General features: G+C 67.9%; 53 protein-coding genes and 1 pseudogene (1 of these 54 running past the window's edge). 33 read left to right on the top strand and 21 right to left on the bottom strand.

The annotated features are described in order from the left end of the window. The 3 genes in view from Amac_RS42905 to Amac_RS42895 are tightly spaced (at most 49 nt apart) and all read left to right on the top strand, a layout consistent with a single transcriptional unit that may run on beyond the window. Positions 1-753 carry the 3' portion of an MBL fold metallo-hydrolase gene (locus tag Amac_RS42905; protein ID WP_155360189.1) on the top strand. It extends 339 nt beyond the left edge of the window, so the window shows 753 of its 1,092 coding nt (coding positions 340-1,092); its start codon lies off the left edge, out of view; its stop codon occupies positions 751-753. 49 nt (positions 754-802) lie between these two features. Further along, on the top strand, positions 803-1,159 hold the full coding sequence (locus Amac_RS42900) for an Lsr2 dimerization domain-containing protein (RefSeq protein ID WP_155360188.1): 357 nt from the start codon (positions 803-805) through the stop codon (positions 1,157-1,159). A gap of 2 nt (positions 1,160-1,161) precedes the next feature. Further along, positions 1,162-2,025: a PHP domain-containing protein gene (locus Amac_RS42895; protein ID WP_155360187.1), complete on the top strand. Its 864-nt coding sequence runs from the start codon at positions 1,162-1,164 to the stop codon at positions 2,023-2,025. A gap of 58 nt (positions 2,026-2,083) precedes the next feature. On the opposite strand, the gene Amac_RS42890 is transcribed toward Amac_RS42895, so the two are convergent. The 3 genes from Amac_RS42890 to map form a co-directional block, all read right to left on the bottom strand. Then, positions 2,084-2,695 (bottom strand): alpha/beta hydrolase, encoded by a 612-nt coding sequence (locus Amac_RS42890; RefSeq protein WP_155360186.1) that lies wholly within the window; start codon positions 2,693-2,695, stop codon positions 2,084-2,086. Then, entirely contained in the window at positions 2,688-2,960 is a 273-nt protein-coding gene (locus Amac_RS42885) for a hypothetical protein (protein WP_174900295.1), read from the bottom strand. The genes Amac_RS42890 and Amac_RS42885 overlap by 8 nt, the downstream gene beginning before the upstream one ends. A 210-nt stretch (positions 2,961-3,170) precedes the next feature. After that, positions 3,171-3,941, bottom strand: coding sequence for a type I methionyl aminopeptidase (map, locus tag Amac_RS42880; RefSeq protein ID WP_155360185.1), 771 nt, complete (start codon positions 3,939-3,941; stop codon positions 3,171-3,173). A 66-nt stretch (positions 3,942-4,007) separates the two neighbouring features. On the opposite strand from map, the gene Amac_RS42875 reads away from it, so the two are divergent. After that, the gene (locus Amac_RS42875) at positions 4,008-4,262 is read left to right on the top strand and encodes a helix-turn-helix domain-containing protein (protein ID WP_155360184.1); all 255 of its coding nucleotides are present in this window, start codon (positions 4,008-4,010) and stop codon (positions 4,260-4,262) included. Between the two features lie 8 nt (positions 4,263-4,270). Here the strand turns inward: Amac_RS42875 and Amac_RS42870 are convergent, their stop codons facing one another. From Amac_RS42870 to Amac_RS57755, 7 genes are all read right to left on the bottom strand, one after another. Continuing rightward, positions 4,271-5,275 (bottom strand): DUF2278 family protein, encoded by a 1,005-nt coding sequence (locus Amac_RS42870; protein ID WP_155360200.1) that lies wholly within the window; start codon positions 5,273-5,275, stop codon positions 4,271-4,273. 389 nt (positions 5,276-5,664) lie between these two features. Beyond that, positions 5,665-8,001 carry a Tex family protein gene (locus tag Amac_RS42865; protein WP_155360183.1) on the bottom strand — a complete coding sequence of 779 codons (2,337 nt, stop codon included), beginning with the start codon at positions 7,999-8,001 and terminating at the stop codon, positions 5,665-5,667. A gap of 129 nt (positions 8,002-8,130) precedes the next feature. Beyond that, positions 8,131-10,389 carry a glycosyl hydrolase family 18 protein gene (locus tag Amac_RS42860; RefSeq protein ID WP_155360182.1) on the bottom strand — a complete coding sequence of 753 codons (2,259 nt, stop codon included), beginning with the start codon at positions 10,387-10,389 and terminating at the stop codon, positions 8,131-8,133. Between the two features lie 224 nt (positions 10,390-10,613). Beyond that, positions 10,614-11,189: a TetR/AcrR family transcriptional regulator gene (locus tag Amac_RS42855; protein WP_155360181.1), complete on the bottom strand. Its 576-nt coding sequence runs from the start codon at positions 11,187-11,189 to the stop codon at positions 10,614-10,616. Next, entirely contained in the window at positions 11,186-11,965 is a 780-nt protein-coding gene (locus Amac_RS42850) for an SDR family NAD(P)-dependent oxidoreductase (protein ID WP_155360180.1), read from the bottom strand. The genes Amac_RS42855 and Amac_RS42850 overlap by 4 nt, the downstream gene beginning before the upstream one ends. Positions 11,966-12,004: 39 nt before the next feature. Further along, the gene (locus Amac_RS42845; protein WP_155360179.1) at positions 12,005-13,639 is read right to left on the bottom strand and encodes a RecQ family ATP-dependent DNA helicase; all 1,635 of its coding nucleotides are present in this window, start codon (positions 13,637-13,639) and stop codon (positions 12,005-12,007) included. 57 nt (positions 13,640-13,696) lie between these two features. After that, positions 13,697-15,292: an IclR family transcriptional regulator domain-containing protein gene (locus Amac_RS57755; RefSeq protein ID WP_307729831.1), complete on the bottom strand. Its 1,596-nt coding sequence runs from the start codon at positions 15,290-15,292 to the stop codon at positions 13,697-13,699. Positions 15,293-15,367: 75 nt separating this feature from the next. On the opposite strand from Amac_RS57755, the gene Amac_RS42835 reads away from it, so the two are divergent. The 7 genes from Amac_RS42835 to Amac_RS42805 all read left to right on the top strand — a co-directional run bounded on the left by Amac_RS42835 (position 15,368) and on the right by Amac_RS42805 (position 22,078). Next, positions 15,368-16,177 (top strand): CoA transferase subunit A, encoded by an 810-nt coding sequence (locus Amac_RS42835; RefSeq protein WP_155360178.1) that lies wholly within the window; start codon positions 15,368-15,370, stop codon positions 16,175-16,177. A 20-nt stretch (positions 16,178-16,197) separates the two neighbouring features. Continuing rightward, positions 16,198-16,935, top strand: coding sequence for a CoA-transferase subunit beta (locus Amac_RS42830; RefSeq protein WP_155360198.1), 738 nt, complete (start codon positions 16,198-16,200; stop codon positions 16,933-16,935). Beyond that, positions 16,928-17,689: a protocatechuate 3,4-dioxygenase subunit beta gene (gene pcaH / locus Amac_RS42825; RefSeq protein ID WP_155360177.1), complete on the top strand. Its 762-nt coding sequence runs from the start codon at positions 16,928-16,930 to the stop codon at positions 17,687-17,689. Before Amac_RS42830 ends, pcaH begins: the two co-directional genes overlap by 8 nt. Continuing rightward, positions 17,686-18,249: a protocatechuate 3,4-dioxygenase subunit alpha gene (pcaG, locus tag Amac_RS42820; protein ID WP_155360176.1), complete on the top strand. Its 564-nt coding sequence runs from the start codon at positions 17,686-17,688 to the stop codon at positions 18,247-18,249. Before pcaH ends, pcaG begins: the two co-directional genes overlap by 4 nt. After that, the gene (pcaB, locus tag Amac_RS42815; RefSeq protein ID WP_155360175.1) at positions 18,236-19,579 is read left to right on the top strand and encodes a 3-carboxy-cis,cis-muconate cycloisomerase; all 1,344 of its coding nucleotides are present in this window, start codon (positions 18,236-18,238) and stop codon (positions 19,577-19,579) included. The genes pcaG and pcaB overlap by 14 nt, the downstream gene beginning before the upstream one ends. Before the next feature lie 253 nt (positions 19,580-19,832). Further along, positions 19,833-20,930: a bifunctional 3-oxoadipate enol-lactonase/4-carboxymuconolactone decarboxylase PcaDC gene (gene pcaDC, locus Amac_RS42810; RefSeq protein ID WP_246269062.1), complete on the top strand. Its 1,098-nt coding sequence runs from the start codon at positions 19,833-19,835 to the stop codon at positions 20,928-20,930. Then, on the top strand, positions 20,930-22,078 hold the full coding sequence (locus Amac_RS42805) for a 4-hydroxybenzoate 3-monooxygenase (protein ID WP_155360174.1): 1,149 nt from the start codon (positions 20,930-20,932) through the stop codon (positions 22,076-22,078). Before pcaDC ends, Amac_RS42805 begins: the two co-directional genes overlap by 1 nt. A 194-nt stretch (positions 22,079-22,272) precedes the next feature. Here the strand turns inward: Amac_RS42805 and Amac_RS42800 are convergent, their stop codons facing one another. Then, entirely contained in the window at positions 22,273-22,863 is a 591-nt protein-coding gene (locus tag Amac_RS42800) for an XRE family transcriptional regulator (RefSeq protein ID WP_155360173.1), read from the bottom strand. A gap of 146 nt (positions 22,864-23,009) precedes the next feature. On the opposite strand from Amac_RS42800, the gene Amac_RS42795 reads away from it, so the two are divergent. Together Amac_RS42795 and Amac_RS42790 are read left to right on the top strand one after the other, a co-directional pair. Continuing rightward, positions 23,010-23,612 (top strand): class I SAM-dependent methyltransferase, encoded by a 603-nt coding sequence (locus Amac_RS42795; RefSeq protein ID WP_155360172.1) that lies wholly within the window; start codon positions 23,010-23,012, stop codon positions 23,610-23,612. 217 nt (positions 23,613-23,829) lie between these two features. Beyond that, positions 23,830-25,152: a HAMP domain-containing sensor histidine kinase gene (locus Amac_RS42790; protein WP_155360171.1), complete on the top strand. Its 1,323-nt coding sequence runs from the start codon at positions 23,830-23,832 to the stop codon at positions 25,150-25,152. Between the two features lie 3 nt (positions 25,153-25,155). On the opposite strand, the gene Amac_RS42785 is transcribed toward Amac_RS42790, so the two are convergent. After that, entirely contained in the window at positions 25,156-25,917 is a 762-nt protein-coding gene (locus Amac_RS42785; protein WP_155360170.1) for a class I SAM-dependent methyltransferase, read from the bottom strand. A 73-nt stretch (positions 25,918-25,990) separates the two neighbouring features. On the opposite strand from Amac_RS42785, the gene Amac_RS42780 reads away from it, so the two are divergent. The 6 genes from Amac_RS42780 to Amac_RS42755 all read left to right on the top strand — a co-directional run bounded on the left by Amac_RS42780 (position 25,991) and on the right by Amac_RS42755 (position 32,005). Then, complete coding sequence (locus Amac_RS42780; protein WP_155360169.1) at positions 25,991-26,545, top strand: CGNR zinc finger domain-containing protein; 555 nt, start codon at positions 25,991-25,993, stop codon at positions 26,543-26,545. A gap of 69 nt (positions 26,546-26,614) precedes the next feature. Next, positions 26,615-27,559, top strand: coding sequence for a Ppx/GppA family phosphatase (locus tag Amac_RS42775; protein ID WP_155360168.1), 945 nt, complete (start codon positions 26,615-26,617; stop codon positions 27,557-27,559). 73 nt (positions 27,560-27,632) lie between these two features. Further along, positions 27,633-27,803 (top strand): hypothetical protein, encoded by a 171-nt coding sequence (locus Amac_RS42770; RefSeq protein ID WP_155360167.1) that lies wholly within the window; start codon positions 27,633-27,635, stop codon positions 27,801-27,803. 3 nt (positions 27,804-27,806) lie between these two features. Next, the gene (locus Amac_RS42765; RefSeq protein WP_155360166.1) at positions 27,807-29,786 is read left to right on the top strand and encodes an MFS transporter; all 1,980 of its coding nucleotides are present in this window, start codon (positions 27,807-27,809) and stop codon (positions 29,784-29,786) included. A gap of 109 nt (positions 29,787-29,895) precedes the next feature. Continuing rightward, positions 29,896-30,711: a maleylpyruvate isomerase family mycothiol-dependent enzyme gene (locus Amac_RS42760; protein WP_155360165.1), complete on the top strand. Its 816-nt coding sequence runs from the start codon at positions 29,896-29,898 to the stop codon at positions 30,709-30,711. Between the two features lie 286 nt (positions 30,712-30,997). After that, positions 30,998-32,005 (top strand): hypothetical protein, encoded by a 1,008-nt coding sequence (locus Amac_RS42755; RefSeq protein ID WP_155360164.1) that lies wholly within the window; start codon positions 30,998-31,000, stop codon positions 32,003-32,005. A 119-nt stretch (positions 32,006-32,124) separates the two neighbouring features. On the opposite strand, the gene Amac_RS42750 is transcribed toward Amac_RS42755, so the two are convergent. Next, on the bottom strand, positions 32,125-32,583 hold the full coding sequence (locus tag Amac_RS42750; protein ID WP_155360163.1) for a MarR family winged helix-turn-helix transcriptional regulator: 459 nt from the start codon (positions 32,581-32,583) through the stop codon (positions 32,125-32,127). A 63-nt stretch (positions 32,584-32,646) separates the two neighbouring features. Here Amac_RS42750 and Amac_RS42745 point away from each other — a divergent pair, with 63 nt between their 5' ends. Both Amac_RS42745 and Amac_RS42740 read left to right on the top strand, forming a co-directional pair. Continuing rightward, positions 32,647-33,015, top strand: a complete 369-nt coding sequence (locus tag Amac_RS42745) for a VOC family protein (protein ID WP_155360162.1) — start codon at positions 32,647-32,649, stop codon at positions 33,013-33,015. Further along, positions 33,002-33,865 carry an NAD(P)H-binding protein gene (locus Amac_RS42740; RefSeq protein ID WP_170322944.1) on the top strand — a complete coding sequence of 288 codons (864 nt, stop codon included), beginning with the start codon at positions 33,002-33,004 and terminating at the stop codon, positions 33,863-33,865. Before Amac_RS42745 ends, Amac_RS42740 begins: the two co-directional genes overlap by 14 nt. 290 nt (positions 33,866-34,155) lie before the next feature. Here Amac_RS42740 and Amac_RS42735 read toward each other — a convergent pair whose 3' ends face one another. Both Amac_RS42735 and Amac_RS42730 read right to left on the bottom strand, forming a co-directional pair. Continuing rightward, positions 34,156-34,800 (bottom strand): DUF1264 domain-containing protein, encoded by a 645-nt coding sequence (locus tag Amac_RS42735; RefSeq protein WP_155360160.1) that lies wholly within the window; start codon positions 34,798-34,800, stop codon positions 34,156-34,158. Between the two features lie 86 nt (positions 34,801-34,886). Continuing rightward, on the bottom strand, positions 34,887-35,171 hold the full coding sequence (locus Amac_RS42730; protein WP_155360159.1) for a hypothetical protein: 285 nt from the start codon (positions 35,169-35,171) through the stop codon (positions 34,887-34,889). Between the two features lie 793 nt (positions 35,172-35,964). Here Amac_RS42730 and Amac_RS42725 point away from each other — a divergent pair. The 4 genes from Amac_RS42725 (at position 35,965) to Amac_RS42715 (ending at position 40,636) form a co-directional block, all read left to right on the top strand. Next, entirely contained in the window at positions 35,965-37,842 is a 1,878-nt protein-coding gene (locus tag Amac_RS42725; protein WP_155360158.1) for a RiPP maturation radical SAM C-methyltransferase, read from the top strand. Further along, positions 37,839-38,450 (top strand): DUF5825 family protein, encoded by a 612-nt coding sequence (locus Amac_RS58205; RefSeq protein WP_373869933.1) that lies wholly within the window; start codon positions 37,839-37,841, stop codon positions 38,448-38,450. The genes Amac_RS42725 and Amac_RS58205 overlap by 4 nt, the downstream gene beginning before the upstream one ends. 4 nt (positions 38,451-38,454) lie before the next feature. Then, the gene (locus Amac_RS42720; RefSeq protein WP_155360157.1) at positions 38,455-39,384 is read left to right on the top strand and encodes a tetratricopeptide repeat protein; all 930 of its coding nucleotides are present in this window, start codon (positions 38,455-38,457) and stop codon (positions 39,382-39,384) included. Positions 39,385-39,640: 256 nt separating this feature from the next. Beyond that, positions 39,641-40,636 carry a cytochrome P450 gene (locus Amac_RS42715; RefSeq protein WP_170322943.1) on the top strand — a complete coding sequence of 332 codons (996 nt, stop codon included), beginning with the start codon at positions 39,641-39,643 and terminating at the stop codon, positions 40,634-40,636. A gap of 1,138 nt (positions 40,637-41,774) precedes the next feature. Here Amac_RS42715 and Amac_RS42710 read toward each other — a convergent pair. Continuing rightward, on the bottom strand, positions 41,775-42,638 hold the full coding sequence (locus Amac_RS42710; RefSeq protein ID WP_155360155.1) for a LysR family transcriptional regulator: 864 nt from the start codon (positions 42,636-42,638) through the stop codon (positions 41,775-41,777). Positions 42,639-42,754: 116 nt separating this feature from the next. On the opposite strand from Amac_RS42710, the gene Amac_RS42705 reads away from it, so the two are divergent. The 3 genes from Amac_RS42705 to Amac_RS42695 are packed head-to-tail and all read left to right on the top strand — an operon-like array spanning position 42,755 to position 44,333. Continuing rightward, on the top strand, positions 42,755-43,414 hold the full coding sequence (locus Amac_RS42705; protein WP_155360154.1) for a dihydrofolate reductase family protein: 660 nt from the start codon (positions 42,755-42,757) through the stop codon (positions 43,412-43,414). After that, positions 43,411-43,719, top strand: a complete 309-nt coding sequence (locus Amac_RS42700; RefSeq protein ID WP_155360153.1) for an ATP-binding protein — start codon at positions 43,411-43,413, stop codon at positions 43,717-43,719. The genes Amac_RS42705 and Amac_RS42700 overlap by 4 nt, the downstream gene beginning before the upstream one ends. A 47-nt stretch (positions 43,720-43,766) precedes the next feature. Then, entirely contained in the window at positions 43,767-44,333 is a 567-nt protein-coding gene (locus Amac_RS42695) for a hypothetical protein (protein ID WP_155360152.1), read from the top strand. Between the two features lie 98 nt (positions 44,334-44,431). On the opposite strand, the gene Amac_RS42690 is transcribed toward Amac_RS42695, so the two are convergent. The 3 genes from Amac_RS42690 to Amac_RS42680 form a co-directional block, all read right to left on the bottom strand. Next, positions 44,432-45,862 carry an AMP-binding protein gene (locus tag Amac_RS42690; RefSeq protein ID WP_155360151.1) on the bottom strand — a complete coding sequence of 477 codons (1,431 nt, stop codon included), beginning with the start codon at positions 45,860-45,862 and terminating at the stop codon, positions 44,432-44,434. Positions 45,863-45,876: 14 nt separating this feature from the next. Beyond that, the gene (locus tag Amac_RS42685) at positions 45,877-46,467 is read right to left on the bottom strand and encodes a VOC family protein (protein WP_155360150.1); all 591 of its coding nucleotides are present in this window, start codon (positions 46,465-46,467) and stop codon (positions 45,877-45,879) included. 69 nt (positions 46,468-46,536) lie between these two features. Further along, a complete protein-coding gene (locus tag Amac_RS42680; RefSeq protein ID WP_155345834.1) occupies positions 46,537-46,677 on the bottom strand; it encodes a hypothetical protein in 141 nt (46 codons plus the stop codon). Between the two features lie 124 nt (positions 46,678-46,801). Here Amac_RS42680 and Amac_RS42675 point away from each other — a divergent pair, with 124 nt between their 5' ends. Next, positions 46,802-47,212 (top strand): PH domain-containing protein, encoded by a 411-nt coding sequence (locus tag Amac_RS42675; protein ID WP_155360149.1) that lies wholly within the window; start codon positions 46,802-46,804, stop codon positions 47,210-47,212. A gap of 183 nt (positions 47,213-47,395) precedes the next feature. Here Amac_RS42675 and Amac_RS42670 read toward each other — a convergent pair whose 3' ends face one another. Beyond that, on the bottom strand, positions 47,396-48,055 hold the full coding sequence (locus Amac_RS42670) for a TetR/AcrR family transcriptional regulator (RefSeq protein WP_155360148.1): 660 nt from the start codon (positions 48,053-48,055) through the stop codon (positions 47,396-47,398). Between the two features lie 63 nt (positions 48,056-48,118). Between Amac_RS42670 and Amac_RS55600 the strand changes: the two genes are divergently transcribed. From Amac_RS55600 to Amac_RS56815, 3 genes and pseudogenes are all read left to right on the top strand, one after another. Further along, positions 48,119-48,898 (top strand): FAD-dependent oxidoreductase, encoded by a 780-nt coding sequence (locus tag Amac_RS55600; protein ID WP_218041631.1) that lies wholly within the window; start codon positions 48,119-48,121, stop codon positions 48,896-48,898. After that, on the top strand, positions 48,790-49,617 hold the full coding sequence (locus tag Amac_RS57570; protein WP_218041634.1) for an FAD-dependent monooxygenase: 828 nt from the start codon (positions 48,790-48,792) through the stop codon (positions 49,615-49,617). Before Amac_RS55600 ends, Amac_RS57570 begins: the two co-directional genes overlap by 109 nt. A 167-nt stretch (positions 49,618-49,784) precedes the next feature. Further along, positions 49,785-49,990: pseudogene (locus Amac_RS56815) on the top strand (ABC transporter ATP-binding protein); the annotation flags it as partial. A gap of 39 nt (positions 49,991-50,029) precedes the next feature. Here Amac_RS56815 and Amac_RS42655 read toward each other — a convergent pair. Continuing rightward, a complete protein-coding gene (locus Amac_RS42655) occupies positions 50,030-52,294 on the bottom strand; it encodes a glycoside hydrolase family 3 N-terminal domain-containing protein (protein ID WP_155360145.1) in 2,265 nt (754 codons plus the stop codon). A gap of 119 nt (positions 52,295-52,413) precedes the next feature. Between Amac_RS42655 and Amac_RS42650 the strand changes: the two genes are divergently transcribed. After that, on the top strand, positions 52,414-56,429 hold a 4,016-nt coding region (locus Amac_RS42650), incomplete at its 3' end, for a glycoside hydrolase family 38 N-terminal domain-containing protein (protein ID WP_155360144.1).

Here is a 56,429-nt window from a genome sequence, read left to right as displayed (position 1 = left end):
CGCCGGGTCCTGTTCGACCCGATGTGGAGCGATCGCTGCTCCCCGGCCGCGCATCTCGGGCCCCGCCGCCTGCACGAGCCCCCGGCCCGCCTCGACACCCTGCCCCAGGTCGACGCGATCGTGATCTCCCACGACCACTACGACCACCTCGACATGCAGACGATCCGCGCCCTGGTCGGCCTGCAGTCCGCCCCCTTTCTGGTCCCGCTCGGCGTCGGCGCCCACCTGGAGCGCTGGGGCGTGCCGTCGTTCCGGATCGTCGAACTCGACTGGAACGAGTCGGTCACCATCGCGGGCCTGCACCTCACCGTCACCGAGGCCCGGCACTTCTCCGGCCGCGGGCTCCGCCGCAACGGCACCCTCTGGGGCTCCTGGGTGATCTCCGGCGCGACCCGCCGCGTCTTCTACACCGGTGACTCCGGCTATTTCCCCGGCTACGCCGACCTCGGCGAGAAGCACGGCCCGTTCGATCTCGCGCTCATCCAGATCGGCGCGTACAGCCCGAGCTGGCCCGACATTCACATGACTCCGGAAGAGGCCATCGCCGCCCATCTCGACCTGCGGGCGAAACTGCTGATCCCGGTGCACTGGTGCACGTTCGTCCTGGCCTTTCACCCCTGGGGCGAGCCGGTCGACCGGCTCTGGCGCGAGGCCAAGGCCAGGGGGGTACGGCTGGCCGTACCCAAACCCGGAGAGCGCGTCGCGGTGGATCAGCCGCCGCTGGTGGACGGCTGGTGGCAATCGATCTCGTAGAACCCCAGTACGATTGCCGGGCACATGACGTCTGGTAGGGGGAGAGCGCGTGGCGGAGAAGGTCATCCTGATTGATGATCTCGATCAGTCCGAAGGCGAGGATGTGGTCCGGCGGGAGTTCCAGCTCCTGCAGCGCACGTTCGCGATCGATCTGTCGGAGGCGAACAGCGCGCGGCTGGCCGAGGCGGTCAGCTTGATCGAACTGGCGCTGGAGCGGGGCCGCGAGGTCAAGCAGGCGACCAGGGCGCGGAAGGCGGCCGAGCCGCAGCGGCTGCGCGGGCACACCAACAGCGATGTCCGGGCGTGGGCCCGGGAGCAGGGCATCGACGTGCCCGCCCGGGGCACGCCGCCGGATGAGGTGATCGACAAGTTCCTCGCGGCTCACCCGGAGCCCGGGGACGACTGACCGTGCGGATCGATCTGCACGCCCACAGCACCGCCTCGGACGGGACGGAGAGTCCCGCCGAGGTGGTCCGCCGTGCTCGCGCCGCTGGGCTGGACGTTTTGGCCCTCACCGACCACGACGGCGTCGCCGGTCACCCGGAGGCGATCGAGGCCCTTCCCGACGGCCTGACTCTGGTTCCCGGCATGGAGTTGTCGTGCCGCCGGGACGGGATGAGCATCCACATGCTGGCCTACCTGTTCGATCCCGGGCATCCCGAGCTGGCGGCCGAACTGGAGCTGATCCGGGCCGCCCGCGACGACCGGGCCGCCGCCATGGTGGCCAGAATCGCCGAGCTCGGCGTGCCGATCACGCTCGACATGGTCGCGGCCATCGCCGCCGGCGGCGTGATCGGCCGCCCGCACATCGCCCGCGCCATGCTGGCGGTCGGCGCCGTCGCGACCGTCGCGGAGGCGTTCACCCCCGCCTGGATCGGCTCGGGCGGGCGCGCCCACGTCTCCCGCTACGCCCTCGACCCCGTCCGGGCCGTACGGCTCACGCTCGCCGCCGGGGGAGCGGCGGTCCTCGCGCACCCCCGCTCCGCCAAGCGCGGCCGCACCGTGCCCGCCGACTGGATCGCCGAGCTGGCCGCCGCCGGTCTGGCCGGAATCGAGATCGACCATCGCGACCACACCCCCGAGGCCCGCGCCGAACTCCGCGCCCTCGCCGCCGACCTGGACCTGATCGTCACCGGCGCCAGCGACGACCACGGCGACCTGACCGGCCACCGCCTCGGCTGCGAGACGACCAGCCCGGACCAGTACGAGCGACTTCTCGCGAGCGCCGCGGCCCGCACCCCGATCACCGGCTCCCTCAGCGAACCCGCCTGAGCGCCCGTTCGGCGCCTGGTGAGCGCGTCGGCACACCTACTCTCGCCGAGCCCGCCTCTCAGAGCTGAGACAGGGCGAATTCGTTGGTCAGGCGATGCCAGAGCCTAGGCTGGCGGAGCATTCCGTGGCCCTCGCCAGGAATGTCGACCATGCGAACCTCGGTGGCGACCTCGCGGGCGCGCCGGGCGTAGGCGTGCGTCTCGCCGGGCTTCGTGGTCCGGTCGGCCGATCCGTGCACGAGGAGCACGTGGCGTCCGGCCAGCTGGGCGACGGGTTCCCCCTCCGGCACCCAGGGAGCCAGAGCGGCCACGCCGACCACGTTCGGGTCGCCGGCCACGCGCAGGGCCGTACGGCCGCCCATGGAGTGGCCGACCAGGATGACGGGCACGTCGTGCGCCCGCCGCAGCTTGGCCAGCACCTCGGTGATGTCGGTCACCGGCGAGGCGTCGGGGCCGTTCCAGCCGCGCACCCGGTAGCGCGCCCGCCAGACGGCCAGGCCCCGGTCGGCGCCCGCCCGGGTCAGCGCCCAGGCGAACGGGACCATCCGGAGCACCGCGAGCTGCCGCGCGCTGGTCGCCATGCGCCCGACCTCCTGCCCGCCGTGCAACACCAGGGCCACCGCCTTGACCGCGCCATGGGCGGGAATGACGTGGACGACGGGCTCACGCATCGCGGCCCCGCAGGGCCAGCGGCCGGGCTCGCGGCGCCACCTGGGCGGCCAGGCTGAACAGCGCCTCGGTCCGGGACCGGTCGGCGTCCAAGTGGGTCAACAGGTCGACTCCCAGGTAGAAAGTGATCGCCGCATACGCCAGGTCGCGCGGCGGCCGCAGTTTCGCGAGCGCGGAACCCCCGATCACCCGGCCGAGGGTCTCCTCGACCTCCACCAGCTCCTCCAGGTTCCGCACCGACGCTACCGCGTCCCGATAGGTGGTCATGCGCGATCCAGAGCGGCCGGCAGCGGCGGGCCCACTCCGCCGAAATGGTGCGGAGTTCACACCTGCCAAGCGGGCGGGTGCTGGTGCCCGCGTAACCGTTCACCGAATTTCGTTGTTTTCGGTGATCCGTCCATTATCCGCCTGGTTCCTGCTGCTGCCCGGAGTCGTTCGCGCAGATGACGGTAGACGCGTTCGGGGGAGCGCCTCCCGTCACGGAAGGGTGAGGATCCGGGGGCCGTCGTCGGTGATGGCGATCGTGTGCTCGATGTGGACGGCGCGGGTGCCGTCGGAGCTGCGCAGGGCCCAGCCGTCGCCGTCGGTGTAGTAGTGGTCGGAGCCGCCGGACAGGAACATCGGCTCGAGGGCCAGGGTGAGGCCCGGGCGCAGGACCATGCCCCGGCGCGGGCGGCCCTCGTTGTGGACGAACGGGGGCTCGTGCATGTGGCGGCCGATGCCGTGGCCGCCGAAGCCGTCGGGGATGCCGTATCCGGCGGCGCGGCCCACCTGCCCGATGGCGTGTTCGATGTCGCCCAGCCGGTTGCCGGGGACGGCCATCTTCAGCGCCGCCTCCATCGCCTCCCAGGCCACCTCGATCAGACGCTGGTCCCGGCCGGAGGCCGCCTCGCCGACCAGGGTGCTGAACGCGGCGTCGCCCGCCCAGCCGTCCAGGTACGCCCCGAAGTCGATGGTCAGCAGATCGCCCTCGCGGACCCGGTAGCGGTCCGGGATGCCGTGCACGATCACGTCGTTCACCGACGCGCAGATCACGGCCGGGAAAGGGGTCGGCGCGAAGTCCGGCTTGTAGCGCAGGAACGCCGATGTGGCCTTGCTCTCCGCCAGGATCGTGACGGCGATCTCGTTCAGTTCCGTCAGCCGTACGCCCGGGGCGACCGCGGCCTTCATGGCGTCCAGCGCACGCCCGACGACCCGCCCCGCCTCCCGCATGGCGTCCAGCTCGCCACTCGTCTTGATCTCGACCATGATTCCTCCTACCGGTTCCTCCAATAGTTATACCGGTATTGTTATCACGGTTGCTACGATGCGTGCATGGTGCGACCTTCACTCTCCGAACTGGACCACGAACGCGGCCACCGCCTGGGCCGCCTCCTGCGCGAAGCCAGGGGAGAGCGCAGCATGCCGGAGGTCGCAGCCGCTGCGGGACTCTCCCCGGAAACCCTCCGCAAGATCGAGACAGGCCGCGTCCCCACCCCGGCCTTCTTCACCATCGCCGCCCTAGGCCAGGCCCTGGGCATCTCCCTGGACGTCCTCGCCCAGGCATGCGCGGAACAACACGCCGCCTGAACCGCGCTTTAGAAGGTGAGCGTCCAACCTTCGCGTCCGGCTTGTTCCTTGGTGTACGAGACGCCGTGAACCTTGAGACCGGCGGGGTCGAGCAAGGTGATGGCTCCGCCGTTGTTGCCCAGTTGCAGACCGGCCGTCACCGGCAGGCGGAGGGCTTCGCCGGGCGCGAGGGAGCCTGTCAGGGGAAGGGTGCGTTTGGCCTGGTCGGCGAGGTGCCAGCCGACGAGGCTGATCGGTCCGGGTGAGGCGTTGAGGAGGGTGACGGTCTCCGCTTCCGGGGCGGGGCCGACGGGGTTGACCAGGGCGGCGACGATCCGCAACGGCAGGTCTCCCGGGGCAGGCCGGGCCGGGGCGGCGCCGATGGTGTGCCCGGTGGTGTTGTCGGTGTGCCAGGCCTGGGACTGGAAGGCCAGGAAGATCGCGATCCACCGGTCCTCGCCGGGGAGATGGATAAGGATTCCACCGTCCTGCCAGACGCCGTCGTCCCGTCGGAAACGCTCGCTGTTGCCCTGGTTCATGTGCACGTCGTGCACCCCGTTGCCGGGCAGGAAGCCGAAGACCTTGTCCCGGGTGGACGCTTCCGGACCCCACCGTTCGCCGAAGACGTACACCCCGGACTCGCCGTCATTGATGGCGCGCTGGACGTAGTGGTCGAGCTTGTCGGCGAGGTCGTTGTCGTCGCCGGGCAGCTCAGGCGGCAGGGCACGCATGAGCGCGGGATCGAACAGGTTACCCCGGATATAGTCCAGCGCTCCCTGCCCCGGACTGGACGCCAGCGCCGTCCATCCGCTCCCGGCGGCGGGCAGCAGCCCGGTCAGGGGATGGGTGAAGTTCTCGTCAGCGAGATACAGCAGCTCGGAGGGCGCCTGCTGCGACTGCACGTTGACCGCGGCCCGATAGTTGGTGCCCGCGGTGTCCCGCAGATGGATCTGGTAGTGCGGAGTGTCGGTGGTTCCTTCACGACGCCGATCCACCGGACGACCGGCGAGTACACCATAGGAGCGCAACGGCATTGGGATGAAGTCCAATCAGCACAGGGAGCCAGGACCCGGCTCCAAACCGAATCGCGCATGAAATCGAAAGCGTGGGGCATCCGGCCGCGACATCGATCCCCCCGGGCCGGAACTCACTTCCGCCGCTCAGAGAATAAACCTCAACGATGGTCACGCACGCGCGCTTGACCCAGCCGTGCACCTCGGGCAAGTCATCACGCCCTATCGCGCCGGGCGAGGATCACCGTGGAGGCCTCTGGCAAGAACGCGAACCAGCGACGATTCGGATTCGCGGCGCACTGATATCGGCGTCCCGGCGGGTGGGCACCTCTGCCGCCCGCCGGGGCTGTCTCACGTGTGGCCCACGACCGCGGGTGACGGCATCGCGGACAGCACGCAGGTCCTGGATTTCAGCGGTTTCGTCGGCCCGGGTCGTTGAGGCCCGCGCGGCGGAGGGCTTCGGCCATGGAGCCGCCGCCGGAGCCGGAGTCGCGGGCGGAGCCGCCGCGGTTCTGGCGGGATTGACCGCCGCCCTGTTGTTTGCCGCCCGGTTTGCCCTGGCGAGAGTCGCCGCGCGGGGAGGGTACGGATTTCGTCGCGTCGTCTTCCAGGCGCAATGTCAGGGAGATGCGTTTGCGGGGGATGTCCACGTCGAGCACCTTGACCCGGACGATGTCGCCCGGCTTCACCACATCGCGCGGATCCTTCACGAAATTTGATGACATGGCCGAGACGTGGACCAAGCCGTCCTGGTGGACGCCGACGTCCACGAACGCGCCGAAGGCGGCGACGTTGGTGACGACGCCTTCCAGGATCAGGCCGGGCTTGAGGTCGCTGATCTTGTCGATGCCGTCCTTGAAGGTGGCCGTCTTGAAGGCGGGGCGAGGGTCGCGGCCGGGCTTTTCGAGTTCCTTGAGGATGTCGGTCACCGTCGGGAGGCCGAAGGTGTCGTCGACGAAGTCGGCGGGGTTGAGTTTCCTGAGTTTGGCGCTGTCGCCGATCAGGGATTTGAGGTCGCCGCCCGCCAGGATCCGGCGCACCACCGGATACGCCTCCGGGTGCACGCTGGAGGCGTCGAGCGGATCGTCTCCGCCGGGGATGCGCAGGAAGCCCGCGCACTGCTCGAAGGCCTTGGGTCCCAGCCGGGCCACGTCCTTCAACGCCCGCCGCGACCGGAACGGGCCGTTGGCGTCGCGATGCAGCACGATGTTCTCGGCCAGCCCGGACCCGATCCCGGACACCCGCGTCAGCAGGGGAGCGGAGGCCGTGTTCACGTCCACGCCGACCGCGTTCACGCAGTCCTCCACCACCGCGTCCAGCGACCGTGACAACTTCAGCTCCGACAGGTCGTGCTGATACTGCCCCACGCCGATCGACTTGGGATCGATCTTCACCAGCTCGGCCAGCGGATCCTGCAGCCGCCGCGCGATCGACACCGCGCCCCGCAGCGACACGTCCAGCTCGGGCAGCTCCTGCGAAGCGTACGAGGAAGCCGAGTAAACCGAAGCCCCCGCCTCCGACACCACGATCTTCGTCAGGCCCGGCATCAGCTTCAGCAGGTCGCCCGCGAGCTTGTCGGTCTCCCGCGACGCGGTCCCGTTGCCGATCGCGATCAGCTCGACCGAGTGCTTGCGCGCGAGCGCCCCGAGCACCGCGATCGACTGATCCCACTGCCGCCGGGGCTCATGCGGGTAGATCGTCGCGGTCTCGACCACCTTGCCGGTCGCGTCGACCACGGCCACCTTCACCCCCGTACGCAACCCGGGGTCGAGCCCCATCGTCGGCCGGGTCCCCGCCGGAGCGGCCAGCAGCAGGTCGCGCAGGTTGGCCGCGAACACCCGCACGGCCTCCTCCTCGGCCGCCTGCCACAGCCGCGTCCGCAGGTCGATGCCCAGATGCACGAGCACCCGCGTCCGCCAGGCCCACCGCACCGTCTCCACCAGCCAGCGATCCCCCGCCCGGCCCTGGTCCGCGATCCCGAACCGCCGCGCGATCCGCCGCTCGAACGTGCTCGGCCCCTCCTGCGGCTCCTCCGGCTCCAGGGTCAGCGAGAGGATCTCCTCCTTCTCGCCCCGGAACATGGCCAGGATGCGATGCGAGGGCAGCTTGGTGAACGGCTCACCGAACGCGAAGTAGTCGGAGAACTTGGCCCCGGCCTCCTCCTTGCCCTCCTTGACCTGCGCCAGCAGCCGCCCGCGCGACCACATGCTCTCGCGCAGCTCGCCGATCAGGTCCGCGTCCTCGCCGAACCGCTCGATGAGAATGGCCCGCGCCCCTTCGAGGGCGGCCGCCGCGTCGGCCACGGCCTCCCCGACATAGGCGGCGGCGGTGGCCGCCGGATCCAGGGTCGGATCCCCGAGCAGCTGGTCGGCCAGCGGCTCAAGCCCGGCCTCCCGCGCGATCTGCGCCTTGGTCCGCCGCTTCGGCTTGTAGGGCAGGTAGATGTCCTCCAGCCGCGCCTTGGAGTCGGCCGCCATGATCTGCGCTTCCAGCGCGTCGTCCAGCTTGCCCTGCGACCGGATCGACTCCAGGATCGCGCTCCGGCGCTCCTCCAGCTCCCGCAGATAGCGCAGCCGCTCCTCCAGCGACCGCAACTGCGCGTCGTCGAGCATCTCGGTCGCTTCCTTGCGATACCGCGCGATGAACGGCACGGTCGCCCCGCCATCGAGCAGCTCCACGGCCGCGGCCACCTGCCGCTCCCGCACACCGAGCTCCTCGGCGATCCGCTGGTTGATCGAAGTCGTCACCCGGCTATTCTGCCCGACCCCGCACGCCCTCGCCGCCTCCCTGTGGACAACGAGCGGAAGGCCCGCCGGAGAGGGGGGTTCTCCGGCGGGCCAGGTATGGGCGAGATCAGAGGCTCGCCCGGGTCACTGTCAGGCCAGGCCGTTCTTCATGGCCGTGATGAGCTCGCCGTTGGAGGTGTCGCCGGTGAGTTCCCAGAAGAACGCGCCGCCGAGGCCCTGATCCTTGGAGTAGGTCATCTTGCCGCCGATGGTGCCCGGCGTGTCGTAGCTCCACCAGTTACTGCCGCACTTCGCGTACGACGTGCCGGCGATCGTCCCGGTGGGCGGGCAGGTGTTCTTGAGGACCTTGTAGTCCTCGTTGCCTGCCTCGTACGTGCCGGGCGCCGGGCCGGTGGCCGTACCACCCGGGGTGGCCTGGGTGACGCCGGTCCAGCCGCGGCCGTAGAAACCGATGCCGAGCAGCAGCTTGCTGGACGGGATGCCCTTGCTCTTCAGCTTCTGGATGGCCGCGTCGGAGTAGAAGCCCGCCTGCGGGATGCCCGTGTAGGACGTCAGCGGCGAGTGCGGAGCGGTCGGGCCCTGCGGGGCGAAGGCGCCGAAGTAGTCGTAGGTCATGACGTTGTACCAGTCGAGGTACTGGGCGGCGCCGCCGTAGTCGGCCGCGTCGATCTTGCCGCCGTTGGTGCCGTCGGCGGTGATCGCGGCGGTGACCAGGTTGCCGGAGCCGAACCGGTTGCGCAGCGCCTGCATCACGTTGCGGAAGGACGCGAAGCCGCTGGTGTCACAGGACAGGCCGCAGGCGTTCGGGTACTCCCAGTCGATGTCGATGCCGTCGAAGACGTCGGCCCAGCGCGGGTCCTCGACCAGGTTGTAGCAGGAGTTGGCGAAGGCGGTCGGGTTGGCCGCGGCCTGGCCGAAGCCGCCGGACCAGGTCCAGCCGCCGAACGAGAAGAGGATCTTGATGTTCGGGTACTGCGCCTTCAGCTTGCGCAGCTGGTTGAAGCTGCCGCGCAGCGCGCCCGCGTCCCAGGTGTCGGCGACGCCGTCCACGCTCTCGGCCGCGCTGTAGAACCGGTCGTAGTCGGCGTAGGTGTCGCCGAGGACGCACTGACCGTTGGTCACGTTGCCGAAGGCGTAGTTGATGTGGGTCAGCTTGGCCGCCGAGCCGCTGGTGACGATGTTCTTGACGTGGTAAGCGCGCTGGTAGACGCCCCACTGCACGAAGTAGCCGAGCAGCTTCTTGCCGCCACCCCCGCCGCCGGTCGTGGTCGCGGTCACCGAGTTGCTCAGGCCGGACTGGTTGTTGGCCGCGTCCCGGGCCCGCACCTGGTAGGTGTAGCTGGTGTTGGCCGCCCGCCCGGTGTCGGTGTAGGTCGTCCCGGTCACCGTGGTGACGAGCGTGCCGCCACGGTAGATCAGGTATCCGGTGACGCCCACGTTGTCGGTGGAGGCGTTCCAGGCCAGCGAGACGCTGTTGCTGGTCACGCCGGTGCTGCGCAGGTTGCCCGGCACGGAGGGCGCGGTCGTGTCGCCACCGCCGCCGGTCGTGGTCCCGACCACCGAGTTGCTCAGCGCGGACTGGTTGTTGGCCGCGTCGCGGGCCCGGACCGTGTAGGTGTAGGCGGTGCTCGCGGTCAGCCCGGTGTCGGTGTACGCCAGACCCGTGACCGTCGTCACCAGCGAGCCGTTCCGGTACACCAGGTAGCCGGTGACGCCCACGTTGTCGGTGGAGGCGTTCCAGGCGAGGGAGACGCTGTTGTTCGTCACGCCGGTGGTGCGCAGGTTGCCGGGCACGGAGGGCGCGGTCGTGTCGCCGCCGCCCCCGCCGCCGGTCACCGCGATCGCCGACACCGTCGCGTAGTTGGCCCCGCCGTTCATGTTGAACTGCACGTTCAGCTGGCCGTCGCTCACCGTCGTGTTGTACGTCCGGTCGCAGGCGTTCAACGCCCCGCAGGAGGCGAACACGTCGAAGCCGGTGGCCACCACCGTGTTCTCGATCCGGATGTCGAACTTGCGCTGCCCGGCGGCGTTGGCCCAGTCCTCGACCATCTTCAGGGTGACCGTGTACGTGCCGTTGGCGACGTCGAACTTGTAGCCGCCCCAGCCGTTGAACAGCTGATAGTTCTGGTAGAGGGCGTCGTCGGTGGTGCCCCCGATGGCGCTGCCGGTCGAGCCGGAGCCGTAGGAGGTCTCATACCCCCACGTGCCGCTGGTGTACGCCTTGTCGGCGAGCCAGGCGTTGCCGCCGCCGTCGGTGAAGGCCCCGCCGTTGGCGTTGGCCCGCAGCGGTACGGTCACCGCGCCGAACGCGGCGTTCGGGGAGAGGAGAAGAGGAAGAAGCAGTGCCCCCACTGCCAGTAACAGGGTGTAAACGGTCCTGGATCTCATATCTGTGCTGCTCCACGTCCATGGGGGGATCGGGATGTCGACGGGACGCGTGTGCGCGGCCGACCGGGCTCGGACGGGCACTCGGGGGAAACGCTCAGCGGGCATGTTCCTGGGCGGGCGGCGATCGCTGCATGACGCACGGTTCCTAGCTGCGGGTTCCAAGGAAACTATTAGGAAGCTTTCCTTTTAATTGGAGCGAACGTAACCCGCCTGCCGTTTCGTCGTCAATAACCAGCCTGGAGCGAGCGCCAGATGGGCTCGGGCAGCACCCGGGCGGCCTCGGCCAGATCGATGCCCGGCACCCCCGCCAGCCAGCGCCGGGTCACCTCGGCGAGCGGCCCGATCAGCAGCATCTCGATCAGCGGAATCGGCAGGTCGGCCACGGTTCCGGCGGCGATGTGCGGGCGCAGCCAGGCCACCAGGCGGTCGATCTGCGGCGCTTTGCGCTCGGCGATCGCGGCGGCGTGCCCGGCCGTGTTGGGGGCGGCGTGGATGAAGCGGGCGCGCGCCGGATTGGTCCCGGCGAAGGCCAGGTACGCGCGGACGATCGCGCGCACCCCCGTCCGCGGCGTGCGGGTGCGCTCCAGGGCGTCGATCAGCGCGTCCAGCAGCAGGGCCATGCATTCGGTGTACAGTGCCGCCGCCAGCCCGTCGAAGCTGCCGAAATGGTGATATAGGCTGCCCACGCTGACGCCGCTGCGGGTGGTCACCCCGCGCAGGGTGAAATCACCTTCCGTGAACGCGGTCAGGGCCGTGTCCAGCAGTCGCCGGACGGTCTCCTCGCTCCTGCGCTGCCTCATCCGGCCCCGGTGAGCGCGGCGGCCTGCGCCCAGACCCGCCTGGCGAGCTCCTCGTCCAGTTCGATCGGGATCTCCTGGTTCACGTTGAAGAACCGGCCGGTGCCCTTGTCCTCGAGCGCGAGCCGTACGACCGGCTCCGCGCCCTGCTCAGGAGTCAGCCAGAACCGTTTGGCCACCTTGAGCAGCAGACCGACCGGGCCGCCCCGGTCGCCCAGACCGGTACGGATCACCCCCGGGTGCACGGCGTCGATCGTCACCCCGGCATCCTCCCATCGCCTGGCGAACAGCGGGAGCATGAGCACGTTGCAGAGCTTGGTGTCCGCGTAGGTGCGGATCGGGTGGAAGTCCAGGCCTTGCGGGGTGCGGGCGGGGTCTGCCTTGCCTTTGGCGTACAGGCCCGCGCTGACCTGCACCACCCGGCCGAGGAGGTCCTCCAGCAGGTGGTTGAGCAGGAACGGCGCGAGGTGGTTGACCGCGAACGACTCCTCCACGCCGTCGGCGGTGAGCACCCGGCGGCTCGGCCACAGGCCCGCGTTGTGCACCAGCACCTCGATCCTGGGACAGATCCGGCGCAGCTCCTCGGCCACGATCCGGACCCCGGCGAACGTGGTGAGATCGCCGACGACCAGATCCACCTCCCCGGGCAGCACCCGGATCGCCGCCGCGCCGCGTTCCCGGTCCCGGGAGACCAGCACCACGCGTTCCCCGGCGCGCGCCAGCCGCTCGCACACCGCGTATCCGATCCCCCGGTTGCCCCCGGTTACCACCACGGTCATGCGGGCAGCATATTTAGAGCAAATCTCTAGAGCAAGTCTCTAAATCAAGGTCAGTACCCCGTCGACCGCGGCCAGTGCGAGGGTCTTGTACCCGACCGAGTCGAACAGCACGACGATCCGGTCGTGCTCGCGGCTCAGCACCACGCCACGGCCCCAGCGCACGTGCTGGACCTTGGCGTGCACCGGAAAAGGGCCCGCGCCGGGTTCGGGCCGCAGATCGTCCCGGCAGGTGTCGCAGTGACCGCAGCCCCCCTGGTACGGCTCGCCGAAGTAGCCCAGCAGGAACCGGCGCCGGCAGCCGGTCGTCTCCGCGTAACCGCGCATCATGTCGATCCTGGATTCGTCCACGCGATGCCGCGTCTCGTCCAGCTGGACCGCTTTGGCGGCGGCCCGCTCGGGCGGCGGCCCGCCGGGCACGTTGCAGAGATCGCCGGAAGCGGTGACCGTGAGGGCATTCACGCGTTCGAGCAGGTTGACCAGGGCCGTCAGCCGGGAGGCGCCGATGTCGAGCAGGGCGCGCAGTTCGCCGGCGGGGACGGTGCCGCCGTGTTCCCGTACCAGGGTGGCCACCCGGAGCAGCAGGTCGGCGTCGACGCGGCCCCCGGTCAGGAACCGGCGCAGCCCGAGATCCTCCGGGCGGTAGAACAGCACGGCCGACGCGGCGGCGCCGTCCCGCCCCGCCCGGCCGATCTCCTGGTAGTACGCGTCGGGCGACTCGGGCGGACTGGCGTGCAGCACATACCGCACATCGTGGCGATCGATTCCCATGCCGAACGCCGAGGTGGCCACCACGGTGTCGACCGCACCCGCCGAGAACAGCTCGTGCACGCGCGTCCGCTCGGCCGACCGCATCCCCGCGTGGTACGGCTCCGCCCGCCGCCCGAGCGCGGCGATCGCCCCGGCGTATTCCTCGGCCTCACGGCGGCTGGCCACGTACACCAGCCCCAGGCCCTCCCGCGTCGCGGCATGCTCGATCAGCGCCCGGCGTTTGTCGCCGTCCTTCGCGAAGCGCCGGACGGCCAGGTGGATGTTGGGCCGGTCGAACCCCCGGACGATCTCCTTAGGTCGTTTCAGGCCTAACGATCGGATGATCTCCTCGCGCACGTTCGGCGCCGCCGTGGCCGTGAGCGCCACCACGGGAGGGTGACCGAGCAGTTCGATCGCCTTCCCCAGGCGGAGATAGTCGGGGCGGAAGTCGTGCCCCCAGGAGGAGACGCAGTGCGCCTCGTCCACGGCGATCAGGGATGGTTTCACCTTGGCGAGCCGGGCCACCACCTCGGGCTTGGCCAGTTGCTCGGGGGAGAGGAACACGAACTCGGCCCGCCCGGCCGTGACCAGATCAAGACCCGCCGCCACCGGCGAGGTCGAATTGACCGCCACCGCCCCGCCCGCGTCCGCCTTCAGCAGGCTCGCCACCTGATCCCGCTGGAGCGCGATGAGCGGCGAGACCACCACGGTAGGCCCGTCCAGCAGTAGGGCAGGCACCTGGTAAACCGCCGACTTCCCACCTCCGGTGGGCATCACCAGCAGCACATCCCGCCCGCCCAGCACCTGCTCCATGGCCTCCAGCTGCCCGGGCCGCAGTTCCCGCCACCCGAACCGCTCCCTCGCCACCTTCCGTAACCGCCGCCCTCGTGACCCGAACCGCCCGGCCAGCCTCGCCCACACGCCCATACGACCTCCATCTGGTGGCCGGACATTACCCGCGACGTGACCTTAAAACGCGAAATATCACGGCAGGCGGAAAGCTGAACGCATGACCGCCAGGTCGGCCTCGATCCGGGCGGCGGTCGCGCTAAGAGCGGGGAGCAGAGCCGCGCGGGTGCTCTCCGGGGTTCCGCGGGCGACGTGCGTGGCCACATTGATCGCCGCGATCACCCGGCCACCGGCATCACGCACGGGTACGGCGAGCGAACGCAGCCCTTCCTCCAACTCCTCATCCACCAGCGCGTACCCCTTGGCGGCCACCTCGGCCAGCACCGCGTCCAGGTCGGTACGGCTCCGCCGGGTAAGCGGCCGCGGCGGCGTACGCGCGAGCAAACCGGCCTGCTCGCCAGAACTGAGATCGGCGAGCAAAACCCGCCCCATGGACGTCGCATACGCCGGAAGACGACTCCCAACCGTGATATCCACACTCATAATCCGATAAGCCGGAACTCGGGCGATATATCGGATATCGGTGCCGTCCAGGACGGCCATCGACACCGATTCGCGTACCTCCTCCATCAACCCCGCCAGATGGGGCAGGACCACCTCGCCGAACCCCATCGACGACAGCCGCGCGTACCCCAGCTCCAGCACCCGGGGCCGCGCCGCGAACCGCCTCCCCTCCTGCCCGGCGTACCCCAGATCGGCGAGCGTGAGCAGCGCCCGCCGCGCGGTGGCCCGGGGCAGCCCGGTGGCCTCGGCCGCCTCCGACAGGGTCAGGCCGCCGCGCGCCCGCCCCAGGCTCGCCAGCACCCCGAGCCCGCGCGCCAGCGACTGCAGGAACTCCGCCCCCACCTCCTCCTTCACCCGCCTGGACGAGTCGGCCGCCCCGGCGTGCGGCCGCGCCTCGGCCGGGCGGTGATCGAGGATCGGCGTCTCCGCCCGCAACCGCGGCAGCACGTGCCCGGCCAGCGAGCCGATCGAGTGCCTGCTGGTGTGACTCACCACGCTGATCGCGCACACCGGCCGCCCGCGCCCGTCCCGCACCGGAACCGCGACCGCGATCAGGCCCGGCTCGATGAGCTGATCGTCCTCCGCCCAGCCGCCACCCGCCGCCCGCGCCCGGCGACGGAAATCGTCCTCGGCGCCCGGATCGCGCGGCACGGCCGTGGCCAGACCGCCCGCACACCGCCAGCGCGCCCAGTCCCCGGCCGTCCAGCCCGCCGCGAACAGGGCTCCGGGAGCGCAGCGTTCCGCCGGAAGCAGGTCGCCGATCCGGAACGCCAGCGACATGGTCCGCCGCCGGGTGATCTGCGTGACGAAGCGCACCCCGGCCCCGTCCGGCACGGCCACCGAGACCGACTCGTCGAACTCGTCCGCCAGACGTTCGGCCAGCGGCCCCAGCGCCTCCGGGATGCCGCTTCCGGCCAGGTACGCGTTGCCCAGCTCCATCAGGCGCGGCGCGAGCCGTACCGCCCGATCGGATTCCCGGACATACCCGAGCCGGACCAGGGTCGCCAGCACCCGGTCCACCGTCGAGCGGGCCAGGCCGGTACGCCGGGTCAGATCACTGGGCCGGATGGCGTCCACATCCGCCATGTCGGCCATCTCGGACATGGCCCGCAGGACCGCCAGCCCGCGCTCCAGCGGGCCGACCCGGCCCTCGTGCGTCATTGACATGTGTCCTGTCCCAGGGGGAGACTCCTGTCGGTCATCAATTATGAACATTAGTTCATCAGGCGAACAGAAGGGGACATGGCGGAAATCCTGAGCTTGCGGGAGGCGGTCGCCGCCCTCGTCCGCCCCGGGGACACGGTGGCGATGGAGGGGTTCACGCATCTGATCCCGTTCGCCGCCGCGCACGAGGTGATCCGGCAGGGCATCACCGACCTGACCCTGGTCCGGATGACCCCCGACGTGATCTACGACCAGCTGATCGGCATGGGCGCGGCCCGCAAGCTGGTCTTCTCCTGGGGCGGCAACCCGGGCGTCGGCTCGCTGCACCGCTTCCGCGACGCGGTCGAGAACGGCTGGCCGCGGCCGCTCGAACTCGACGAGCACAGCCACGCCGGGATGGCCAACCGCTACGTCGCCGGGGCGTCGAGGCTGCCGTTCGCGGTGCTGCGCGGCTATCGCGGCAGCGACCTGCCGGGCCGTTCGCCCACCATCTCCACCGTGCGCTGCCCGTTCACCGGCGAGGAGCTGGCGGCCGTGGCCGCCGTCAACCCCAACGTCACCGTGATCCACGCGCAGCGGGCCGACCGGGCCGGGAACGTGCAGCTGTGGGGCCTGGTCGGGGTGCAGAAGGAGGCCGCGCTGGCCGCCGAGCGGGTGTTGGTGACGGTCGAGGAGATCGTGGACGCGCTCGATCCCCGGCCCGGCGCGGTCGTGCTGCCGTCCTGGTCGGTGCACGCGATCGCGGTCGCCCCGAACGGCGCGCACCCGTCGTACACGGCGGGATACACCGTCCGCGACAACGACTTCTACCAAGCCTGGGATCCCATCTCCAGGGATCGGGACACCTTCCTGGCCTGGATGCGCGCGCACGTCCTGGAGGCGGCGTGAGCTGGACCTCCGATGAGCTGATGACGGTCAACGCGGCCCGCGCGCTGGCCGGGGCGCGCACCTGCTTCGTCGGCATCGGCCTGCCCAGCGCCGCCGCCAACCTGGCCCGCCGGACCATCGAGCCCGGCCTCGTACTGATCTACGAGTCCGGCACGCTCGGCTCCAAGCCGTCCCGGCTGCCGCTGTCCATCGGCGACGGCGAGCTGGCCGACACCGCCGACGCGGTCGTCTCGGTGCCGGAGATCTTCAACTACTGGCTCCAGGCCGGGCGCATCGACGTCGGGTTCCTCGGCGCCGCCCAGGTCGACCGTTACGCCAACATCAACACCACGGTGATCGACCGCGGCCCCGGCCGCCCCGAGGGCCGCCTGCCCGGCGCCGGGGGAGCCCCGGAGATCGCGGCCAGCTGCGGGAAGGTCCTGATGGTGCTGCGCCACTCACGCCGCAACATGGTCGAGCGGCTGGACTTCGTCACCACGGTGGGCCACGGCTCAGGGCCGGGGGATCGCGCCAGGCTCGGCCTGCCCGGCGCGGGCCCCGTCGCGGTCATCACCGACCTCGGCGTGCTGCGGCCCGACCCGGACACGGCCGAGCTCGTCCTGACCGAACTGCATCCGGGCGTGTCGGTGGAGCAGGTGTGCGAGGCCACCGGCTGGAAACTCCGCGTCGCGCCCGACGTCGGCGTGACCGGGCCGCCGACCTCCATGGAACTCGCCGCACTCCGTGAACTATCCGATCGAGGAGCCTCAGATGCCTGACACCCAGGCCGATATCGACCGCGAGATCGCCGATATCAGCACCGCCGTGGCGAAGGCGGTCGCCGGGGGTGAGCCGGAGCCCGAGCAGCCCTTGCGCGACTACAAGCCCTACCGCAGCACCGTGCTCCGCCACCCGCACCAGCCGCTGATCCTCACCGAGCAGGCCGACACCGAACTCCGCGGCCCGGTCTTCGGCGTCACCGACGTCACCGAACTCGACCGCGACCTCACCCGCCACGGCCTGGGCGAGCCGCTCGGCGAGCGCATCACCCTCACCGGCCGGGTCCTCGACCGGGACGGCAGGCCGGTGCGCCGCCAGCTGGTGGAGGTCTGGCAGGCCAACGCCGCCGGCCGCTACGCCCACCACCGCGACCAGCACCCCGCCCCCCTGGACCCCAACTTCACCGGCACCGGCCGCTGCCTCACCGACGACGAGGGCCGCTACTCCTTCACCACCATCAAGCCCGGCGCCTACCCCTGGCGCAACCACCTCAACGCGTGGCGGCCCGCCCACATCCACTTCTCCATATTCGGTACGGCTTTCGCCCAGCGGCTGGTCACCCAGATGTACTTCCCCAACGACCCGCTCTTCCGCCACGACCCGATTTTCAACTCGGTGCCCAGCGAGGCCGCCCGGCAGCGCATGATCGCCACGTACGATCATGATCTGTCCAGCCCGGAACTGTCCCTCGGATACCGGTGGGACATCGTGCTCGACGGCCCTTCGGCGACGTGGATGGAGGAAGGCCGATGAAGCCGACACCCTCGCAGACGGTGGGTCCCTTCTTCGGGTACGCGTTGCCGCAGGCGGGCGGGGGAGACCTGGCCCCGGCCGGGCACCCGGACGCCGTGGTGATACGCGGTTTCGTGTACGACGGCGCGGGGGATCCCGTGCCCGACGCGCTCCTGGAGTTCTGGCAGGCCGATCCCTCCGGCGGGCTGGACGGCCAGCCCGGCTCGATGCGGCGCGATCACGTGAACGGGTCGTTTCCCGGGCGGGACGGCGTGCGGTTCACCGGCTTTGCCCGGGTGGCGACCGACGCCGACGGGCACTGGGCGATACGGACGTTGCCGCCGGGAGCCACCGGGCCCGGGCGGGTTCCGTATATTTCGGTGTGCGTGTTCGCGCGCGGGTTGCTGCGGCATCTGTACACGCGGATCTATTTTGAAGACAGCGCGGCCGACCCGCTGCTGGCCTCGCTCGAACCCGGCCGCCGCGCCACCCTGGTGGCCGTGGCGGAACCCGGCGGCGCACACCGTATCGACATTCACCTCCAAGGTGATCGGGAGACGGTCTTTCTTGAATTCCGATGATTTTTCGCCTGACGCCGGACTTATCGCTCCGATCTGGGCGGGCTCCCCGGCGGAGGCCGCCACCGGCGACCTCGCCTTCCTGCGCGCCCTGCTGGACGCGGAGGTCGCCCTGGCCCGGGCTCAGGCGGCGGAGGGGCTGATCCCGGAGGGCGCGGTCAAGGACGTCATGGGGGCCGCCGACGCGCTGGCCCGGGAGGGCACGCGGACCCTCGCGCTGCTCGCGAGATCCGGCGGAAATCCAGTGATTCCCCTGGTCAAATCCCTCACCCAGCGCGCGCCCGACGCCCACCTGGGGGCGACAAGCCAGGACATCATGGACACCGCGTTCATGCTGGTGGCCGGGCGCGTGCGGGACACGATCATCGCCGACCTCGATCGGGTGGCCGTCGCGCTGGCCCGCCTCGCGGCCGCGCATCGGGACACGCCGATGGCGGGCCGTACCCTGACCCAGCACGCGGTGCCGACCACCTTCGGGCTGAAGGCGGCGGGCTGGCGGGATCTGGTGCTGGACGCCCGCGACCGCCTGACCGCCGTGGTCCTCCCCGCCCAGCTGGGCGGGGCCGCCGGGACGATGGCGGCGTTCATCCCCCGCGTGGTCGGGCGGCGGCTGCTCGCCGGATTCGCCAGGGAACTCGGCCTGGCCGAGCCGCGGCTGCCCTGGCACACGCTGCGCACCCCCGTCGTGGATCTCGGCTCCGCGCTCGCGTTCACCGCCGGGGCGCTCGGCAAGATGGCCGCGGACGTCCTGGTCCTGTCCCGAACCGAGATCGCCGAAGTGGCCGAAGGCACCGGCGGCGGCTCCTCGGCGCTGCCGCACAAGAGCAACCCCGTCGGCGCGACCCTGATCGCCGCCGCCGCCCGCACCACACCGTCCCTCCTCGCCATCCTGTACGGCTCGCTCGCCGCCGAGGACGAACGCCCCTCCGGGGCCTGGCACGCCGAATGGTCCCCCCTGCGCGACCTGCTCCGCCACGCCGGAGGCTCAGCCGCCCACGCCGCCACCCTCGCGGAAGGCCTCCGGGTGGACCCCGGCCGCATGCGCGTCAACCTCGACCTGACCCGCGGCATGCTCGTCGCCGAACGCCTCAGCGTTGCCCTGACCCCCACACTGGGCCGCCGCGAGGCCCGCGCCCTCATGGAACGCGCCTCCCACCGGGTCATCGCCGAGGGCATCACCCTCCGGCAGGCGATCCTCAGGGAGCTCGCCCCGGGCGACCTGAACATCACCGACCTGGACGAACTCTTCGACCCGGCCACTTATCTCGGTTCGGCCCCGGCCTTGACGGACCGGGCGCTCACCCGACGACCCGCAGGCGATCACGATGCCTGACCAGCCGGGCGGAAACGGATCCGGCTTTCCGGGAATGGGCATGCCTGACCAGCCGGGCGGTAACAGATCCGGCTTTCCGGGAATGGGCATGCCTGACCAGGCGGCGGGCTGGAACGGACCCGGCTTTCTGGGAATGGCCACGCCTGACCAGGCGGCGGACGGGAACGACCTTCCAGGGGCGGCAGTGCCTGAGCGGCCGAGCACATCGAACCCCCGCATTGCGGGTCAACCTCCGGCCCCTCGTCCCCGGGCCGTGCTCAATCATCGGATCGACGGCTCCGCCGACGCTCCGGTCCTGATGCTCGGTCCTTCACTCGGGACCTCGCTGGCCGTGTGGGAACCGCAGGCGGCCGCGCTGGCACGCCAGTTCAAGGTCGTCCGCTTCGACCTTCCCGGGCATGGGGCGTCCTCCGTCGAAGAGCTTTCGTCGATGGACGAACTCGCCGGGCGTGTGCTCGATCTGGCGGACTCGCTGGGTGTAGGGCGTTTCCACTACGCGGGGATCTCGCTGGGCGGCGCGATCGGGGCCTGGCTGGCCGTACACCATCCCGAGCGGGTCGAATCGCTGGCCATGGTGTGTTCGGCCGCCCGGTTCGGCGAGCCGGAAGCCTGGCGGGAGCGGGCCGCCCTGGTCCGCGCCCAAGGAACGGCGCCGCTCGCCGAGATAGCGCTCGGCCGGTGGTTCACGGCAGCGGGAGCGCGGACGCCCGCGGCTGAGCGGATGGCCGCCGATCTGGCCGCCGCCGACCCCGAGGGCTACGCGGCCTGCTGTGACGCACTCTCCGGTTACGACCTGCGCGCGGAGCTGACCAGGATCACCGCGCCCACGCTGATCGTCGCCGGGCGGGAGGACCCCGCCGCCCCGCCCGCCGTCGCCCGTGAACTCGCCGACGGCATCCCCGGCGCCACCCTGGTGGAGATCGCCCACGCCGCCCACTTGGCCGGCGTCGAACGGCCGGAATCCGTGCTGGCCGCCCTGCGAAGCCACCTGCCCGCGCCGGATGGGATGAGCGTGCGGCGGGCCGTACTCGGCGATGAGCATGTGGATCGGGCCATCGCCAACACCACCGATTTCACCGCCGACTTCCAGGACTTCATCACCCGCTACGCCTGGGGCGAGATCTGGACCCGCCCGGGCCTGGACCGGCGCACCCGCAGCTGCGTCACGCTCACCGCGCTGGTCGCGGGCGGCCACCTGGACGAGCTGGCCATGCACGTGCGCGCCGCGCTCCGCAACGGCCTCACCCCGGACGAGATCAAGGAAGTCCTGCTGCAGACCGCCGTCTACTGCGGCGTGCCTGCGGCCAACGCCGCCTTCGCCGTCGCGCAGCGCACCCTTGGGAGGACCTGATGTTCGCCACCGTCGCCATCGTCGGAGCCGGTCCGGCCGGGCTGCTGCTGGCCAGGATGCTGCACAACGCCGGAATCGACTCGATCGTCCTGGAACACCGGGATCGCGCGTACGTGGAACATCGCCAGCGCGCCGGCATGCTGGAACAGGGCACGGTCGACGCACTCCGCGCCTGCGGGGCCGCCGAGCGCCTGGACCGCGAGGGCCTGGTCCACCACGGCATCGAGCTGCGCTTCGACCACCAGAGCCACCACCTCGACTTCCCGGCCCTGACCGGCGGCCGCAGCGTGATGATCTACGCCCAGACCGAGATCGTGAAGGACCTGGTCGCGCTCCAGCTCGCCGAGGGCGGCCCGCTGCTCTTCGAAGCCGAAGCGATCGCCATCGAGGACGACATGCTCACCTTCGTCCGCGACGGCGTCGAGGAGAAACTGGGCTTCGACTTCGTCGTCGGCTGCGACGGCTTCCACGGCATCTCCCGCGCCGCGATCCCCGACGCCCGCGTGTACGAACGCGACTACCCCTACTCCTGGCTGGGCATCCTCGCCGACGTCCCCCCGTCCTGCGAGGAACTCATCTACGCCCACTCCGACCGCGGCTTCGCCCTGCACAGCATGCGTTCCCCCACGGTCAGCCGCCTCTACCTCCAGGTCCCCAACGACACCGACCCCGACGACTGGCCCGACGATCGCATCTGGGACGAGCTCGACGCCCGCTTCGCCGTCGACGCCGACTGGAAGCTGATGCGCGGCCCGATCACCCAGAAGGCCGTCACCCCCATGCGCAGCTTCGTCACCGAACCCATGCGCCACGGCCGCCTCTTCCTCGCCGGAGACGCCGCCCACATCGTGCCCCCCACCGGCGCCAAAGGCCTCAACCTGGCGATCGCCGACGTCGTCACCCTCGCCAAAGCCCTCCAGCACTGGTTCACCACCGGCTCCCCAGACCTCCTCAACACCTACTCCGACACCTGCCTCCGCCGCGTCTGGCGCGCCGAACACTTCTCCTATTTCATGACAACCCTCCTTCACCGCGCCCCCGACCAGACCCCCTTCGACACCCGCCTCCAGCTCTCCCAGCTGCACCGCATCGCCGACTCCCGCCACGCCGCCGCCGAACTGGCGGAGAACTACGCGGGCCTGCCCTAACAGCGGGCGTACTCGGCTGAACCGGTCGCGCTGGCGGCCGCCATGCGGATGGACCCTGCGTCGAGGCTTCGAGCGGGCCGAACACCGACGTGCGCGTCGTACCCAGTCACGGCACGGCCGATCCGTCCAGGGACACCGGCCAGCAGGTGGGAGGCGCGGCCACCGGACGCCGGTTACGTGCCTGCGGGGGTTGCTCAGATATCTGGGCGATATCGGGCTTTGATGTGGACGCGTTCGCCCTGGGGGCCGAGGATGCTGAGGAATTCCACTGGGCGCTCGTCGGCGTTGCCGAACCAGTGCGGGAGGTGAGTGTCGAATTCGGCGACTTCGCCGTCCGTGAGGATGAAGTCTTTGTCGCCGAGTACGACGCGTAGGCCGCCGTTGAGGACGTACAGCCAGTGGTAGCCCTCGTGCGATCGGGGATCGGGTTCGCGACCGTCGGTCAGGCCGGCGGGGAGGATGTGCTTGAACGCCTGCAGTCCGCCGGGTTTGCGCGTCAGCGGGACGACGGTCATGCCGTTGCGGGTGAACGGCTGCGGATACACCCGGGGGTCGAGATCGGCCGGGGCGCCGACAAGTTCGTCGATCGGCACCTGGTAGGCCCTGGCCAGGGGCAGCAGGAGTTCCAGGCCCGGTTTGCGGTGCCCGGACTCCAGCCGGGACAGGGTGCTGATCGGAATGCCGGTGGTCTCCGACAGGGCGGTCAGGGTGGCGCCGCGTCGACGGCGCAACTCGCGCAGCCGGGGACCGACCGCGGCCAGCACGGCGTCGAAGTCATCGCTCATACGTTCACTGTGCCTGCGCTTTGCATTTTCTGCAAAGAACTTTGCCCGAATGCCAATGCGGGCGCACTCTTGGCGTCGGAGGTGGCCACGATGACCCGCACCTCACGCCGATCGCCACCAAGGAACCAACGAGAGGACTGAGCGCCATGAACGCCCAGTTCTGGGACAAGATGTATCGCAGCCGCGACCAGGTGTTCAGCGGCAACCCCAACGGCGTGCTCGTCACTGAGGCCACCGGCCTGCCACCGGGCCAAGCGCTCGACGTCGGATGCGGTGAAGGAGCTGACGCACTCTGGCTGGCCCGACACGGCTGGCACGTCACCGCGGTCGACATCTCGCAAGCCGCGCTGGAACGCGCCGCCGCGGCAGCCACGGACAGCACCGGCCGCGTGGCGTGGGCACGGGCCGACCTCACCACCACGCCGCCCCCAGCGGGCGCCTTCGACCTGGTGTCCATCCAGTACTTCCCGCTCCTGCGCCAGCCAGGCCACACGGCGTTGCGCGGCCTGCTGGATGCTGTCGCCCCCGGCGGCACGCTGCTCTTCGCCACCCACGCCCTCGCGGATCTGGCCCCGCGTCATGAGGAGGACTTCGACCCCGCCGGCTACTACCAGCCCGACGACATCGCTCAACTCCTCGACCCCACCTGGAACGTCCTGATCAATGAGACCCGCCCCCGCACCGCCCCGGCCCCCGCCGGCACACACCACACCCACGACACCGTCCTGCGAGCACTACGCCTGCCGTGAGCCGGCGCCCATCGACCAAGGCGCGGCCATGAACTCGGTAAAACGTTGGCCTGTATTTGGTCTGATCTGGGCGGCTTTGCGTGTGGTTACTCTCCCCATGACTATCCTTGACAACGTCCTGACCTGGGCTTTGGCAAGGAGAAGGGTTGTGTTGGGAAGAGGCTGGGCCTCATTTTTGCCGCATTCGGTTCGCGCGCGTACCACGCTTGGCGTCGGGGTGCTGGCGTTGGTCTTCCTCACCGTGATCGGTGTCAGCCTCGACTTCCTGGTCCTGGACAGGGTTCGGGATCGCGCTTTCCATGAGACCCAGCGAGCCTCCACCGAGTGGATCGGGTCCTTCGAGCCGGGCAGGATACCGTTGTCGACGACGCCGGCCAGCGTCGACCTGCTTCAGCTCGTCGACTCCCGTGGCCAGGTGGTCGCCGCCAGCGAGGCGGCGGCGGGCCTGCCGCCCCTGAGCACGCTGCGGCCCCCGGCCGACGACCGGATCCAGGGCGGTACGGCGTGCTCCCCGCAAGGCGGGTGCATCCTGTTCACCGCCAGCCGGCTCCTCCCGCAGACCAACCGCCTGCTCGGGCAGGGTGAGCCTTCGTTCGTGTACGCTGGCATGCGCGAACCGGCCATCCTGTCCTCCCATGGCCTGGAGGTCGGCACCGCCGCCGGAGTTCTCCTGGTCGCATCCCTCGTCACGTGGGGAAACTGGCAGTTCTCGACCCGGATGATGAGCCGCGTGGAGGCGATCCGGGAGCGAATGTCGGAGATCACGGTGAGTGACCTGAGCCTGCGGGTGCCGCAGCCGCCGGGGTGCGACGAGTTCGCGCGCCTCGCTTTCACCGTCAACCAGACGCTGGCCCGCCTGGAGGAGTCGGTGGAACTGCAACGCCGATTCGCCTCCACCACCTCCCACGAGCTCAGGAACCCGCTTGCCGGCCTGCATGCCCAGCTGGAAGAGGCAGTCCTCTATCCCGGCGACGTCGACCCCCGCGAAACCGTGCACAAGGCGTTGTCGGTCACCGACCGGCTGGTGGCGATCGTCGACGACCTGCTGGTGTTGTCCCGTCTCCGCACCGGCGACCCCGCCGCGCACGAGCCGATCGACCTCAGCGCCCTGATCACGCAGGAGACGGCGACGTTGACGGACGGCGTGCCGGTGCACGTCCACATCGACCGTGAGGTGAAGGTCTCGGGCAGCCGCATCCAGCTGATCCGGGTCCTGAGCAACCTCCTGGCCAACGCCCGGCGGCACGCCGACACCGAAGTCGAGGTCACCGCCGGGCGTACGGACGGTCAGGCGGTGGTGACGGTGACCGATGACGGCGACGGCATCGCGCCCCAGGACCGCGAACGCGTCTTCGAACGCTTCGTCAGGCTCGACGCCGCCCGGCGCCGCGAACCCGGAGGCAGCGGACTCGGCCTGGCCATCTCCCGGGACATCGCGCAGGCGCACCACGGAACCCTGCTGATCGAGGACGCGCCGCGGGGTGCGCGATTCGTGCTCCGGCTGCCGCTGATGGACGCGGCCGACGGGCCCGCGACGTAGTCTCTACGGCAGCAGCGCGCAGAGCAGGCGGTCGTTGCCGCGTTGCCACAGGGTGCCGATCTCGGTGAAGCCGGCGGCTCGCAGGGCGTTCACGTGGGTGGAGAGCAGGCCGGATTCCGAGCCGTGGTGCCCGGCGGAGGCCTTGCGGCGGTCGCGGTCGAGGTTGAGGGCTTCGAGCTCGGGGTCGGCGGCCACGGCGGCCCACCAGGACGCCCAGTCCTCCGGGGGATCCGCGGCGAACAGGCGTTCGGCGGCGCGGGTTCCGAGGGCCACTTCGAGAGCGTCCAGCCGGGCGTCGGCCACCGCGAGGTGGTCGCCGTTGAGGAACATGCCACCCGGGCGGAGCGCCCCGGCCAGCTCCGCGTAGACGTTCTTCAGCTGGTCTCCCGGGATCCAGTGCAGGGCGGTGGTGCTGACGGCCACATCGGCGGGGCGGGGGAGGCCGAGCGCCTCGGTCCAGCCGGGGACGCGCAGGTCCCGATCCACGAAGCGCAGGCCGGGGAGGCCGTCGTATTCGGCTCGGCCCAGAGCCAGCAGGAGCGGGTCGGTGTCGACGGCGATCACGGTCGCGTCCGGGAGGCGGTTCAGGAGGCGGGCGCTCAGGGAACCGGGGCCGCAGCCGAGGTCGATCACGACGGGGTCGGGACGTCCGGTTTCGACGGCGTCGATGAGCGCGGTGAAGCGCTCCTCGCGGTCGGGGAGGTAGCCCTCCTGCTGGCGGTCCCAGCGTTCGATCCAGGCGTGGGCATGCTCGTGGCTCAGCATCGCGACTCCCCTTGTCACTGTCGTCTATCATTTCGACAGTCACACGCTAGGCAAAGAGGATGTAACTGGTCAAGTGAATTTCAACAGTCACTCGGACATGGTCGTGGCCATCGCGGTGGCCTTGGTGAACGTGCTCACCCCCGGGGAGCGGCGCGGCAGGCCGTACCAGGTTCCGGAGGGGGAGCAGCGGCGCGAGGCCGTGGCCGAGGCGGTGCGGGCGCGACGGGAGGTCACCGACGAGGAGGCGGCCGAGCTCGCGGGCTACGCGCCGGATCTGCGTGTGGTCTTCGAGGCCGTGGCCGCGGGTGATCTGGATCACGCCGCGGGGACGCTCAACCGGCTGCTCGTCGACACCCGGGCCAGGCCGCACCTGTCCCGCCACGACGGCGAACCCTGGCACGTGCACTTCCACGGCACCGATGGAATGTTCGGCGGCGACTACGCCGCGTCCTGCGCGACCGGCCTGGCCATCGTGCTGGGCAGCGAGCTGCACGACCGCCTCGGCGTCTGCACGGCGAACCGATGCGACCGCGTCTACGTGGACGTGTCCCGCAACGGCACCCGCCGGTTCTGCTCCACCGCGTGCCAGAACCGCGTGAAAACCGCCGCTTTCCGGGCTCGAACGTGAGATCGCGCCCGTATCAAGGAGAGATAACGGCGGGATGAACGGTTATATGCAGGCGGTAACGTCGCCTTCATGCGACTAGGTGTCCTCGACGTCGGATCCAACACGGTGCACCTGCTGGTGATGGACGCGCACCAGGGGGCCCGGCCGCTGCCCGCGTACTCCCACAAAGTCGAGCTGCGGCTCGCCGAGCATCTCGACGGTGATCGGCTGTCGGCGCAGGGCGCCGAGCAGCTGCACGGCTTCGTCCGGGAGGCGATGCGCATCGCCGAGGACAAGGGCGTGGAGGATCTCGTCGCCTTCGCCACCTCCGCCGTCCGGGACGCGGTGAACGGCGAGGAGGTGCTCAACCAGATCAAGGATGAGACCCGGGTCGACATCCAGGTCCTGTCCGGCGCCGACGAGGCCCGGCTCACGTTCCTGGCCGTGCGCCGCTGGTTCGGCTGGTCCTCGGGGCGGCTGCTGGTCATCGACATCGGCGGCGGCTCGCTCGAGATCGCCTCCGGCATCGACGAGCAGCCCGACACCGCCGTCTCGCTGCCGCTCGGCGCGGGCCGCCTGACCCGCGACTGGTTCACCGCCGACCCGCCCCCCGCCGACGAGGTACGCGCGCTGCGCCGCCACATCCGCACCGAGATCGGCCGCACCGTCGGCGGCGTCATCCGGTACGGCAGGCCCGACCACACCGTCGCCACCTCCAAGACCTTCCGCCAGCTGGCCAGGATCGCCGGCGCCGCCCCCTCCAGCGAGGGCCCCTACACCAAACGGTCGCTCACCCACGAGGCCGTCACCAGCTGGACCGGCCGCCTGGCCGAGATGAGCTCGGCCAAGCGCAACTCCCTCCCCGGCGTCTCCGTCGGCCGCGCCCCCCAGCTGCTGGCGGGCGCGCTGGTCGCCGACGCCACCATGGACCTGTTCGACCTGCCCGCCTTAGAGCTCTGCCCGTGGGCCCTGCGCGAGGGCGTGATCCTGCGCCGCCTGGACGTGCTGCCGTCCGGATCGGGCGTAAGGCTGTGACCTGGCCACTAGGTAAGGCATTTATCCATTCATAGCGGGCAAGCGCTCCTGTGACCTAGATCATGGAGGGCGAATGGCCGAGTTCGCAGGCGCGCTGTTGTCACTGGCGGTCGTCTTCGCGCTGGTGGCAATCGCGTTACTGCTGATCTCGATCCTGTTCCTGACGGGCCTGGCGATCTTCGCGGCCAGTATCACCCTAAAGAGGACATCAAGCATGAAACAAGGCCGGGTGGGGACATTGTGATCCATGGAGGGAAAGGTTGATCGCGGCATCTGGGTGATCATCGGGGCGCTCATGCTCACCCTCCTCCTGGCCGCCCTCGACCAGACCATCGTCTCCACCGCGCTGCCCACCATCGTCAGCGAGTTCGGCGGCCTCAACCACCTGTCCTGGGTGGTCACCGCCTACCTGCTGGCCGCGACCGTCTCCGCCCCGCTCTGGGGCAAACTCGGCGACCAGTACGGCCGCAAACGGCTCTTCCAGCTCGCGATCGTGATCTTCCTGGGCGCCTCCGCGCTCTGCGGTCTGGCCCAGGACCTGGCCCAGCTGATCTTCTTCAGGGCGCTCCAGGGCCTGGGCGGCGGCGGCCTGATGGCGCTGGCCATGGCCATCATCGGCGACGTGGTCGCCCCCCGCGACCGAGGCCGCTACCAGGGACTGTTCGGCGGGGTCTTCGCCTTCGCCAGCGTGGTCGGCCCGCTCATCGGCGGCCTGTTCGTGGACCACCTCTCCTGGCGCTGGGTCTTCTACGTCAACCTGCCCATCGGCCTGGTCGCGCTGGCGGCGATCACCGCCACCCTGCCCGGGCGGCCCGACCGCACCGCGCACCGCATCGACTTCCGCGGCGCCGCCGTGCTCACCGCCGCCGTCACCTGCATCGTGATGATCACCACCTGGGGCGGCACCGAGCAGAGCTGGGACTCCCCGGTGATCCTCGTCCTGGCCGCCGCCGCGGTCGCGCTGCTGGCGCTGTTCCTGCGCGTCGAGCGCCAGGCCGCCGAACCGGTGCTGCCGCCGCACCTGTTCCGGATCGGCGTCTTCACCGTCTGCTCCGCGCTCGGCTTCATCGCCGGCTTCGCCATGATGGGATCGCTGGCCTACCTGCCGCTCTTCCTCCAGGTCGTGCACGGCGTCTCGGCCACCACCTCCGGCCTCTACCTGCTGCCCCTGATGGTCGGCATGCTCGGCATGTCCATCACCACCGGCCAGCTGATCAGCAGGACCGGCCACTACCGGAGCTTCCCCATCCTCGGCATGGCCGTCGCCACCGCCGGCATGCTGCTGCTGCACACGGTGGACGAGCACACCTCGCTGGCGCTCTGCGGCCTCTACTTCTTCGTGCTCGGCGCGGGCCTGGGCCTGGTCATGCAGGTGCTGGTGATCGCCGTCCAGAACATCATCGACTACCGCAACCTCGGCGTCGCGACCTCCTCGGTCATCTTCTTCCGCTCCATCGGCGGCTCCTTCGGCGTCTCCGTCTTCGGCTCCATCTTCGCCAGCCAGCTGGCCGGCCACCTCACCACCGCGCTGCGCGGCCAGCGCCTGCCGCTCGACTTCGACCCCACGCTCATCCAGGGCGACCCCCAGGTCCTGGCCCGGCTGCCGCCGGAGGCCGCCGCCCGGATCCTGCACGCCTTCTCCGAGTCGATCACCGCGATCTTCCTGTACGCCGCCCCCATCGCCCTCCTCGGCTTCGCCCTCGCCTGGTTCCTGCGCCAGGTCCCCCTCCGTACCAGCATCAGCACGGCGTGCTCCGACCTGGGCGACGGGTACGGCCGCCCCCGCGCCGACTCCTCCCAGGCCGAGATCGAGCGCGCCCTCAGCCGCCTGATGCGCCACGACCCCGCCGCGGTCTCCCTCTACACCGACCTGGCCCGCCGGGCCGGATACAGCTTCTCCGCCGGGACCACCTGGGCGCTCTGCCGGGTCGCCCGCGAGGGCAGGATCAACCGCGCGGTCCTGGCCGAACGCGCCGGGTACACCCCCGAGCAGGGCATCCCGTACCTCCAGCCGCTGGTCGACCGCGGCCTGATCGAGCGCGCCGAGCCGCAGCTGGTGATCACCGGCCCCGGCCTGAAGGCGGCCCAGCGCATCATCGGCGTACGGCGGGCCGCGCTGGCCCGCCACCTGGACGGCTGGGACCCCGACGCCAACCCCCAGCTCACCGACCTGCTCACCCGCCTCGCCACCGAGACCGTCGGCTGCGACTCCGAGGCCCCCGGCTAACTCTTGACATCTCCGCCGATTTGATTGAATCTTCAATTGGCCTCGACGGGGAGGCGTTTCCGCCTGCCGGGAGGCCCACCGCCAGCCCCCCAGGCGAAAGAGACCTGACATGAGCGAATGGGACGCCACCAGCGTCGAAGGTAAGAACACCATCCTGCGGGTGGTACGCGAGGAGGCCGAGCGATTCTTCGCTCTCGCGGAACCCGAGGAGGCCTGGGAAGCCCCCACCGCCTGCGCGGGCTGGCACGTCAGGGACGTCGTCGCCCACCTCGTCGACACCACCGAGGGCTACTTCGCCGCCTTCGACGTGGCCCGCGCCGGGGCCCAGGCCGACGACCCGTACGGGCTGCCCGCGATGGGCGCCCGCGTCAACGAGCAGGCGATCTCGTTCCGCAACACCACCCAGAAGGAACTGCTCGACCGGGCCCGCACCGACTTCGAGAAGATGCAGCGCATCCTGACCGACCTCAGCCCCGAGGACTGGACCGGATTCCTCGTAGTTCATCCATACATGGGCCCCGTGCCCGCCTACTTCTACGCCGCCGGGCAGCTGATGGACTTCGGCGTCCACTCCTGGGACATCCGCGAGGGCACCGGCCGCAACCACGCCATGTCCGGCGACGCCGCCGACCTGCTGGTGCCGTTCATGCTGGTCCTCTGGCAGTACACGATCAAGGCCGACGCCGACCTGACACCGTTCTCGGTGGGCCTGCGCATCGGCGGCCGCAACGGCGGCGACTTCCGCGTGGACATCGGCCCTGAGGGCATGGCGTACGCCCCTGGCGACGTCAGCGATCTCCCCGCGGTGATCGAGTTCGACGCGGCCAGCATGGTCCTCACCACATTCGGCCGGGGAAACTTCGGCACGGTGCGCGGCGACCTGAACCTGGCAAATCGCTTCCTGAACCTGTTCTTCCGCATCTAGCGCCGACCTGCGGCTTCGTGACCTGCCGGTGTGGCGCCCGGCAGTTCACTGAGCCGCGGAAACGTCGTTCGTATGGGAGCCGATCGCAACGGCCTGGGGCTTTCTGTCGCCTTTCGGCGCTCTGGCGTTCGCTTCTTGGGCATCTTTCGCTGGCCCTGGCCTGCTCGGCTGATGCCGGAGCACGAAAGGCCTGTTGGCGTGGCTACTTTCTCAATTATGGTTCCTAGCGAGAGACGACCCAAAGGTATGAAGGGCCCCGGGTCTCATACAAGTAGGGCCAAACATTGTGAGCAATGACAAGCCTCGAACACCCAAGGATCCTGGTCAGCCGCCAGACCATCGGGGTGAACTCGGGCGTCGACTGCCAGGTCCCGAAGACGCGCACGAGCGAAATCGGAACTCGGAAGATAGGCCCGGCGAGGCACCCGAAGGCCTAGATGAGACGCCGACTGAAGCTCAGTCGAGCTCAGTCGATGATCCAGCCATCATCGACTCCGATTATGCATTCCGTCAGATCATGGTTCGTGGCCGAGCTGACGAATACGACAAGGCCCAGCAGGCTCAAGCACGCCTATCAGCTGGCGGGGACGCGCCACCCTCGTTTAGCAAGAAGGCCGCCCAAGAGTTACAGGACGGCCAACGCGACGCTCATCAATCTCTAATTGATGAAATTCCGCATGCGCTGGAGCGCCAAGCAATTCAATTAGAGGAGTCTGAGGGGCATTTTGACCGCGAGCCTGACAAGGCTCGGATACGTGAAATTTCGGTGCGGATATACATTGAGAATGATGAGACCTCGCCCGAGGGAGTCGCATCCGCGCTCGAAGAGGTACTCGCAGAACACGAATTTACCATCAGTCAAGATTTAGACACACTACATGGATCATGGTTCAGAACCCTGATTGCCCGAACGAAGAGAAGTTTGACCAGGCGTGAAGCGCAGGAACAAATGGATGAATTAGTCGACAAGCTCCAGCGGGCCGCCGAACTTCGGCTGATTCACTCAAAGCAGGCTGAGGTTGATTCAGCGCAGGGCTCGACCGTAGCCGCCCTGATCTCATCGCTTGAAGGGACCTCCGACGCGTCAATCCAAGTCGGCTCGATCCTTCTGGCGAAGATTTCTGGGACGATCTACGTGCGCAACCTAACCCAGCGGGAGCTTGTTTATATCGAGCATCACCCGACCTTGCTGGCGGAACCATCGCAAATCCTGGCTGCCCTGGAGAAAGCCCCAGAAATTAGCACGAGAAGCCTCGAACCGCCAAGTCACCAAGCCCAGATGGCGACCGATTGAGGGCTCTTCGCAGAAGAGGGTGTAGTCGAGGTCTGTCGGTTTCCGAGGTCCGTCCGCACGGTTTTCATGCTCGGCTGCACTCCTATCCGGGCGCGACGAGACGTGCGCCGGGGAACGAGCTATGCACCGTCGTTGCCATCGCGCAGGGAATGAATCATGCTTTGCAGGATCCGGAACGCGCCTGACTGCTCGGTCTCGGTCATGCCGGCCAGCATTCTGACCTCGACGGACCGGACCGCTACGGTCGCCTTCTCGAGCCTCCGTCGGCCGCGAGGCGTGAGCCGCGTGGGAAGAACCTTCCCGACGGGCGCCTCCGCAGGCCTGGTCACGTAGCCCTCTCGTTCCAGGGTCTGGAGCAGCACGTTCATCGACTGCCGTGTCACGAACGCGCGCCGCGCGAGCTCGGAGTTCGACAAGCCCGGCCGTTGAGCCAGCAGTTCGAGGCAGGAGTAGTGCGTCACGCTCATCTCGAGTGGCCGCAGCACCTCTTCCATGGCTGCGCGGAGGGCGCTCGAAGCCTCTTTCAGCAGGTAGCCCAGTGATTTGTCCAGGTCGACGCCGACACCGTTTTGACTCATGTCAGTATTCTGACATACATTGGTCTGTGTCAGGAATCTGACACGAAGAGAAGGAGCATCATCTTGCCCGCCATTGGCCCCGACTTCATCTCGCTGCAAGCGCGTGACCTCGACGCTTCGCAGGCGTTCTACGAGCAGTACCTCGGCCTCGTTCGCTCGCAGGCCGGGCCTCCGCACGCCGTCGTCTTCGAGACGAAGCCGATCGCGTTCGCGCTCCGCGACGTCGTTCCCGGCACCGACCTCGCATCCGTTGCTCAGCCCGGCATCGGTGCCGCGATCTGGCTCCACGCCACAGACGTCCAGGCCATTCACGATGCTCTCGTCGCCGACGGTCACACCATCGTCTCCGCACCGATCGACGGCCCCTTCGGTCGGACATTCACCTTCGCCGACCCCGACGGCTACCAGATCACTCTCCATGACCGTGCCTGAGGCGAGCACCCTGGTTTTTGGGGCTACGGGGGCACTCGGTCGCCACGTCCTGGACGCGCTAGTCGCTCGGGGAATCAGTCCCGAAACGATCACCGCGGTCGGTCGGAATCAATTGCGCCTCGGGGAACTTGCTTCCGCCGGGTTCAGCACTGCTGCCGTCGATCTGTCGGATTCAGTCGGCGTCGCAGAACTGGTTGCCAGGCACTCTGACATTGTGTTGATCTCGGGTAGCGACTCGAATCGCCTTGCTCAGCACGAGTCGGTGATCGAGGCTGCGAAGAACGCGAATGTCCGACACGTCTACTACACCAGCGGAGTTCGAGCCGACGATGACCGGTTCGAGATCAATGCGGACCACAGGGCGACAGAGGAAGCTCTTACCGCTTCCGGTGTGACGTACACGATCCTGCGGAACACCTGGTACATCGAGAACTACATTCAGGCGCTGGCAGGCCCCCGCTTCACCGGCGTTCTCGCCGCGGCGACCGGTGACGCCGTCGTTGCAGCAGCCAGCCGGAAGGACCTGGCCGAGGCATTGGCCATCGTCGTCACCACAGATGGGCACGGCAATGTCACTTACAGCCTCTCAGGCGACACAAACTTCACCTACGCCGACATTGCCGAAGCGATGTCGGTCGTGCTGGAGCGAGAGGTCACTTACCAGCCTGTCACTCCCGAAGAGTTGCAGGTAGCGCTCATCAATTCGGGGATGGACGGCGAGCTGGCCAGCTTCTTGGTAAGCCTCGATGAAACCATCGCTGCCGGGGTTTTTGCTCGGGTCGGTGACGATCTTTCTCGACTCCTCGGCAGGCCAACGACCGGCCTTGTTGAGGGACTGACGGCAGAGTGAACAGTGGGGCCGGCGCGGGCGAGTCGGCAACCTCGGCTCGCGCTGTCCCTTCTCCCGATCGGCGATTCTGGATCAACACCGTCAGTCTGGATCACGTTGAAGCGGCCATCCAGGGAGGCTTCACGCAAGCGGACCACGGTGCTGGCACGCATCTTCGCCAGCCAGGTCCTGGCGATGAGATGGTTTTTTACTCGCCGCGCACGAAACTTATGGGGAAGGTAAACCCGTCAGGCAGTTCACTGCGTGGGCCACAATCACCGGCGACAAGCTTTACCAGGTTCGCGCGAGCGCTAAGAGGATTTCTTCCGGGGTGTCGGGCTGTCCTCGCCCGTGGCCGTCCATTGCCGGCCGATGGTTGCGACGGACTTCGGCGGTGGCACCTGCGGCACCTCGTACCCGATGGCCTCGACCCGCTCCGCCTGGATCTTCGCTGTGGACACCCCGAACTGCTTGTCCCGCTCGGCGACCAGCTCCAGGTTCGACTGGCCGTCGCCGGTCAGGGACCACATCAGCAGCGGCTCGCCCAGCGGCAGTGGGGTCGTCGGGTCGGGCCAGGTGTGCCACGTCTTGCCCCAGGTGGTGAGCAGGTTTGTCATGAAGTCCAGCTCTTCCTGGTGGTTCATGACCGGGGCGACCAGTCCGCCGCCGAGCACCTCGTAGGTGTGTGGGTGCCAGTACTTCTTCTCCTCGTCCGGGAGGGAGCGGAAAAGCTTGTCGGACACGATGTACTCGACGCCGAGCAACTTCGCTCCCGGGCCGACCGAGTCGTACAGGAGACACTGGTGCATTCCGTGGTCGCCTTCGCCCCGCATCCCGCAGTAGTGCATGGTGGTCACCTGGACCTCGGGGTTGTTCTTGGCAACGTGGAAGCCGCAGAAGAAAAGGCCGTGATTACTGATCGGGCCCATGACCTTGTCGGCTTCTTGACGGTTCATCTGGTATTCCCCCTCCAGAACGTGCCCCGGCTCTCGCCGGTCCGCTGTTCCTACCCCGGCCGGGGGCGATCTACAGCCAAACCCGGTCAATCGAACAGCAGCCCGAAGAAGGCCTTGAACAATGCGACCTCGGCGACGACCAAGGCGATGAGCACGCAGACGAAGATGACTCCGACGTATTTCTCGGTGGGTTTGAGGCCCAGTCGGCGGCGGGCGCTGGTGAGGACGTCGTTGACGAACCCGGAGAGGAAGAGCGAGCCGTAGTAGAGAATCACCAGCGGGAACAGCAGCCAGAATGCGATCCGAAGATAAGATGCTTCCTTGTCTTGGGATTCCCGCTTTTCATCCATTGGCGGCCTTTCATGGTTCACCCCGCCAAGCTACAACAAGACACGGGCCCGAACTTTCCTGCGGAATTTTGGCGCGCCGGCAATGTGGATCTCGGCTCCGATCCGGTGACGTCACGTCGATCTCCCAGAAGGCTCTGTGGATGACCTGGACAGCCTGAGTGGCCGCCTGCTGCCGGGCGGGGATGGCGTTCCATCCGCCCAGCGCTTGCTCGCCGTCCAGATCCAGGAAGGGAAGGGCACGGGCAGGCGCCGGGAAAGGAAGCGCCGCCAGCGAGCACCCGGGCCGGCCGCCGGCCCGGTGCGGTCCAGTTCCTCCTTGAGCCGGCGGACGACAACCAGATTCCAGCACCGCATCAGCGCCGCTTCAGCCACCCCCGTCATTATGACTGTGACATTCCGGATGGACTGGATCAGGGAAACACCGCGAATCTGAAGGCCCGCATTGTATAACGGCTGGTCGCCAAGTTTGGGCAAGGGCCGATAAATCAGATTCGCGGTCGGATCCGATATTCAGTCATCGTCCGACGCGTATGACTCGATCAGAGTCGGCAACTCCTCAGGAAAGGAAAAGGAATGTCGCAGGAGCCACACGTCGTACCAGGGGATCAAGAGTCCGAAGCAATGGGCATCCTCACGATCGAAGATCTCGCCGAGCACCAGCTCCTCAGGGGCATCAACTTCAACCACAACCGAATCCTGGTGGAAGGCGACCAGATCTAGTCAGATCTAGGTCGCTGCCCGCAGGGTACGGCCTTGGTGCCGTGCCCTGCGCCGGCAGTTAAAGCTCTAAGTGCCCCCAACGGCAGGACCCGAAATGAAGACTATTGGCGAGACCGCTCAACGAGGCGCTCAATCAAGAGTCTGCCTGGTTACCATGCCATGGCAAGCTCTGGATTATCCGTCGCTGCCGCTGGGGCTGCTTCGGGCAGTGTGCAAGAAGTCGGGGCGGGACTACCCGGACACATATTACGGAAACCTGCGCTGGGCCGAATTCCTGGCCGTTCACGCCACCGAGTCGTTCAGCCTGGAAGACTACAGCCACATCAGTGATCAATGGGCATTCGAGGGAATCGGCGACTGGGTGTTCGCAGGCGCGCTCCACGGTGATGACGACTTCGGGCGCGAGGGTTTCGATGATTATCTGCGGAGTATAAAGGGTGACCCCGGCAAGGCGCATGCGATGCGGGAATACGCCGCGCGTTTCATTGATCTGGCGGCGATCGAGATCCTCGCGACCGATCCACAGATCGTAGGGTTCACGTCGACATTCTCGCAGAACGTGCCGAGTCTCGCCCTGGCAGCACGCATCAAGCATTATCGGCCGGATGTGATCACTCTTCTGGGTGGCGGAAACTGCGACGGCGTCATGGGCCAGGCAATGCACCGGAACTACTTCAATGTGATTGACTACATTGTCCGGGGTGAAGGCGAGCAAGTCTTTCCGCAACTGCTCGACGCGATCGAAGGCCATCGTGAGTTCGACACCATCCCAGGCCTGTGCTGGGCCAAGGGCAGTGACCTCATGGTCAACGAACAGAGCCGCCGGCCATTGCCAGCGAACGGCATTCCCACTCCCGACTATGACGACTGGTTCCAGCGGGTTGAGCACTCCCCCCTTCGCGCGCATCTGACGCCAAAGCTCCTGCTGGAAACCTCACGTGGCTGCTGGTGGGGGCAGGTTCACCACTGCACGTTCTGCGGACTGAACGGCTCCCTGATGGAATTCCGTGGAAAGCATCCCGACCGGGCTTTTGAGGAGATCACCGGCCTGGTCGAGCGGCACGGCGTGCTCGATATATTGATGGTGGACAACATCATAGATCATGGCTACTTCACCACGGTTCTCCCAAGGCTGGCTGAGCTCGACTGGGACATGCGAATTCATTATGAGGTGAAAGCCAACCTCAGGCCGGAGCAGATCAGCATTCTCCGCGATGCCAAAGTTATCCAAATCCAACCTGGAATCGAATCGCTCTCCACCCCTGTGCTCAAGCTTATGGACAAGGGAGTTCTGGCAATCCACAACCTTCGCACGCTAAGGGACTCAGAATCGGCTGACATCAGCGTCACCTGGCACTGGCTTGTGGGTTTCCCCGGAGAGCAGGACGATCATTATCTGCCCATTATCCGCCAAATCCCGGCACTAGTTCACCTGCAGCCGCCAGGGGGATCGACGCGTATATTCCTGGAGCGTTTCAGCCCTTATTTCGATCGGCCTTCCCTAGGGTTCGAGCAACGCCGTGCGAGAGGGTACTACAAACACATCTACAACCTGCCGGAGGAGGAACTCGACGATATCGCATACGCTTTCGACACCGAGCCCGCAGGAATTGATGAAGGCGTCAGCAGCATGCTCCGTGAGGCTCTGGAAGCCTGGATCACGCACTATCCTGAAAGTTCACTCACACGCCTCATAGACGCGGCCGGCCTGCACATTGAGGATAGACGTGCGGGCTGGCCGTCAAAGGATCATCACATCACAGATCCAAACTTGATCACTGCTTATCGAGAACTCGAACGCGGCCGATCTCTGCAGGGTCTTCGCCGACACCTCCAAGAGGCCGGGACAAATATTTCCTTCGGACAGCTCGACGCCTGGCTTCAGGAGTTGACGGACCTAGGGCTTGTCTTCGTCGAAAACGACACGTATATCACGTTGCCCACAACGAGCATCCCGACGAAGGTGCGATGATGGAAACCCTCAGTAGCTTTCCGCCCGCCCTTGGGCCAGGACCCAGAACACTCCTGATCGAAGATCAGGCGGCGTTCTTGCGGACGGACATGCCGAGCGCTGCGCGTGCCAGCTACCGAAAGATTTTCGTGGGCCTCCCGTTCGAGTTCGGCAGGACAGACGAAGATGACATAGCGTTCATCTGCCAACTTCGGGAAGCGACATCATTTGGAATAGCGGTGAGCTGGTCCGCCGACGGCTCACCGAATTGTGATCCCACTCTCCTGCATCACCTCGGGCCACCAAGTGACCTAGGCTCTCACGCTGCGGTCCTGGAAGCATGGCAGGACTCTTTCGTAAATGGTTCATGCTATTATCGGAAAGGTCCGCACTTTGCCCTGGTCCGAGACGCGCGCAGGCCAAGTCGTGTGCTGCGCCACCGGCTCACGGGAGATGCCCTGGAGCTCTTCGACAGGCTCCAAACCTATAGCAGTGTCCGCGAAATAGATGGCTACTCCTTGAGGGTAATACAATCACTTGAGGCCGCACGAATCGTCGGGCGAATCGGATCGTTTGTCACTTCCCTGCCCTGCCGAATGCGGCGATGGCCAACCGGCCTGCATCGTTAGCGGGATGACGATGGCGGTGGGCAACCAGATGAACCAGGAATCCGAACTCGTGCAGGAACTCTCATTTATCTGCGTATGCGACGAGATCGGTCGAAGCCCTGAAGAGGCAGTGGGAACACACGCGAGTCTGTGCGGCCAAGTCAATCAAGCCGCGCACTGGGAACGCCTGGGTGATTATCGCCGCGCGGGCCTGATACTCAGCGCCGCCCTCGACTCGGCCGAGAGCCAGGAGAAGCAAAACCCGCTCATTGTCGCACGGATATGCAACAGGCTCGGTGTGCTGGGAAAGTACACCGGGCAGTTCCAACTGTCGGAAGCGTACTACCTGCGCGCCCTGGAGATATGCCAAAGTGTTTACGGCGGGGAGCACGACTCGGTTGCGGGTATCTATCATAATCTCGCCGGCCTCGCTCACGCCAAGGGCGATTACGAAATCGGCGATTCTTGGGCTCGCAAAGGAATCGACATTCGAACGCGGCTACTCGGACCCGGCCACCCGTCGGTAGTGGCTGATATCGGAGCCTGGGCGGCCCTGCTCTACGGTTGTGGCCGCCTGGATGATGCGGAAGCTGAACTACGTTATGCGGTCAAAATGGTCCAGCGCCGAAATTGTCATGGGCGCGACGCCGCCGACCTCGCGACACATCTCCACAACCTCGCCGCCGTCCGGCAGTGCCGAGGTGACCTTGTGGCCGCAATCGACGGATATCGGCATGCGTTGACTCTTATGGAGGATCTGCGCGGCCCTGACCATCCCGATCTGGCCACGACACTGGTCAATCTCGCCTCCTCCTGCATTCGGTTGAACCGGGCGGATGAAGCGCTCGAATATTACCGACGTGCCATCGACATCCTCGGACCTCAGGTGGAAGAAGGCCACCCGACTCTCCTAGCCGCAAAGAACGGTATTGCCGGGTTGGAGAATGAGTCCTAGAAGCTCGGGGGCCATTCGAATTGCGAAAATATAGGGTATCTGGGCAATAGGCGTCGGGATAGCCGAATCAATAGCTTCGCCATTATTGATGGTGAGATGACCGAAAGGTGAATTGAGAATGGATGCGTCCGCTGTGGGAGGGCCGCAGGATCTCTCGTTCCTTCCTTCTCCGGAGATTCGGAAGTGGGGTGGCGGCCCTATAACGAGGTATGCAAAGAATGTCTGGATTGTCAGCGGTTACAAAGAGGCGCGAGCGGTGCTGAGCGATCCGGTTCGCTTTAGTTCCAGCATCACAAATCCGTACGCGCCGCAGCGATATGACTTCATTCTTTCCGACCCTCCTGGGCACACCCGGGTGCGGAAGGCGCTGATGCCGGAGTTCACCACGTCCAGGGTGGCGCAGCTGCGCCCTTCGCTGGAGGCGAGGGTCGAGGCGCTGTTCGGCGAGATTTCCCGGAAGAGCCCGCCGGTCGATCTGATCGAGCATCTGGTCCGCCCCGCTGTGTACGGGATGTCTGCTCGCCTGCTGGGCCTGCCAGCCTCCGACTATGCCCGGTTCAACCGGTGGGCGCATCTGTTTGAGAGCAAATCCGCGTCGGCGGACGCCAAGCACGAGGCCGGTCTTGAACTCTTCGAGTACATATCCGCACTGGTGGCTCACGCGAAAGAACACCCTGGCGACAACCTGCCGACGCGCTTGATGGCGAGGAATCCCGATTTTACCGACGAGGAGACGGCATCCATCGTCACAAGCCTCGCCGTTGCCGGCTTCAATCCGCCCAAGGGTTTGATCGGTGTCGGCCTTCTGGCCCTCCTGCAGCGTCCAGAGCGACTCGGTGAATGCTTGACCGAGCAGGCGATCCCGGCAGTGGTTCAAGAACTGATTCGATATCTCGCGACTGTGCCCGCGATATGTCGCCTGGCCACAACCGACATCCAACTCGCGAGCCATGATGTTCAGAAGGGAGATTTCGTCTACGTTAGTCTTGCGGCTGCGGGTCGAGATTCCCGCGAGTTCCATGACATGGAGAACTTCGACATCCATCGGTCTGATCTGCGCCATCTGCAGTTTGGCCATGGAATCCACCACTGCCTCGGTAAGGCCCTGACCGAGACGCTGTTCGAGATCATCCTGACCCAAATGTCGCGCAGGTTCCCGACGATAGCCCTGCACCAGCCTAAGGCGTCTCCGCATTATCTTTCTCAGGACAGCAACTATCACAGTGCCGACTACATTCCAGTGTGTTGGTGAGCATCAGCCCTGGACCACATCGCAGATCGAGCCGTCTGCATCACCAGCTTGGAGACAACCGAGGTGATCGGCGTCAGCATGCCGGTAGCCGGTGCCCGCCGCGCGGCGACGACGCTTCAGGCGAGTCTGCTAAGGACACGGCACGTTGGACGCCCATCGAGCTCTGCGGAGCGTTATCGGGTGAACCGGCGGCGTAGTGGCCGCAGCGCCGTACGGGCGGTTTGGGTGAGCAGCAGAAGTCCGGTGAGGATGACGCGCCACGACTGCGTACGACCAGGCGCTGCCCGTCTCCATGATCATGGGTGTTCGGGACGCGGAAGAGTCCCGGAGGATTCAGCGCTCCGGGGCTGGCCGGGCGGATAGCCGACGGTGAGCTGGCCGAGGGTGCCCCGATGGCCAGCGTCCAGAAACTGCGCGGCGCGGGGACCTCTTTACGCCGGGACACGAATGTGGATCTCGGGTTACCTCACGTCGATCTACCAGAGGGGTCTGTGGGTGATCTGGACAGCCTGAGTTGCCGCCTGTTGCCGGGAATGGGAAGTGTCGTCGCAGCCGACCGCCGCGAGGGCGGCCAGTGCGGTGATCGCCCACAGAGTGGTCGCCGCTTTGGTCACTGTCCTGGTCATGTACGCTTCGCTACCCGCTACAAGGACGGATAGACCAGAAAATTTCCGCACATACCGAGTTTCGTCTCGGCCGACTGCGGGCTCAGTAGCTTCTGCACCATCCTCAGCGACCCCCTATTTATGCGTCGTTTCAGTTGATCAGCTCAGCGACTACCGGGGCAAATTGGCGTATGGCTTCAGTCTTAATAACTAAGTAATCAAGCCCTAGCGGCCGACTGCGAAGTCTGATTGTCTCGCACACTTCATGGACTTCGCCTGCGCGTACAAAGGGGAAGAGGTCACTTGTTCCCTCGGGAGGGCAGTTTGGCCGCCACCCGTCGAGATGTCTTTGCCTGGATCAATGTGGACGAAGAAGACGTGCGTGGAGACGGTCGTGTCTTGCCAGCGGGAACCGATGAACTCGGCCAGGCGGTCGCTCTTGCTCTGGAACGCCTCGAAGGGTTCCTCTGGGGGCAAGGTCGTTCAGTTAGTGATTTTTGGGGTTGTGGTCTAGGAGGCGCCGGACTGACTTCCTACCGGGCGGAGTCTTGGATGGCTTGGATCAGTGCGATGGTGGCGGGCGGGTCGGGTGGATCGCCGTAGGTGGCGGTGTAGAGCCGGCGGGTGAAGCTGGTGAGTTCGGTGGTGTGGATGTCGGGTCGGCGGTGGGCTTGTAGCGCGAGTCCGGGCAGGGTGGTGACGCCTTTGCCGGCGGCGACGAGGGCTTGCACGACGACCATGTCGTCGCTGAGTGATGCGATGCGTGGAGTGAAGCCTTCTTGTCGGCACAGCGTGATCAGCTCGTTCTGGCACCGTTCGCAGCCGCCGATCCATGCGGAGTGGCGATGGTTCGCGATGCTGTCGTCGGGTCGCTGGCTTACGAGGTAGATCGGGTCGTCGCCGATGTGGATGAGGCGAAATCCCTCTTCCTCGACCGGGGCGTCGGCGTACCGGAAGATGAGTGCGACGTCGATCTCGCCCTGTCGCAGCATCTGTAGCGCTTCGACCGGGTGACGCTCGATCAGGATCAGCTCGAGTCCCGGGTGCGCCTGGTCCAAGGCGGCGGCCGCCTTCGGCACGATCGTGCTCAGCGTCGACGCGTTGGCGGCCAGGCGAACCCGCCCCGTCCGCAAACCGACCTGCGCGGCTAGCTCGTTGGTTGCCGCGTCGACCCGTCCCACGATCTCGGTGGCCCGGTTGGCCAGCAGTTGTCCTTCCGGGGTCAGCCGGATCCCGCGACCCACCCGCTGGACGAGCTTGACACCGGTGGCCGCTTCCAAGCGAGACAGGTGATGACTCACCGACGGCTGCGTGTAGTGCAGTTCCCTCGCTGCTTCGGTCACGGACCCATGTCGCGCCACTGCGGCCAGGACCTTGAGATGGACCAGGTTCAGCATAGATAGAAGATATCGATGTGAACTTCGAATGATTGGCATTAGACGTCATCTATGCATACGGCCATGCTCTCTCGTGAGGGCGCCGGACGGCGGCGCCGAGCCAACTGAGGAGCATGATGAGCAAGCTCAGGTGTCACATCTCGATCTCGCTGGACGGTTTCGTCGCCGGTCCGAACCAGAGCGAGGAGAACCCGCTCGGCGAGGGTGGCGAGCGGCTTCACGACTGGGTGGCTGCGCTGGCCGCCTTTCGCCGAGCCCACGGCGAGCAGGGGGGCGAGGTGAACGCGAGCACACCGGTATTCGAGGAGTCGATCGAGAACATCGGCGCTGCGGTGATGGGCAGGAACATGTTCGGCCCCATCGGCGGTGGTGCCTGGGGCGACGAGCAGTGGACGGGCTGGTGGGGTGACAACCCGCCCTACCACTACCACGTGTTCGTCCTCACCCATCACTCGCGTGATCCGGTGGAGATGGAGGGAGGGACCACGTATCACTTTGTCACCGACGGAATCGAGTCCGCGCTCGAGCAGGCGAAGAAGGCCGCCGGCGGCAAGGACGTCATGCTGTGGGGCGGTGGCCACGTCGCTCAGCAGTACCTGGCAGCGGGACTGCTGGACGAGCTCGAGCTGCACGTCGTTCCGGTGTTGCTCGGTGGCGATTCTCGCCTCCTCGACAACCTCGGGGACGCGGATGTGCGGCTCGAGCAGGTCCGGGCCGTCGAGGCACCCGGCGTCACCCACCTCAAGTACCGGATCTTGCCGGGTGCGGCGTCATGATCGTCGGTGGGGCGCTGTTGGTGGCGGTCACCCGTAGCCTCGGCGACATCCTGATCGAGGTGACCGATCGAGGCTCGCCCGCCAGCACGCCCGCGATCCGGACGCCGCTCGACGGTGAGAGGCCGGGCGGGTTCGGCCTGGTTCTGGTCGAGGAGCTCGCCTCGGACTGGGGCTCCTACACCCTGCAGGACCTCCACGACACCTGCCAGGTGGTGTGGTTCACCCTGCCCCATCCCGGCGACACCGACGGAGCCCGCGGCGGGGTAAAGCGGCATTCTCGAATGGAATGCTTTGAGCGTGTTTGAGAGGGGTCTTTGCAACACCGTGATCTTGGTTGGTGAGACTGATTGGTGTGCAGGAGCAGGGCGAGTGGTGGGCGGCGTTGTCTCCGCAGGTTCGTGATCGGATCGACGAACAACTTCGTCGTCGGCGGATGATTCAAGCCATCGTGCTGTTGCGGTCCGAAGGCGGGCTTGATCCTTCGCCTGGCCTGTATGAGGCGCAGAACATGTTGCGGGAGCGATCCGTCTGGCTCGCCGAGCAGGGCTTGGTTGACCTTGAAGAACCGCCGGTGGGGGTTCCACAGCTGATCGAGATGGTCAATGCGATCAGCGAGCCGGTGGTCGCGGTCGAGGCGCTGTGGGACGGAGATACCCAGGGCTGGTTCGTAAAGCTGGTCGCGATCGTGCAACGGCCGGGTCGGCACCATCACCGCTTGGACGAGCGGCCACTGGCGCTGTTTCGTCGCGGGAGCGACCTGCGCTTGTTCAACGGCGAAGTTCCGCCTTGGCCGGAAGCCGTCGAAGCCGCCGAGAAAGGCCAGGCGGTAGCCCGCAGCCTCGGCGTGCCGTTCCACTTCGCCAGCCCGGACACACCCGATGACGGATTGCCACGCTGGTGGGACTCACAGTCTGCTTGACGAACGTGATCAGGTCCGACGGGTAACCACGGCGAGCAGACGACATCTATCCCCTCTACCCGCGCCAGTCATCGATGTCACCCCTCGCGAACACGCTCTCAGGGCGGGTTCTCGGTGTCGTACTCGCCGGGGGGATTGTCGCGGGGGAGCAGGTGTTTGGCGACTCGGGCGGTCGGTGTGCGGGGGAGGGCGTCCACGGTCTGCCAGAAGCGTGGGACCTTGAACGCGGCCAGTCGTTCGCGCGCCCACGCGTGGAGTTCGGCGAAGTCGAGTTCTCCGTTCGCGGGGACGATGAACGCTTTCACCTCTTCTTCGGACAGTTCTGACGGGACGCCGATGACCGCGCATTCGAGTACGTCCGGGTGGGCCGTCAGGACCTCCTCGACCTCCAGCGGGGACAGGTTCTCGCCGCGGCGGCGTAGGACCTCTTTGCGCCGGGACACGAACGTGTACACGCCGTCGTCGTCTACGGTCACCAGGTCGCCGGTGCGGAGCCAGCCGTCTTCGGTGATGACCTTGGCGGTTTCTTCGGGCATCTCCCAGTAACCCGGTGTCACCGCGGGATTGCGCAGCAGCAGTTCGCCGTCGTCCAGGCGGGCGTGGTTGATCGTGCCGAGCGTCGGGTGCTGGCGGACCGTGCCGAGCGTGCCGTACGGGCGGGACCCGCGTGGCCAGATGAGGCCGTAGGGGGACTCGGACAGGGCGTACCCGACGATGATGCGCAGGCCGAAGCGGGTTTCGATCTCCAGTTGCCGGTCCTTGGCGGGGGCCGGGCCGGTGTAGCAGAGCCGGAGCGGGGTGTCGGCGTCGCCGGGGAGTTCGGGGCGGCGCATGAGGATCTCCAGCATGGCGCCGATCGCGTTGAACTCGGTGGCGCCGTGGCGGCGGGCCGCGTCCAGGAAGCCGCCGGCCGAGAAGCGTTCCAGGAGGATCAGGCCCGCTCCGCAGGCCAGGGAGCCGAGCACCGAGTAGGCGGGGGCGTTGATGTGGAACAGCGGCAGCGAGGTCATCAGGCGGTCCTCGCGGGTCAGGCCCATCCAGAACGGGAAACCCTCACCCGCCAGCGCGTACGCCCGATGGGTCTGCATCACCAGCTTGGAACGCCCGGTCGTCCCGGAGGTCGGGATCAGCGTGGCCAGATCGTCCGGCTGGACCTCGACTCTGAGCTCCGCGCTGGTGCCGGTCAGGTCGCCGATGTCCAGCCGGGGCACGCCCGGATCCCAGGATCCGTCCGTAATAAAAAACCGGGGGCGGGTCTGCGCGGCGATGCCCGCCAGCTCCGCCGTACTGCTCGCCGGGTTGACATACACCGCGACCGCGCCCATCGACGTCAGCGCCAGCCAGCACAGCAGGTACGGCGGGGTATTGCGCGCGGTGACCAGGACGAGATCGCCGCGCCTGATCCCGGCGGCGCGCAGCGCGGCGGCGGCGCCGGCCACCTGGCCCGCCGCCGCCTCGAACGTGAGGGTTCCGGCGTCGGTGCGCAGCCAGACGCGGCCCGGGTCGCGGTCCGCGGCGGCCCACAGCAACCCGGGGATGGTGCCTACGCCGACCGCCGGATGTCCTCGATGATCGCATCGACCAGCACCGTCGGCACGGTGTGATCCAGCACGCCGTTCTCCCGCAGCTCCACCACGGCCGGAACCGGGTCAGGATCGGCGAACAGCTGCGGATCGCTGTAGTCGACCGGCCGCCCGGTCGGGTCGATCGTCCACCACGACGCCTCCAGCGCGATCCCGTTCGGGTCGCTGAAGTAGATCGACCGCAGGAAACCATGGTCGATCACGTCGGTGACCTCGCAGTCGTGCGCCTTCAGCCGATCGCGCATGCGCTCCAGCGCCGCCTCGTCCGGCAGGTAAAGCGACAGGTGATCGAACTGCGAGGCCTTCTCGTACGGCACGCCGGCCGGTTTCGCGTAGGTGTCGAGATCTTTCCCGGTGAACTCGAAGAAGGCGATCGTGTTGCCCGGCGCCACCTCGAAGAAGTAGTGCCGGAAGTCGGGGGTGGCCAGCGTGGTCACCAGTCGCGCGTCCAGAACTCCGTGCCAGAACCGCACGGTGGCGTCCATGTCCGGAGTGACCAGGGCGAGGTGGTGCACGCCACGCCAATGCATGGTGTCGGGTGTCGCAGCCATGCTTCGACGCTACGCCGCCACACCGGATCTGGGGAGACGCAACCGGTAGAAATTTCAATCAAATCGGGGTCAGTTGGGTATGGGACCCTCCTCGGTGAGCGCCTCCAGCATCTCGGTGAGGTGGGCGACCTGGGTTTCGAGGCCGCGGACGCGCGCCTCCAGCTCGACGAGCGTGGGGGTCTGAAACGCGTTGCCGATCTGCCTGCTCATCGACCCTCCGGCGGTGCATATCGTAAGCACGCGGGGCAGCGTGCGCGGGATTCCCTATACCCCAAATATCCGCCTTCGCACCTCAAAGCGAAAGGTCAGGCGGTTGCGGGTTAAGGTGGCTTCCATGGTTGATCTCCCGTCGCGCGAATGGCGCGTCGCACCGTCGATCATCGTGCTCAAGGTCATCGGCGCCGTCCTGCTCGCCGTCCTGGCCCTCACCGCCGACGGGCGCGGCCTCTTCCTGGCCGGGATCGCCGCCCTCGGTCTCGCCGGTCTCGCCGTCCGCGATCTCCTGGCCCGGGTGCGCCTGGCCGCCGACCACCACGGCGTCACCGTCATCACCGGCTTCTCCGGCCGCCACCACATTCCCTGGCCCCAGATCGAACGCATCCGCGTCGACTCCCGCGCCCGGTACGGCACCCGCATGCAACTCCTCGAACTCGACACCGGCGACAACATCCACCTGTTCAGCAAGTTCGACCTGGGCGAACCGGTCGTCCCGGTCGCCGAGGTCCTGATGCGCATGCGCCCATGACCCAGCTCAGCTAAGGGACTCCAGCTGGCCGGACTCGGCCTCAGGGCGACGTCGCGAGGCCCGCGTGCGCCTGCCGTTCACGCCGCCGTAGTTCACCAGCGTTGACTCACCGCCTCAAACACCTGTTCCCAGGTCTTGGCCATCAACCGACAGCCAGGCCCGTCCGCCTGGTCGTGCGGAAGCTCAGCGTGTGCTGGCTCGTGGGGGGATTTCCCGCGAACCGGCGTCGGTGGCGTCGCGGGTTCCGGTCTGGAGTAGCGCGAATGCCCGGTCGGCGTCCGCGACGGCCTCGGGATACACCTCGTCGGCGGTTTGCCCTGCCACGAGTCTTTGCCAGTTGGTCCGGGCGAGCACCCGTTGGACGGCGATCACTTGTGCCGCCTGGAGTCGTGCCGTGATGTCACCGCCGAGGGCGGCGGCCAGGGCCTCCTCGTCGTCGAGCATGTACTGGCTGACCCGTGCGGCCAGGCTTGGCGTGGTGAACACCATGCGGTGGAAAGTCAGAACCACGGGATGGTCGTTGAGTCCCGTGACGGGGTCGCGGCGGTCGAGGCCGGACCGGAAGTGCCGGTGCAGTGCGGTCAGCGACGAGATTCCGGGCTGGCGGTCGCGCACCACCCGTGCGGCCTCACCCTGGTGATCGGCGAACCGGTGCAAGAGCAGATCCTCTTTCGCGGTGAAGTACCGGAAGAGGGTCGGCTTGGAAACCTCGGCGGCCGCGGCGATGTCGGCGACCGAGACTCGGTCGAAGCCGTGGGCGAGAAACAGCGAGATCGCCGCGTCGGCGATGGCGTCGCGGGTCCGCGCCTTCTTGCGGGCCCGCAGTCCAGTCGGTTCAACCACATGAACAGGGTAACATCTATTACCAGGTTGCGTTTTTAACCGAGTAACGATTTGATGCTCGCTATGACGCAGACCGATGTTCTTGTGGTGGGCGCCGGCCCGACCGGCCTCACGCTCGCGTGCGACCTGGCCCGCCGTGGCGTCGCGGTACGCATCGTCGATCGAGCGCCCGAGTTCCCCCACGGTTCGCGCGGTAAGGGGCTGAGCCAGCGCAGCCTGGAGGTGCTCGACGACCTCGGCGTGGTCGACCGGCTGCTGACGTTCGGGATCACGCACCTGCCGCATCGCAAATATCGAGGCGCGGAAGTCGTCGCCGAGATCGACCCGGAGGCCGACCGGGTGGCGACGCCGGACATGCCCTACCCAACCGGTCTGATGATCCCGCAGTGGCGGGTGGAGCGAACGCTGCGCGAGCGGCTCGCCGATTTCGGCGTCGCCGTCGAACTCGGCGCCGAGCTGCGGGTGATCAGCCAGGACGCCGACGGTGTGACCGCGACTGTGGGAGAAACGCGGATCCGGGCGCGGTACCTGGTCGGCTGCGACGGTGGCCGCAGCACCGTACGCAAGGCACTCGGTCTGCGTTTGCACGGCCAGACGCCGGACATCCAGCTCATGGCGGTCGGCGACGTCGAGGTCGAGGGACTCGGCCGCGACGCCTGGCACCAGTGGTTCGCCGGCGGCGGCGCGATCATGCTCTGCCCGCTGCCGGGCACCGACGCCTTCCAGGTCCAGGCATCGCACGAGCTCGGCCCGGACGGAACCCGCTGGAGCCGACGCTGGAAACCTTCCAGCGGACCTTCGACCACCTCGCCGGAATCCCCGGTGTGCGACTACGCAATCTGACCTGGAGCTCGACCTACCGCGTCAACGTCCGGATGGTCGACCGGCTCCGCGTGGACCGGGTTTTCCTCGCCGGAGACGCCGCGCACGTGCATCCCATCGCCGGCGGCCTCGGCATGAACAGCGGCATCCAGGACGCCTACAACCTCGGCTGGAAACTCGGCCTCGTGCTGGGCGGCAAAGCCACGCCGGGGCTGCTCGACACCTACGACGAGGAACGGCTGCCGATCGCGAGCTGGACGCTCGACATCACCTCGGAAGTGCTCGACGCCGTCCTCGCCGCGATCAAGGAGTCCGGCGGCGGCGTGGACGCCGCGGCCTCGCGCGAACTCACCCAACTTCAGCTCGGATACCCATGGAGCCGGCTGTCCCGCAACGCCGCGAGCCGATCCAGCGGACCGCAACCAGGCGACCGGGCACCAGACGCCCCCTGCCGCGACCCGTTCACCGGAACACCGAAACGCCTGTTCGACCTCTTCCGCGGACCCCATTTCACCCTGCTCGGCCTCGGCGAACGCTGCGCCGCAGCACTCAACGACCTCAAGACCGACATCGTCAAGCCCTACCTGATCGGACCAGGCGGCCTCATCGACTACGCCGGGCACGTGGCACACGCATACGGCCAGGACGCCCAGATCATCATCCGCCCGGACGGCTACATCGGCCTGATCGCCGACGCGGACGACGCATCAGCGGTCGCCGACTACCTCCGCTCCCTGTAAAACCATTCGCACTCCCGCCGAATGCTCAAGGCGAACTGCGCGACTTCATACAGTGATCCCCGGGATCGTTCGGGGGAACCCACCTCCAGCCCGTCACCGGCCCTCGGGACACCCACACCTCAAGTAATCAGCCGGTTACGCGGAATGGCTCACTCCCGTGCGACCCTTTGCTGCTCGCCGAGCCGACCGACAACCTCGATCTGGCCAGCGCCGAGAGGGCTTGGCGTCCTTCGCGGCACCGTCCTAGCCGACAGCTCACGATCGCTGGTTCGCCGCGGACTTCGATCGGTTTCTCGTCTTCGGCGCTGATGGGACCGTCTACGAGAGCGACGAGCCGGTGTGGGATGAAGCTCGTGTCGAGCGATCACGTTAAGGGGCCCTCGGCGGGATTCGCGCCGAGGGCCCGATCCGGTCAGGCGGTCGTGCAGGTGGTGCCGTTGAGGGTGAAGGTGGCTGGGTTGGCGTTGGTGCCGGAGTAGCTTGCCTGGAAGCCGAAGGCGGCGGTGCCGCCGTTGGCGTTGAGGGTGCGGTTGTGGTCGACGTTGCGGGCGGTGACCTGCTGGCCGGACTGGGTGACGGTGGCGTTCCAGGCGTTGGAGATCTGCTGGTTGCCGGAGAAGGTCCAGCCCAGGGTCCAGCCGGTGATGGTGGTGGTGGATCTGTTGGTGATGGTCACTTCTGCGGTGAAGCCGGTATTCCAGGAGTTGGGGCGGTATGCGACCGTGCACCCGGTGGTCGGCGAAGGAGAAGGCGACGGGCTGGGCGAAGGTGACGGCGAGGGCGAGGGCGAGGGCGAAGGTGAGGGTGAGGGCGACGGGGAGGGAGATGGTGAGGGGGACGGGGAAGGCGAAGGGGAGGGGCCGCCGTAGGTCAGGCCGTAGCCCTGGGGGAAGAGTGGGGTCTTGCCGTCGCCCGCGTTGATTGGTTGCTGGCTGGCAGAGTTCATCCACGTCATGGGGAGTTTGCCGGTAGGGGCGTAGTCGCCGAACAGGACGTCGGCCACCCCGCGGCCTTCGGTGCCGGGAAGCCAGGCCGCGACCAGCGCCCGCCAGTTCGCGATCTGCGCGGCGATGTCCATCGGCCGTCCCGAGACCAGCACCACGATCACCGGGACGCCGGAGGCCTGGAGGCGTTGCAACGTCGTCAGATCGGTGCTGTCCAAGCCCATCGCGCCGGTCCTGTCACCGTTGCCCTCCGCGTACGGAGTCTCGCCGACGACGGCGATGGCCGCCCGGAAGGTCGAGTCGATACCCGTCCCGGTCTGGTTGTACGTCACCTGGGTCCCGGATCCGACCGCGTCACGAATGCCCTGCAAGATCGTGGTCCCCGGCGTCGTGTTCCCGGACGAGCCCTGCCAGGAGATCGTCCAGCCGCCGCTCTGGTTGCCGATGTTGTCAGCGCTCTTCCCAGCGACGAAGATCTTCCCGCCGGTCTTGGCCAGCGGCAGGACATTGCCCTGATTTTTCAGCAGAACCTGGGACTTGCGCACCGCTTCCCGCCCCAGGGTCCGATGCGCCGCGTTGCCCACGGTGCCCGTGAGGCTGCGGTCGGTCAGGGGACGGTCGAACAGGCCGTACTCGAACTTCTTGGTGAGGATGCGGCGGTTGGCGTCGTCGATCCGGGACATGGGGATCCGTCCCGCCGTGACCTCCTGCTTGAGCAGCGTGATGAAACGGCGGTAATCGGTCGGGACCATCACCATGTCGATGCCCGCGTTGATCGCCGTGGTGACCTCGGAGGCCGTGAACCCGACGCCGCCCTCGATCTGGTCGATGCCCGCCCAGTCCGAGACGATGAACCCGGTGAAGCCCAGCTCGCCCTTGAGCACGTCGGTGAGCAGGTAACGGTGCCCGTGCAGCTTGGAGCCGTTCCAGCTGCTGTAGGACACCATCACCGAGCCGACCCCGCGCTGCACGGCGGCCTGGAACGGAGGCAGGTGGATCGCGCGGAGCTCGGCCTCGCTGATCTGGGTGTTGCCCTGGTCGTCGCCGCCGGTGGTGCCGCCGTCGCCGACGTAGTGCTTGGCGGTGGCCAGGATCCCGTTGCCCTGCAGGCCGGTGATGATCGAGGTCATCGGGCTGACGAGCGCGGGTTCCTCACCGTAGGACTCGTACGTCCGCCCCCAGCGATCGTCGCGCGCCACGCACAGGCAGGGCGCGAACGTCCAGTCGATGCCGGTTCCCGCCACCTCCTCGGCGGTCGCCTGGCCGATCCGCTGGACCAGGTCGGCGTCCCGGGTCGCGCCCAGGCCGATGTTGTGCGGGAAGATCGTCGCGCCGACCACGTTGTTGTGGCCGTGCACCGCGTCGATCCCGTAGATCATCGGAATGGCCAGCGGCGTGCCCAGGGCCTGCCGCTGGAAGTTGTCGTACATGTCCGCCCAGGACGTGGCGTTGTTCGGCGTCGGGGCGGAGCCGCCGCCCGAGAGGATCGATCCCAGCCGGTAGGTCAGCACGTCCGACACCGGGTTGATCGCGGCGCGGTCGGCCTGGGTCATCTGCCCGGCCTTGTCGTCCAGCGTCATCCGGGACAGCAGGTCGTTCACCCGGGTCGCGACGGGCAGGCTCGGGTCCTGGTACGGCAGCGCCGCCGCCGTCGCCACCCGGCTGGGCACGACGGTCAACGCCGAACCCAGGAGCACGCTGACCAAAGTCAGCCGTGCGAGGCGGAATGTCATGGATCCTCCCTAGATATCCCGAGGACCGTACGAACGCGGTAGTTAAGGGTCAATGAAGGGCGCGTTGCACTCGCGGTGACCTGCTCCTTTCCCGGAAAGTTTCACGGCATGATCGGGGAATGCGCATCGTCGAGGTGGAGTCCACCGAGCTGTTCACCGAGGGCCCGCGGCAGATCGTGCGGATCACGCTGGCGGACGCCGTGCCCGGGGTGCCCGTGCGGGTGGCGGGAGTGGGGGTGGCGGGCGAAAGCCGTACCGACCAGGGGGAGACCGTCGAGGTGGCGGTCGGTGCCGAGCATCCAGTGGGGGCGCGGGTGCCGATCGTGGTCACCGCCGGGGACGCGGAGGCGGCCGGGGAGCTGGTGGTCGCGGAGCCGGGGTGGACGGTGTGGATGGTGTCGCATTTCCACTATGACCCGGTTTGGTGGAACACCCAGGCGGCGTACACGGCGACCTGGGATCACGCGGGGGAGGCCGCGCAGGCTCACCGGTCGGGGTTCCAGCACGCGGGGTTCGAGCTGGTGAAGCTGCATCTGGCGACCGCGAGGCGCGAGCCTGACTACAAGTTCGTGCTGGCCGAGGTGGACTATCTCAAGCCGTTCTGGGACGCGCATCCTGAACATCGGGCCTACCTGCGGCAGCTCATCCAGGACGGCCGCGTCGAGATCATGGGGGGCACGTACAACGAGCCCAACACCAACCTGACCAGCGCCGAGTCGACGATCCGCAACCTCGTGCACGGGGCCGGGTTCCAGCGGGACGTGCTCGGCGGGGATCCCAGGACGGCCTGGCAGCTGGACGCGTTCGGGCATGATCCGCAGTTTCCCGGGCTCGCCGCGGACGCCGGGCTGACGTCGAGCTCGTGGGCGCGCGGGCCGTTCCACCAGTGGGGGCCGATGCTCGGCGGCGGCGATCCGGCCAGGATGCAGTTCCCCGCCGAGTTCGAGTGGCTGTCGCCGTCCGGCCGGGGCGTGCTGACGCACTACATGCCCGGCCACTACAGCGCGGGCTGGTGGATGGACTCGGCCGCCTCCCTGGAGCTGGCCGAGGCCGAGGTCTACCGGCTGTTCCTGAAGCTCAAAACGGTCGCCGCCACCCGGAACGTGCTGCTGCCCGTCGGCACCGACTACACCCCGCCCAACCGCTGGATCATGGACATCCAGCGGGACTGGAACGCCCGCTACGTCTCCCCACGCGTCGTCTGCGGCCTCCCCAAAGAGTTCTTCACGGCCGTACGGAGCGAGCTCGACCATTTCACCCCGCAGACCCGCGACATGAACCCCATCTACACCGGCAAGGACGTGTCGTTCATCGACACCAAACAGGCGCAGCGGCACGCCGAGGCCCAGCTCGTGGACGCCGAGAAGTTCGCCACCCTCGCCGCCGTGAGCGAGGGCGCCCCCTACCCGTACGCGGAACTCGACAAAGCCTGGCGCCAGCTGGTCTACGGCGCGCACCACGACGCGATCACCGGATCCGAGTCCGACCAGGTCTACCTGGACCTGCTCACCGGCTGGCGCGAAGCCCACGACCTCGGCCGCGACATCCTCGCCCGCTCCCTGACCGCGCTCAGCGCCGACCTGGACGGCGTCGTCGTCTGGAACCCGTCCTCCTGGCCGCGCACCGACGTGGTCCGCGCCCGCCTCACCCTCCCACCCGGCTGGTACGGCATCGCCGGAGACGTCCTGCTGGAGAACCCCGACTACCACGACGACGGCAGCCTGCGCGCCGTGGACGTCGTCTTCCTCGCCGAGGACGTGCCCAGCCTCGGCTACCGCACGTTCTCCTTCGCTCCAGGCTCCTTCACCGGCTGGACCGAACGCGACGGCGACCGGATCGCCAACGCCACCCACACCATCGTGGCCGACCCCCGGCGCGGCGGCTGCGTCTCCAGCCTGCGCGTCGCCGGGCGCGAACTCCTGCGCCCCGGCCGCGTCGGCAACGAGCTCGTCGTGTACGACGAGTACCCGGCCCACCCCACGTTCCACGAAGGCCCCTGGCACCTGGTCCCCAAGGGCACCGCGACCGGCTCCGCCGACACCACCGCCGAGGTCACCGTGGCCGAATGCGCGATCGGCCGCCGCCTTCTCGTACGCGGCCGCGTCGGCCCGCTGACCTACCGGCAGGAGATCACCCTCTGGGACGGCCTGCCCCGCGTCGACCTGGTCACCCACGCCGACTTCGAGGGCTCCGACCAGCTGGTACGGCTCCGCTGGCCGATCCACATCCCCGGCGCGCTCCCCGTCAGCGAGGTCGCCGACGCCGTCGTCGGCCGGGGCTTCGCCCTCATCGACACCGACTCCGCCGACCACCCGTGGACCCTCGACAACCCCGCCAACCACTGGTTCGCCCTCTCCACCACCTGCCGGATCGGCTTCCACGCCATCGGCGTCGCCGAGATCATCGCCGCCGCCGACACCCCCGCCGGCCAGCTCCGCGCCCTCTCCACCGCCCTGGCCCGCCAAGGTGTCACCTCCACCTGCTCAACCGGTGCGGGCCCCCGCTACGGCAACCTCGCCGTCGACTCCAACCTCCCCGACGTACGCATCGCGATCGGCACCCCCGAGACCAATCCCTTCATCGCCACCCTCTATCCGTCACGCGAAGAACAGACGCCGTCGGCCGAAGGGCAGTCGATCCATGCCGCCGAAGATGCCCTCCTCACGGCGGCCCTTCTCCCTGGCGGGGTTACGCGCCAATGGATTCCCGCCCATGAGCCTCTCGACAAGGTCTGGGTTCCCAGCGCCGACCTGTCGGATCCGCGCGCTCTCCCGGTCCTGGTCGTGTCCGGGCCCGAGGAGGTCGACGCCCTCATCGAGGACCTGGCGGACGCGGTCGTCGAGGTGCCGTCAGAAGAACCCTTCGACGATTACACCGTTGGCCTGATAAATCGGGGTATCCCCGGGTTCGCGGTGGATTCGGAAGGGACGATGCATGTGTCGCTGATGCGGTCGTGCACCGGCTGGCCATCGGGGGTGTGGATCGACCCGCCGCGCCGTACCACTCCCGACGGGGCGAACTTCCAGTTGCAGCACTGGACCCACACCTTCGAATGCGCGCTCGTCGCCGCGCCCGGCGACTGGCGGGAGGCCGGCCTGGTCCGGCACGGACACGACGTCAACCACCCGCTGCTCCCGCTCGTCGCCGGTCCGGCGGGACCCACCCGGTCGCGGTCGTTCCTGGCCACCGAACCCGGGGTCGTGCTCGCCGCGATGAAGGCGACCGGCAACCCCATCGCCTCCGGGCGTACGCCGGACCGGGTCGCGGGCATCACCCTGCGGCTCTACGAAGCCCACGGGCGCGACGCGTCCGCGAGGGTCACCTCCGTGCTCGGCGGCTGGCAGCGCGCCGACCTGCTGGAGAACGTCACCGGCCCCGCCCCCGAGGTCCTGACCGGCATGGAGATCGTGACCCTCGTCGCCGGCGTGAACCCCACCGCGCCACCGCTGCCCGCGGCCGAACCCCACCAGCCGGTCTTCACGCGCTACTGGCTCGACAACACCGGCCCCGCCCCCACCGGAAACCTGCCGATCGCCGTCCACCTGTCCGCCGCCGACCTCGACGGACCCGGCGAGCTCACCCTCTCCATCGCCTCCTCCCTCACCGAGGACACCGCCGAAGGCCTCGTGACCCTGCACGCCCCCAGCGGCTGGCTGGTCGAACCCGCGATCCGCCCGTACGTGCTCCCACCCGGCGGCCACGCCACCGTCCCCATCCGCTTCGCCCTGCCCCCGAGCGTCCGCGACGGCCTCTACTGGCTCCGCGCCCGCACATCCTTCGGCGACCAGGAATACGAGGACGTCACCCGCGTCCACATCGGCGGCCGCCACCCCATCGGCCTCGACGTCACCACAACCGGCTCCCTCTCCCTGAAATCCGGCGAAGAATCCGAAATCATCGTCCGCCTGAGGTCCGGGGCCCTCACCCCCGTCTCGGTACGAACCCAGCTGATCAGCCCATGGCCGACCTACGACATGTTCCCCACCTGGAACACCGGCGCCGTCGTCCCCGCCGAAGACGACACCGAAGTCCGCTTCCCCGTCATCGCCCGCCACCCCGGCCGCTGGTGGGCCCTGGTCAAAGTGGCCTGCGCCGGCTGGCTCCACTACACCGAAACCATCCAGGTAGAGGTACG

The sequence above is a fragment of the Acrocarpospora macrocephala genome (assembly GCF_009687865.1).
Taxonomy (GTDB): domain Bacteria; phylum Actinomycetota; class Actinomycetes; order Streptosporangiales; family Streptosporangiaceae; genus Acrocarpospora; species Acrocarpospora macrocephala.
The sequence above is the reverse complement of the archived record's forward strand: the minus strand, read 5'-3'. Positions and strand labels throughout refer to the sequence as shown.

Excerpts from the sequence above, each read along its gene's own strand:
- Amac_RS42890 (WP_155360186.1), bottom strand. The coding sequence starts at position 2,695 with ATGCGTGAGCCCGTCGTCCACGTCATTCCCGCCCATGGCGCGGTCAAG.
- Amac_RS42885 (WP_174900295.1), bottom strand. The coding sequence starts at position 2,960 with ATGACCACCTATCGGGACGCGGTAGCGTCGGTGCGGAACCTGGAGGAG.
- map (WP_155360185.1), bottom strand. The coding sequence starts at position 3,941 with ATGGTCGAGATCAAGACGAGTGGCGAGCTGGACGCCATGCGGGAGGCG.
- Amac_RS42875 (WP_155360184.1), top strand. The coding sequence starts at position 4,008 with ATGGTGCGACCTTCACTCTCCGAACTGGACCACGAACGCGGCCACCGC.
- Amac_RS42870 (WP_155360200.1), bottom strand. The coding sequence starts at position 5,275 with ATGCCGTTGCGCTCCTATGGTGTACTCGCCGGTCGTCCGGTGGATCGG.
- Amac_RS42860 (WP_155360182.1), bottom strand. The coding sequence starts at position 10,389 with ATGAGATCCAGGACCGTTTACACCCTGTTACTGGCAGTGGGGGCACTG.
- Amac_RS42855 (WP_155360181.1), bottom strand. The coding sequence starts at position 11,189 with ATGAGGCAGCGCAGGAGCGAGGAGACCGTCCGGCGACTGCTGGACACG.
- Amac_RS42850 (WP_155360180.1), bottom strand. The coding sequence starts at position 11,965 with ATGACCGTGGTGGTAACCGGGGGCAACCGGGGGATCGGATACGCGGTG.
- Amac_RS42845 (WP_155360179.1), bottom strand. The coding sequence starts at position 13,639 with ATGGGCGTGTGGGCGAGGCTGGCCGGGCGGTTCGGGTCACGAGGGCGG.
- Amac_RS57755 (WP_307729831.1), bottom strand. The coding sequence starts at position 15,292 with ATGTCAATGACGCACGAGGGCCGGGTCGGCCCGCTGGAGCGCGGGCTG.
- Amac_RS42835 (WP_155360178.1), top strand. The coding sequence starts at position 15,368 with ATGGCGGAAATCCTGAGCTTGCGGGAGGCGGTCGCCGCCCTCGTCCGC.
- Amac_RS42830 (WP_155360198.1), top strand. The coding sequence starts at position 16,198 with ATGACGGTCAACGCGGCCCGCGCGCTGGCCGGGGCGCGCACCTGCTTC.
- pcaH (WP_155360177.1), top strand. The coding sequence starts at position 16,928 with ATGCCTGACACCCAGGCCGATATCGACCGCGAGATCGCCGATATCAGC.
- pcaG (WP_155360176.1), top strand. The coding sequence starts at position 17,686 with ATGAAGCCGACACCCTCGCAGACGGTGGGTCCCTTCTTCGGGTACGCG.
- Amac_RS42805 (WP_155360174.1), top strand. The coding sequence starts at position 20,930 with ATGTTCGCCACCGTCGCCATCGTCGGAGCCGGTCCGGCCGGGCTGCTG.
- Amac_RS42800 (WP_155360173.1), bottom strand. The coding sequence starts at position 22,863 with ATGAGCGATGACTTCGACGCCGTGCTGGCCGCGGTCGGTCCCCGGCTG.
- Amac_RS42795 (WP_155360172.1), top strand. The coding sequence starts at position 23,010 with ATGAACGCCCAGTTCTGGGACAAGATGTATCGCAGCCGCGACCAGGTG.
- Amac_RS42785 (WP_155360170.1), bottom strand. The coding sequence starts at position 25,917 with ATGCTGAGCCACGAGCATGCCCACGCCTGGATCGAACGCTGGGACCGC.
- Amac_RS42775 (WP_155360168.1), top strand. The coding sequence starts at position 26,615 with ATGCGACTAGGTGTCCTCGACGTCGGATCCAACACGGTGCACCTGCTG.
- Amac_RS42770 (WP_155360167.1), top strand. The coding sequence starts at position 27,633 with ATGGCCGAGTTCGCAGGCGCGCTGTTGTCACTGGCGGTCGTCTTCGCG.
- Amac_RS42765 (WP_155360166.1), top strand. The coding sequence starts at position 27,807 with ATGGAGGGAAAGGTTGATCGCGGCATCTGGGTGATCATCGGGGCGCTC.
- Amac_RS42760 (WP_155360165.1), top strand. The coding sequence starts at position 29,896 with ATGAGCGAATGGGACGCCACCAGCGTCGAAGGTAAGAACACCATCCTG.
- Amac_RS42750 (WP_155360163.1), bottom strand. The coding sequence starts at position 32,583 with ATGAGTCAAAACGGTGTCGGCGTCGACCTGGACAAATCACTGGGCTAC.
- Amac_RS42740 (WP_170322944.1), top strand. The coding sequence starts at position 33,002 with ATGACCGTGCCTGAGGCGAGCACCCTGGTTTTTGGGGCTACGGGGGCA.
- Amac_RS42735 (WP_155360160.1), bottom strand. The coding sequence starts at position 34,800 with ATGAACCGTCAAGAAGCCGACAAGGTCATGGGCCCGATCAGTAATCAC.
- Amac_RS42725 (WP_155360158.1), top strand. The coding sequence starts at position 35,965 with ATGAAGACTATTGGCGAGACCGCTCAACGAGGCGCTCAATCAAGAGTC.
- Amac_RS58205 (WP_373869933.1), top strand. The coding sequence starts at position 37,839 with ATGATGGAAACCCTCAGTAGCTTTCCGCCCGCCCTTGGGCCAGGACCC.
- Amac_RS42720 (WP_155360157.1), top strand. The coding sequence starts at position 38,455 with ATGACGATGGCGGTGGGCAACCAGATGAACCAGGAATCCGAACTCGTG.
- Amac_RS42710 (WP_155360155.1), bottom strand. The coding sequence starts at position 42,638 with ATGCTGAACCTGGTCCATCTCAAGGTCCTGGCCGCAGTGGCGCGACAT.
- Amac_RS42705 (WP_155360154.1), top strand. The coding sequence starts at position 42,755 with ATGAGCAAGCTCAGGTGTCACATCTCGATCTCGCTGGACGGTTTCGTC.
- Amac_RS42700 (WP_155360153.1), top strand. The coding sequence starts at position 43,411 with ATGATCGTCGGTGGGGCGCTGTTGGTGGCGGTCACCCGTAGCCTCGGC.
- Amac_RS42685 (WP_155360150.1), bottom strand. The coding sequence starts at position 46,467 with ATGGCTGCGACACCCGACACCATGCATTGGCGTGGCGTGCACCACCTC.
- Amac_RS42680 (WP_155345834.1), bottom strand. The coding sequence starts at position 46,677 with ATGAGCAGGCAGATCGGCAACGCGTTTCAGACCCCCACGCTCGTCGAG.
- Amac_RS42675 (WP_155360149.1), top strand. The coding sequence starts at position 46,802 with ATGGTTGATCTCCCGTCGCGCGAATGGCGCGTCGCACCGTCGATCATC.
- Amac_RS55600 (WP_218041631.1), top strand. The coding sequence starts at position 48,119 with ATGACGCAGACCGATGTTCTTGTGGTGGGCGCCGGCCCGACCGGCCTC.
- Amac_RS42655 (WP_155360145.1), bottom strand. The coding sequence starts at position 52,294 with ATGACATTCCGCCTCGCACGGCTGACTTTGGTCAGCGTGCTCCTGGGT.